The organism is Erwinia endophytica (genome assembly GCF_009295515.1).
Lineage (GTDB): Bacteria > Pseudomonadota > Gammaproteobacteria > Enterobacterales > Enterobacteriaceae > Erwinia > Erwinia endophytica.
Window position 1 is genome coordinate 57,672 of the sequence record NZ_RQVV01000037.1, and the last position, 49,350, is coordinate 107,021.

At 52.1% G+C, this 49,350-nt stretch carries 40 protein-coding genes and 4 pseudogenes (1 of these 44 cut by a window edge); 30 read left to right on the plus strand and 14 right to left on the minus strand.

Annotation, left to right across the window (positions count from 1 at the left end; all coding sequences use genetic code 11):
- The 8 genes from EH228_RS12015 to EH228_RS12050 form a co-directional block, all read left to right on the plus strand.
- Positions 1-88 carry the 3' end of a lipoprotein gene (locus EH228_RS12015; RefSeq protein ID WP_152321892.1) on the plus strand. The gene continues 491 nt to the left of window position 1, outside the view, so the window shows 88 of its 579 coding nt (coding positions 492-579); its start codon lies beyond the left edge, outside the window; it ends in the stop codon at positions 86-88.
- 51 nt (positions 89-139) lie between these two features.
- Positions 140-1,618 (plus strand): muropeptide MFS transporter AmpG, encoded by a 1,479-nt coding sequence (gene ampG, locus EH228_RS12020; RefSeq protein ID WP_152321893.1) that lies wholly within the window; start codon positions 140-142, stop codon positions 1,616-1,618.
- A gap of 523 nt (positions 1,619-2,141) precedes the next feature.
- On the plus strand, positions 2,142-3,068 hold the full coding sequence (gene cyoA / locus EH228_RS12025; protein ID WP_152321894.1) for a cytochrome o ubiquinol oxidase subunit II: 927 nt from the start codon (positions 2,142-2,144) through the stop codon (positions 3,066-3,068).
- Positions 3,069-3,072: 4 nt separating this feature from the next.
- Entirely contained in the window at positions 3,073-5,064 is a 1,992-nt protein-coding gene (cyoB, locus tag EH228_RS12030; protein ID WP_152321895.1) for a cytochrome o ubiquinol oxidase subunit I, read from the plus strand.
- Entirely contained in the window at positions 5,054-5,668 is a 615-nt protein-coding gene (locus tag EH228_RS12035) for a cytochrome o ubiquinol oxidase subunit III (RefSeq protein ID WP_152321896.1), read from the plus strand. The genes cyoB and EH228_RS12035 overlap by 11 nt, the downstream gene beginning before the upstream one ends.
- Positions 5,668-5,997, plus strand: coding sequence for a cytochrome o ubiquinol oxidase subunit IV (locus EH228_RS12040; protein ID WP_152321897.1), 330 nt, complete (start codon positions 5,668-5,670; stop codon positions 5,995-5,997). The genes EH228_RS12035 and EH228_RS12040 overlap by 1 nt, the downstream gene beginning before the upstream one ends.
- A 12-nt stretch (positions 5,998-6,009) precedes the next feature.
- A complete protein-coding gene (gene cyoE, locus EH228_RS12045) occupies positions 6,010-6,897 on the plus strand; it encodes a heme o synthase (RefSeq protein WP_152321898.1) in 888 nt (295 codons plus the stop codon).
- A gap of 252 nt (positions 6,898-7,149) precedes the next feature.
- Positions 7,150-8,517 (plus strand): MFS transporter, encoded by a 1,368-nt coding sequence (locus EH228_RS12050; RefSeq protein WP_152321899.1) that lies wholly within the window; start codon positions 7,150-7,152, stop codon positions 8,515-8,517.
- 82 nt (positions 8,518-8,599) lie between these two features.
- On the opposite strand, the gene EH228_RS12055 is transcribed toward EH228_RS12050, so the two are convergent.
- Positions 8,600-9,091: a YajQ family cyclic di-GMP-binding protein gene (locus EH228_RS12055; protein ID WP_152321900.1), complete on the minus strand. Its 492-nt coding sequence runs from the start codon at positions 9,089-9,091 to the stop codon at positions 8,600-8,602.
- A gap of 173 nt (positions 9,092-9,264) precedes the next feature.
- Between EH228_RS12055 and panE the strand changes: the two genes are divergently transcribed.
- Positions 9,265-10,182: a 2-dehydropantoate 2-reductase gene (gene panE / locus EH228_RS12060; RefSeq protein WP_152321901.1), complete on the plus strand. Its 918-nt coding sequence runs from the start codon at positions 9,265-9,267 to the stop codon at positions 10,180-10,182.
- Positions 10,139-10,744 (plus strand): protein deglycase YajL, encoded by a 606-nt coding sequence (gene yajL, locus EH228_RS12065; protein WP_152321902.1) that lies wholly within the window; start codon positions 10,139-10,141, stop codon positions 10,742-10,744. The genes panE and yajL overlap by 44 nt, the downstream gene beginning before the upstream one ends.
- Before the next feature lie 61 nt (positions 10,745-10,805).
- Here the strand turns inward: yajL and thiI are convergent, their stop codons facing one another.
- The gene (gene thiI, locus EH228_RS12070; protein ID WP_152321903.1) at positions 10,806-12,254 is read right to left on the minus strand and encodes a tRNA uracil 4-sulfurtransferase ThiI; all 1,449 of its coding nucleotides are present in this window, start codon (positions 12,252-12,254) and stop codon (positions 10,806-10,808) included.
- 347 nt (positions 12,255-12,601) lie between these two features.
- Between thiI and xseB the strand changes: the two genes are divergently transcribed.
- From xseB to EH228_RS12090, 4 genes and pseudogenes are all read left to right on the plus strand, one after another.
- On the plus strand, positions 12,602-12,844 hold the full coding sequence (gene xseB / locus EH228_RS12075; RefSeq protein WP_152321904.1) for an exodeoxyribonuclease VII small subunit: 243 nt from the start codon (positions 12,602-12,604) through the stop codon (positions 12,842-12,844).
- Positions 12,844-13,743 carry a (2E,6E)-farnesyl diphosphate synthase gene (gene ispA / locus EH228_RS12080; protein WP_152321905.1) on the plus strand — a complete coding sequence of 300 codons (900 nt, stop codon included), beginning with the start codon at positions 12,844-12,846 and terminating at the stop codon, positions 13,741-13,743. The genes xseB and ispA overlap by 1 nt, the downstream gene beginning before the upstream one ends.
- A 19-nt stretch (positions 13,744-13,762) precedes the next feature.
- Positions 13,763-15,628, plus strand: a complete 1,866-nt coding sequence (dxs, locus tag EH228_RS12085; RefSeq protein ID WP_152321906.1) for a 1-deoxy-D-xylulose-5-phosphate synthase — start codon at positions 13,763-13,765, stop codon at positions 15,626-15,628.
- A gap of 111 nt (positions 15,629-15,739) precedes the next feature.
- A pseudogene (locus tag EH228_RS12090) lies at positions 15,740-16,327 on the plus strand (aldo/keto reductase); the annotation flags it as partial.
- Positions 16,328-16,414: 87 nt separating this feature from the next.
- Here EH228_RS12090 and EH228_RS12095 read toward each other — a convergent pair.
- The 7 genes from EH228_RS12095 to nrdR all read right to left on the minus strand — a co-directional run bounded on the left by EH228_RS12095 (position 16,415) and on the right by nrdR (position 21,553).
- Complete coding sequence (locus EH228_RS12095; protein ID WP_152321907.1) at positions 16,415-17,341, minus strand: DUF7916 family protein; 927 nt, start codon at positions 17,339-17,341, stop codon at positions 16,415-16,417.
- A 101-nt stretch (positions 17,342-17,442) separates the two neighbouring features.
- Complete coding sequence (gene pgpA, locus EH228_RS12100; RefSeq protein WP_152321908.1) at positions 17,443-17,949, minus strand: phosphatidylglycerophosphatase A; 507 nt, start codon at positions 17,947-17,949, stop codon at positions 17,443-17,445.
- Positions 17,927-18,904 (minus strand): thiamine-phosphate kinase, encoded by a 978-nt coding sequence (gene thiL / locus EH228_RS12105; protein ID WP_152321909.1) that lies wholly within the window; start codon positions 18,902-18,904, stop codon positions 17,927-17,929. The genes pgpA and thiL overlap by 23 nt, the downstream gene beginning before the upstream one ends.
- A 55-nt stretch (positions 18,905-18,959) precedes the next feature.
- Complete coding sequence (gene nusB, locus EH228_RS12110; protein ID WP_152321910.1) at positions 18,960-19,379, minus strand: transcription antitermination factor NusB; 420 nt, start codon at positions 19,377-19,379, stop codon at positions 18,960-18,962.
- Between the two features lie 17 nt (positions 19,380-19,396).
- Positions 19,397-19,867: a 6,7-dimethyl-8-ribityllumazine synthase gene (gene ribH / locus EH228_RS12115; RefSeq protein WP_152321911.1), complete on the minus strand. Its 471-nt coding sequence runs from the start codon at positions 19,865-19,867 to the stop codon at positions 19,397-19,399.
- A gap of 126 nt (positions 19,868-19,993) precedes the next feature.
- A complete protein-coding gene (gene ribD / locus EH228_RS12120) occupies positions 19,994-21,100 on the minus strand; it encodes a bifunctional diaminohydroxyphosphoribosylaminopyrimidine deaminase/5-amino-6-(5-phosphoribosylamino)uracil reductase RibD (protein ID WP_152321912.1) in 1,107 nt (368 codons plus the stop codon).
- Between the two features lie 3 nt (positions 21,101-21,103).
- Positions 21,104-21,553 (minus strand): transcriptional regulator NrdR, encoded by a 450-nt coding sequence (gene nrdR / locus EH228_RS12125; RefSeq protein WP_152321913.1) that lies wholly within the window; start codon positions 21,551-21,553, stop codon positions 21,104-21,106.
- Between the two features lie 212 nt (positions 21,554-21,765).
- Between nrdR and EH228_RS12130 the strand changes: the two genes are divergently transcribed.
- On the plus strand, positions 21,766-22,389 hold the full coding sequence (locus EH228_RS12130) for a SadB/YajI family lipoprotein (protein WP_152321914.1): 624 nt from the start codon (positions 21,766-21,768) through the stop codon (positions 22,387-22,389).
- A gap of 46 nt (positions 22,390-22,435) precedes the next feature.
- On the opposite strand, the gene secF is transcribed toward EH228_RS12130, so the two are convergent.
- The 5 genes from secF to queA all read right to left on the minus strand — a co-directional run bounded on the left by secF (position 22,436) and on the right by queA (position 28,522).
- Positions 22,436-23,404 (minus strand): protein translocase subunit SecF, encoded by a 969-nt coding sequence (gene secF, locus EH228_RS12135; protein WP_152321915.1) that lies wholly within the window; start codon positions 23,402-23,404, stop codon positions 22,436-22,438.
- A gap of 10 nt (positions 23,405-23,414) precedes the next feature.
- Complete coding sequence (gene secD, locus EH228_RS12140; protein ID WP_152321916.1) at positions 23,415-25,262, minus strand: protein translocase subunit SecD; 1,848 nt, start codon at positions 25,260-25,262, stop codon at positions 23,415-23,417.
- Positions 25,263-25,288: 26 nt separating this feature from the next.
- Positions 25,289-25,621 (minus strand): preprotein translocase subunit YajC, encoded by a 333-nt coding sequence (gene yajC, locus EH228_RS12145; protein ID WP_152321917.1) that lies wholly within the window; start codon positions 25,619-25,621, stop codon positions 25,289-25,291.
- 24 nt (positions 25,622-25,645) lie between these two features.
- The gene (gene tgt / locus EH228_RS12150; protein ID WP_152321918.1) at positions 25,646-26,770 is read right to left on the minus strand and encodes a tRNA guanosine(34) transglycosylase Tgt; all 1,125 of its coding nucleotides are present in this window, start codon (positions 26,768-26,770) and stop codon (positions 25,646-25,648) included.
- A 681-nt stretch (positions 26,771-27,451) separates the two neighbouring features.
- Entirely contained in the window at positions 27,452-28,522 is a 1,071-nt protein-coding gene (gene queA / locus EH228_RS12155) for a tRNA preQ1(34) S-adenosylmethionine ribosyltransferase-isomerase QueA (protein WP_152321919.1), read from the minus strand.
- A gap of 206 nt (positions 28,523-28,728) precedes the next feature.
- Between queA and EH228_RS12160 the strand changes: the two genes are divergently transcribed.
- From EH228_RS12160 to EH228_RS12235, 15 genes and pseudogenes are all read left to right on the plus strand, one after another.
- Positions 28,729-29,310 (plus strand): ACP phosphodiesterase, encoded by a 582-nt coding sequence (locus tag EH228_RS12160; RefSeq protein ID WP_152321920.1) that lies wholly within the window; start codon positions 28,729-28,731, stop codon positions 29,308-29,310.
- 183 nt (positions 29,311-29,493) lie between these two features.
- Positions 29,494-30,096: a peroxiredoxin C gene (locus tag EH228_RS12165; RefSeq protein ID WP_152321921.1), complete on the plus strand. Its 603-nt coding sequence runs from the start codon at positions 29,494-29,496 to the stop codon at positions 30,094-30,096.
- A gap of 121 nt (positions 30,097-30,217) precedes the next feature.
- Entirely contained in the window at positions 30,218-31,489 is a 1,272-nt protein-coding gene (locus EH228_RS12170) for a histidine-type phosphatase (RefSeq protein WP_152321922.1), read from the plus strand.
- A gap of 496 nt (positions 31,490-31,985) precedes the next feature.
- Positions 31,986-33,689 carry a ShlB/FhaC/HecB family hemolysin secretion/activation protein gene (locus tag EH228_RS12175; protein WP_152321923.1) on the plus strand — a complete coding sequence of 568 codons (1,704 nt, stop codon included), beginning with the start codon at positions 31,986-31,988 and terminating at the stop codon, positions 33,687-33,689.
- A 33-nt stretch (positions 33,690-33,722) separates the two neighbouring features.
- Positions 33,723-42,527, plus strand: coding sequence for a two-partner secretion domain-containing protein (locus tag EH228_RS12180; protein WP_152321924.1), 8,805 nt, complete (start codon positions 33,723-33,725; stop codon positions 42,525-42,527).
- Positions 42,499-42,783 carry a hypothetical protein gene (locus EH228_RS12185; protein ID WP_152321925.1) on the plus strand — a complete coding sequence of 95 codons (285 nt, stop codon included), beginning with the start codon at positions 42,499-42,501 and terminating at the stop codon, positions 42,781-42,783. The genes EH228_RS12180 and EH228_RS12185 overlap by 29 nt, the downstream gene beginning before the upstream one ends.
- Before the next feature lie 186 nt (positions 42,784-42,969).
- Complete coding sequence (locus EH228_RS20535) at positions 42,970-43,116, plus strand: hypothetical protein (RefSeq protein WP_240116284.1); 147 nt, start codon at positions 42,970-42,972, stop codon at positions 43,114-43,116.
- A 268-nt stretch (positions 43,117-43,384) separates the two neighbouring features.
- Entirely contained in the window at positions 43,385-43,660 is a 276-nt protein-coding gene (locus EH228_RS12195) for a hypothetical protein (protein WP_152321926.1), read from the plus strand.
- A 69-nt stretch (positions 43,661-43,729) separates the two neighbouring features.
- The gene (locus tag EH228_RS12200) at positions 43,730-44,296 is read left to right on the plus strand and encodes a hypothetical protein (protein ID WP_152321927.1); all 567 of its coding nucleotides are present in this window, start codon (positions 43,730-43,732) and stop codon (positions 44,294-44,296) included.
- 1 nt (position 44,297) lies between these two features.
- A pseudogene (locus EH228_RS12205) lies at positions 44,298-44,990 on the plus strand (VENN motif pre-toxin domain-containing protein); the annotation flags it as partial.
- A 173-nt stretch (positions 44,991-45,163) separates the two neighbouring features.
- Complete coding sequence (locus EH228_RS12210) at positions 45,164-45,613, plus strand: hypothetical protein (RefSeq protein ID WP_152321929.1); 450 nt, start codon at positions 45,164-45,166, stop codon at positions 45,611-45,613.
- Positions 45,610-45,870 carry an immunity protein gene (locus tag EH228_RS12215; RefSeq protein ID WP_152321930.1) on the plus strand — a complete coding sequence of 87 codons (261 nt, stop codon included), beginning with the start codon at positions 45,610-45,612 and terminating at the stop codon, positions 45,868-45,870. Before EH228_RS12210 ends, EH228_RS12215 begins: the two co-directional genes overlap by 4 nt.
- 33 nt (positions 45,871-45,903) lie before the next feature.
- A pseudogene (locus EH228_RS12220) lies at positions 45,904-47,286 on the plus strand (VENN motif pre-toxin domain-containing protein); the annotation flags it as partial.
- A 334-nt stretch (positions 47,287-47,620) separates the two neighbouring features.
- Positions 47,621-48,314: pseudogene (locus tag EH228_RS12230) on the plus strand (IS1 family transposase).
- A gap of 558 nt (positions 48,315-48,872) precedes the next feature.
- A complete protein-coding gene (locus tag EH228_RS12235) occupies positions 48,873-49,298 on the plus strand; it encodes an Ail/Lom family outer membrane beta-barrel protein (protein WP_152321931.1) in 426 nt (141 codons plus the stop codon).
- Positions 49,299-49,350 lie beyond the last annotated feature (52 nt).

A 49,350-nucleotide genomic window follows, 5' to 3' on the forward strand; every position in this document is an offset into this window, starting at 1 on the left:
CGCCGTTAACTCCACGCTCAGCGACGTGATCTCCGATATGGCTCAGGACACCAGCATTCACGAGTTCATCAAGCAAAACGCCCGTTAACTTGGCTTTGCCCGCCGCCTCATCGTCGGCGGGCTGTGTTTTAAGGTTCGTATGCCCAGTCACTATCTGCAGATCTTTACCCAACGTAATGCCGCCTTACTTCTGATCCTCGGATTTGCCTCCGGGTTGCCTCTCGCGCTGACGTCCGGAACACTGCAAGCCTGGATGGCGGTGGAAAACGTTGATATCAAAACCATTGGTTTCTTCTCGTTGGTGGGACAGGCCTATGTGTTTAAATTCCTCTGGTCACCGCTGATGGATCGCTACACACCGCCGTTTTTAGGTCGCCGTCGCGGCTGGATGCTGTTAACGCAGACCCTGCTGGTCATCGGCATCGCGCTGATGGGGTTGATGGATCCTTCACGTAACCTGACACTGCTGGCGGCACTGGCTGTACTGGTCGCCTTTTGCTCCGCTTCACAGGATATTGTGTTTGATGCCTGGAAAACGGACGTTCTGCCAGCAACTGAACGCGGCAGCGGTGCGGCAATCAGCGTACTGGGATACCGCCTTGCTATGCTGGTCTCTGGTGGATTAGCGTTATGGCTGGCAGATCGTTATGTCGGCTGGCACGCTATCTGGTGGGTGATGGCCGCGATGATGATCCCGGGAATTATCGCCACACTCATGGCGAGCGAGTCGCAGGATGCCATCGTCCAGCCCAGGACCCTGGAAGAGGCTGTGATTGCTCCGTTACGTGACTTTTTTAACCGCAACAATGCCTGGTTGCTCCTTTCGCTTATCGTTCTTTATAAGCTGGGGGATGCTTTTGCACTCAGCCTGACCACCATCTTCCTGATCCGCGGCGTCGGCTTTGACGCAGGCGATGTCGGGCTGATTAATAAAACGCTTGGCCTCGCGGCGACGATTATTGGCGCTTTGTATGGTGGCATACTGATGCAACGCCTGAGCCTTTTCCGCGCGCTGATGATATTTGGTATTCTGCAGGCACTATCCAACCTGGCGTATTGGGGACTGGCGGTCACCGACAAACACCTTTACAGCATGGCCGCGGCGGTCTTTGTTGAAAACCTCTGCGGTGGCATGGGCACAGCGGCATTTGTCGCACTGCTGATGACACTGTGTAATAAATCCTTCTCGGCAACCCAGTTTGCGCTGCTGTCGGCGCTTTCCGCCGTTGGGCGGGTCTATGTCGGACCGGTAGCGGGTTGGTTTGTTGAAACCTGGGGATGGCCAACGTTCTACGCCTTTTCGGTGATAGCGGCATTACCTGGGTTAATATTACTGGCGGGATGTAAAACGACGCTGGATCGGGCACAAAACGGCGAAGATTTTACCGTACGTTGTCATTTTACCTCTGGCTACCGCTGGGCATTGAGATCACTGAAAACGGGTGCGGTATTAGTGGCGACAGGGCTAATATTGCTGGCGTTAAGGGGAACGGGTCTGCTGCTGGATACCGGGGGAATCATTAGATTTCTGATTCAAAGCGGGATGATTTTAGCCGTGATTGGCATCATCTGCGGCAGCCTGTTGGATTATCTCGCACTACGTAAAATGCCGCACTAAATCGTCAAAAAAATCTTGCCCAGTGTCTTTTGGGCCTTTTTTTTCACACAATATTTTAACAAATTAGTTCTTTTTAGTGATTAGAAAGCACGCATTCTCGCCTGAAACATTCTCCTTTTTTAACAATTCGTGCAGATTAACATTTCTCCATTCTCCATTATTTTTCACTGGACTCTATTCTTTACACTCTCTCACTAAAAAATATTAAAAACCGGTACGTTATTATTATCACATGATCCTTATTCCATAAATGATGCTGGGATGTTAAATGATTGAGTAATTAATTTACTGTTTATAGCAGTCTATTTTTTGAAATGTTTTTTTCATCGCCTTTCGTTATATTGCCGGCAAGTTATTGTCCGTATTCATATTTAGTCACCCTCCGCAACATCTCTGACAACATTTGCAAAAGGTGTCAATGGGGTGCTGACACAAGCTGTTGCTGGTTTACAGTAATGAAACGTTCCCGTAAAATGCCGCCACACTTAAACGACAATAGAGCCCTTGTCATTGAGGTCGTTAAATGAGACTCAGGAAATACAATAAAGGTATGGGGATTTTGTCATTAATTGCAGGCACGTTATTGTTAAGTGGCTGTGATAGTGCATTGTTAAATCCCAAAGGACAGATTGCACTGGAGCAACGTTCGTTGATACTGACAGCCTTCGGCTTGATGCTGATCGTCGTTATTCCGGCAGTCTTAATGGCTTTAGTGTTTGCCTGGAAATATCGGGCATCCAATACCAATGCCAAATACAGTCCAAACTGGTCACACTCTAATAAAGTGGAAGCCATAGTCTGGACTGTTCCCATCTTGATTATTCTCTTCCTTGGTATCTTGACGTGGAAATCAACCCACGCGCTGGAACCAAGCAAACCGTTAGCCTCCGATGTGAAGCCGATAGAGATTGAGGTGGTGGCACTGGACTGGAAATGGCTGTTTATCTATCCGGAACAAGGTATTGCTACCGTGAACCAGATAGCGTTCCCGGCTAACACGCCAGTCGCGTTCAAAATCACCTCAAACTCCGTTATGAACTCCTTCTTCATTCCTACCCTCGGTAGCCAGATTTACGCTATGGCGGGCATGCAAACCCAACTGCATCTGATTGCGAATGAACCTGGCACGTTTGACGGTATCTCTTCCAACTTCAGTGGTCGCGGCTTCTCCGGTATGAAGTTCAAAGCGATTGCTACTCCTGATACAGCAACATTTGATCAGTGGGTCGCAAAAGCGAAAGAATCATCCAATACGCTGATGACGATGGATGACTTCGAAAAACTGGCTGCGCCAAGCGAAAACCATCCGGTTGAGTTCTTCTCTGCAGTGAATCCTGAACTGTTCCAACAAGTTATTGGTAAGTTCAAGATGAACCACGGGAAAATGGACATGTCTGGACACGAAGGCATGAACATGAGCGAAGCCTCACACGCGGGAGCCGAGGAATAATACGATGTTGGGAAAATTAACCCTTGATGCAATTCCGTATCACGAACCGATTATCGTGATAACGGTTGCCGCCATCATTCTTGGTGGTTTGGCTGTTGTTGGAGCAATTACTTACTTCGGTAAGTGGCAATACTTGTGGTCAGAATGGCTGACATCCGTTGACCACAAAAGACTCGGTATCATGTACATTATCGTGGCTTTCGTCATGTTAGTGCGCGGCTTTGCCGATGCAATAATGATGCGTAGCCAACAGGTACTGGCTTCAGCCGGTGAGGCCGGGTATCTCCCCCCCCATCACTACGATCAGATCTTCACCGCCCACGGCGTGATAATGATCTTCTTCGTCGCCATGCCGTTTGTTATTGGTCTGATGAATATCGCCATTCCTCTGCAGATCGGCGCACGTGATGTGGCCTTCCCATTCCTCAACAACCTGAGCTTCTGGTTCACGGTAGTGGGTGTGGTGTTGGTAAACCTGTCACTGGGTGTGGGTGAATTTGCTCAGACTGGCTGGCTGGCCTATCCGCCACTCTCCGGCACGGAATACAGCCCGGGAGTCGGTGTCGACTACTGGATATGGAGTCTGCAGTTGTCAGGGATCGGGACGACATTAACCGGGATTAACTTCTTTGTTACTATCCTGAAAATGCGTGCTCCTGGCATGACCATGTTCAAAATGCCGGTTTTCACCTGGGCATCACTGTGTACTAACGTGTTGATTATCGCTTCCTTCCCGGTTCTGACCGTGACCGTCGCGTTATTGACCCTTGACCGTTATCTGGGCTTCCATTTCTTCACCAATGAAATGGGTGGCAACATGATGATGTATGTCAACCTGATCTGGATCTGGGGTCATCCGGAAGTTTATATCCTGGTTCTGCCCGTCTTCGGGGTGTTCTCCGAAGTGGTCGCCACCTTCTCGAAAAAGCGTCTGTTTGGTTACACCTCGCTGGTTTGGGCAACGGTTGTTATCACGGTTCTGTCCTTCATCGTGTGGCTGCATCACTTCTTCACCATGGGTGCCGGTGCTAACGTTAATGCCTTCTTCGGTATTATGACGATGATCATCGCCATTCCTACCGGGGTTAAAATCTTCAACTGGCTGTTCACCATGTACCAAGGCCGCATTCAGATGCACTCTGCCATGATGTGGACCGTAGGCTTCCTGGTTACCTTCTCTGTTGGGGGGATGACCGGTGTTCTGCTGGCGGTGCCTGGTGCCGACTTCGTTCTGCACAACAGTCTGTTCCTGATTGCCCACTTCCATAACGTCATTATCGGTGGTGTGGTGTTCGGTTGTTTTGCTGGTGTGACTTACTGGTTCCCGAAAGCATTCGGTTTCTGCCTGAATGAAAAATGGGGAATGCGCGCCTTCTGGTTCTGGATCATTGGTTTCTTCGTTGCCTTTATGCCGCTGTACGCACTGGGCTTCATGGGGATGACCCGTCGTCTGAGCCAGAACATTGATCCCAAGTTCCACCCACTGCTGGTCGTAGCAGCGTGTGGTGCGGCACTGATTGCCTGTGGCGTGATCTGCCAGGTCACTCAGTTCTGGGTCTCCGTACGTGACCGTGAAAAACTGCGCGATGTGACGGGCGATCCATGGGGCGGCCGTACTCTGGAGTGGTCAACCTCTTCACCCCCGCCATTCTACAACTTTGCTGAAGTCCCGGTTGTCCATGAGCGCGATGCGTTCTGGGAAATGAAAGAGAAAGGTGAAGCGTATAAACGACCTGCTCACTATGCTGAAATCCACATGCCGAAAAACAGTGGCGCTGGTGTGGTCATTGGTGCGTTCAGCCTGGTGTTTGGTTTCTCCGCTATCTGGCACATCTGGTGGCTGCTTGGTCTGTCGTTCCTCGGTATGATCTTAAGCTGGATCATCAAGAGCTTTGACGAAGACGTTGATTATTACGTTCCCGTTGCCGAGATCGAAAAAATCGAGAATCAGCACTTTGACGAAATTAGCAAAGCAGGTTTGAAAAATGTCAACTGAAACTCTGACTAAACCGCACGACGCCCATGCAGCGCATGGGCATCACGATGCAGGAGCCAATAAAGTCTTTGGCTTCTGGATCTACCTGATGAGCGACTGCATCATCTTCGCCACTCTGTTCGCAACCTTTGGGGTGATGGTCAACAACACCGCAGGTGGCCCGGCAGGTAAAGATATTTTCGAACTGCCGTATGTGCTGGTTGAAACCGCCCTGCTGCTGTTGAGCTCCATTACCTATGGTTTTGCGGTTATCAACATGAACAAAGGCAGCCAGGGGGCCGTTATCGGCTGGCTGGCGCTGACCTTCCTGTTCGGCGCGGGCTTTATCGGGATGGAAATCTATGAATTCCATCACCTGATTGGTGAAGGTTTCGGTCCGCAGCGCAGTGGCTTCCTCTCAGCATTCTTTACGCTGGTTGGAACGCACGGTCTGCACGTGACTTCAGGCCTGATTTGGATGGCGGTACTGATGTACCAGGTCGCCAAACGTGGCCTGACGGCAACTAACCGAACTCGCATCCTGTGTCTGAGCCTGTTCTGGCACTTCCTGGATGTGATATGGATTTGCGTATTCACCATTGTCTATCTGATGGGGGCCATGTAATGAGTCATTCAGTAAACGAACATGGTGCGTCACACGGTAGCGTGAAGTCTTACATGATCGGCTTTATTCTGTCGATCATTCTGACCGCGATACCTTTCTGGATGGTCATGGACGGCAGCGCTTCTAAAGCGACTATCCTGGGTGTGGTGCTGATCTGTGCGGTTGTGCAGGTGCTGGTGCATCTGGTGTACTTCCTGCATCTGAACACCTCTTCTGAAGAAAGGTGGAACCTGGTGGCAATTGTCTTTGCCGCAGTAATCATCTTGATAGTTGTTGTTGGCTCGCTATGGATCATGTGGAACCTCAACTACAACATGATGGCCAACTAAGAGCTGCCTGTGATGATTAAGCAATACCTGCAAGTAACGAAACCAGGAATTATTTTCGGAAATTTAATTTCTGTCATCGGGGGATTTCTACTGGCTTCTAAAGGCCACATTGACTATTCCCTGTTTCTCACCACCATAGTCGGTGTCTCGCTGGTGGTCGCATCCGGTTGTGTTTATAACAACTATATCGACCGTGACATCGACAAAAAAATGGAGAGGACCAGGAATCGGGTGTTGGTTAAAGGTCTCATCTCTCCGACAGCCTCTCTGGTTTATGCAACTGTTCTGGGTATTGCTGGCCTCGCGTTGCTGTATCTTGGAGCAAACCCGCTGGCCATGTGGCTGGCGGTAATGGGCTTTGTGGTTTATGTCGGCATTTACAGCCTGTACATGAAGCGCAACTCGGTTTATGGCACCCTGATTGGTAGCCTGTCCGGCGCAGCACCACCGGTCATTGGCTACTGTGCCGTAAGCAATGAGTTTGATGCTGGCGCGTTAATCCTGCTGGCGATCTTCAGCCTGTGGCAGATGCCGCATTCCTATGCGATTGCTATCTTCCGCTTCAAAGATTACCAGGCCGCGAATATCCCGGTCTTACCGGTGGTGAAAGGTATCTCGGTGGCGAAAAATCATATCACGCTGTATATCCTCGCGTTTATGATTGCCACCCTGATGCTGACGCTGGTGGGGTATGCTGGCTACAAGTATCTGGTGGTCGCAGCAGCCGTCAGCGTGTGGTGGCTGGGGATGGCGCTTTCAGGCTACAAGACGCAAAACGATCGCATCTGGGCTCGTAAGTTGTTCGTCTTTTCTATTGTTGCCATTACTGCGCTGAGCGTAATGATGTCGGTCGATTTCATGGCGCCGGCCTCAAAAGACCTGCTGACTTACGTTTGGTAAAGCAAACCCACTACAAGGGGCGTGAGGATACCTGAAATAATTGGCGCTGAATCATAGCGGCAAGTGAGTGAATCCCGATGAGCTAACTCAGGTAAGCGATTCGGGTAAGCGAATGCAGCCAATACTGAAACCGTGCCAGATATGAAAGGTATATCACGCCCTTTCTTTTTGTTACGACTACTTAATAAGAAGTGTTTTACCCCCCTCTCCCCTGCCCCTTAAAATATCTGCATCAAATAAACCGAGGTAGTAATGAACGATAACAAAATGACTCTGGTCGAACTGCGTGCGACATGGGGTTTAGGGACAGTCTTTTCCCTGCGTATGCTGGGGATGTTTATGGTCTTACCAGTCCTGACAACGTATGGCATGGCGTTACAGGGCGCAAGTGAATCATTAATAGGACTCGCCATTGGCATCTACGGTTTAACGCAGGCCGTATTCCAAATTCCCTTCGGCTTATTATCTGACCGTATCGGTCGTAAGCCATTAATCGTTGGTGGATTGCTGATTTTTGTGCTCGGCAGCGTGATTGCCGCCTGTACCACCTCAATCTGGGGGGTTATTCTCGGACGCGCCTTACAGGGCTCCGGTGCCATTGCTGCCGCAGTGATGGCGCTGTTGTCTGACCTGACCCGTGAACAGAACCGTACCAAAGCCATGGCCTTTATCGGCATCAGCTTTGGTATCACCTTTGCGATTGCCATGGTGCTTGGCCCTGTCATCACGCATGCACTGGGTCTGCATGCGCTCTTCTGGATGATTGCCGTCCTCGCCGCCAGTGGCATCCTGATAACCCTGCTGGTGGTGCCTTCTGCCTCAAACCATGTTCTTAATCGTGAATCAGGCATGGTAAAAGGCAGTATCAAACGGGTATTGGCTAACAGCCGCCTGGTGAAACTTAATTTCGGCATTATGTGTCTGCATATTCTGCTAATGTCGAGCTTTGTCGCGCTGCCCGGCGAATTTGAAAATGCCGGTTTTCCAGCGTCACAGCACTGGAAAATCTATCTGGTCACCATGTTGATTGCCTTCTGCGGCGTGATCCCGTTTATCATTTATGCCGAAGTTAAGCGCCAGATGAAACGGGTATTCGTTTGCTGTGTGGCTCTCCTCCTGATTGCTGAAATTATATTGGGAGGCGCGGGCCATCATTTCTGGACACTGGTGATTGGCGTACAGTTGTTTTTTATCGGCTTCAATCTGATGGAGGCGATCCTGCCGTCACTGGTCAGTAAAGAATCGCCGCCGGGTTACAAAGGCACGGCGATGGGACTGTATTCCACCAGCCAGTTTATGGGTGTGGCCATCGGCGGCAGTCTGGGGGGCTGGGTATTTGGTCATTTCCATGCACAAACTGTCTTCCTGGTCGGTGCGGTCATTGCCGTCGTCTGGCTGCTGGTCAGTTTCACCATGCAGGAACCGCCTTACGTCAGCAGCTTGCGTATTATGCTGCAAGATAATGATGCAGATAAAAAACGACTGGAACAGCGCCTTAAAGCCCATCCGGGCGTAGCGTCCGTCCTGATCGTACCGGAAGAAAAAAGCGTCTATGTGAAGATCGACAGCAAGGTGACCAACCGGGAAGCGCTGGAAGCACTGGTCAACACCCATGCCTGATCGTCGCCGCTGACCACAGGTCAACGTGGTCAGCGCGGGTTAAAGCCCGTAACGGCGGGCGAAAAATTTCGCCCGCCGTCCACTAGTCACGGAAGTTTTTGAACTGGAACGGTTGTTCCAAATTACCACCACGCACCAGTGCCATCGCACTTTGCAGATCATCACGAGATTTGCCGGTTACCCGTACCGCCTCCCCCTGGATCTGGGTCTGTACTTTCAGCTTGCTGTCCTTAATGAGCTTAACCAACTTTTTCGCCACATCGGTGGGAATGCCTTTTTTTAGTTTAGCATCCACCGCCCAGGTCTTACCGCTGTGTTCGATCTCTTCCGGGACATCCAGCGCTCCCCCTTCAATACCGCGTTTCAGCAGCTTCTCGCGCAGGATATCCACCAGTTGCTTAACCTGGAAATCAGACTCGCTCAGCACCTTTATGGATTCGTTTTTCTCATTCAGCTCATAGCTGGCGGTAACATTGCGAAAATCGAAACGAGTAGAGAGCTCACGATTGGCATTCTCAACGGCATTTCTTACTTCCTGCATGTCAATTTCTGAAACGATATCGAAAGATGGCATGATCTATTCTCCTGATTCTAAAGTGACAGGCATAATACCCACTTAACTGGCTTAAAAAAACCACCAGCGTGAACGCTATACTAAGAAAGTCTCCGCCGGCATGGATGCGGTTTTTTACCGGCAATGTCTGGACTGCTCGGCGGCCTTAAACAACCCGTACGCGGGGAGGATCAATGAAGATTACCGTATTGGGATGTGGTGCTTTAGGGCAGATTTGGCTGGCTGCTCTTGACGCACAGGGACATGAGGTTCAGGGCTGGTTGCGCGTACCTCAGCCGTACTGCTCAGTTAATGTGATTAGTCTGGACGGCACAGCAATCAACAAAACGTGGATTGCTAACGACCCGGCATTTTTAGCTGACAGCGATCTGCTGCTGGTGACGCTGAAAGCCTGGCAGGTTTCCGAAGCAGTGAAAAATCTGCAAATGATATTGCCTGCCGACTGCCCCATTCTTTTGCTGCATAACGGCATGGGCACGCTGGATGAACTACGCGCGATCCAGCAGCCATTATTGCGCGGTATTACCACACATGCAGCTAAACGCGATGGCACGGTTATCGTGCATGTTGCCGCCGGGATAACGCATATCGGCCCCACCTCTCAAGCTGCCGGACCGTTAAGCAACCTGGCGGAAATGTTACACCAGGCTCTGCCGGATGTGGCCTGGCACAATAATGTCGCCTCTGCTGCGTGGCAAAAACTGGCCGTTAACTGCGTGATCAATCCGCTAACCGTGCAGTATGACTGTCCTAACGGCGATCTGCTTCAGCATCAGGCAGAAGTCTCTGCTTTGTGTGACGAAGTGGCGATGGTGATGGACCGCGAAGGCCAGCATACTTCACGCGAAGCATTACTGGATTACGTGATGAATGTGATCCACGTTACGGCTGACAACACCTCTTCCATGTTGCAAGATATTCGTGCCGGAAAACACACGGAGATCGACTACATTACCGGTTATGTCATTCGTCGCGCACGGGCCCAGGGGCTGTCCACGCCGGAAAACAATCGACTTTATGAAATGATTAAGCGTAAGGAACAAGATTATGAGCGCGAACGAATCGGTACTGGTTTGCCTGGCGCCTGGTAGTGAGGAAACCGAAGCCGTTACCACTATCGACCTGCTGGTGCGCGGCGGCCTGACGGTCACCACAGCCAGCGTAACCGATGACGGCAGTACAGAAATCCGTTGCTCAAGAGGAGTCCGTCTGCTGGCCGATGTCCCACTGGTCGAGGTGGCTGATAACGATTTCGCTGCCATCGTTTTGCCTGGTGGCCTGAAAGGCGCGGAAGCTTTTCGTGATAGCCCTCTACTGATCGAAACTGTTCGCCAGTTTCATCTTGCGGGGCGGATTGTCGCCGCGATTTGTGCCGCGGCGGGGACGGTGCTGGTACCGCATGATCTGTTCCCGGTCGGCAATATGACAGGGTTTCCCGCACTGAAAGCGACCATTCCTGCTGAAAAGTGGGTAGATAAACGTGTTGTGTGGGATCCGCGAGTGAAGCTACTGACCAGCCAGGGACCAGGAACCGCTATCGACTTTGCGCTGAAACTGATAGACCTGTTGGTCGGTAAAGATAAAGCACATGAAGTGGCGTCACAACTGGTCGTGGCAGCCGGTATTTTTGATTACCGCGAGTGGGTGGAATAAGCGCAGGGGTCATCGCCATACGCTAAAAATAACTGGGGCGAATGACGTCGCCCCCCGCAGGTTATGGCCGGTAGATTTTCACATTGGTGAAACCCTGTTCGCGCAGATACAACGCCTGTAAGCGACTCATCACCCCCCGCTCGCAGTACAACAGCCAGGTTTTACTCTGATCAAGAGTAGAAAATTGCGAGCTGAGTTTATAGAACGGCAGGCCTTTAACCTCCACGCCTTCCAGCGTCAGCGGATGATCATCCTGTTCTTCTGGTGAACGAATATCCAGTACGACATCGTTGTCGCTGAAGGAAACCACGGTTTCCACTTCCACCCCTTCCTGCCGGGTGTCTTCAGCAATCTGGCGAATATCGACATTGGTCGCTTCTTCCACCACTTTGTCGAGGATGGCGAAATCAAAGTTTTGCTCTTCCGCTTCGATTTTTGCCTTCACCGCTTTCACCGTCGGGCTTTTTGAGATAACCCCACAGTATTCCGGCATGGTACGGGCAAAATCTTCGGTGCCGATATGACGCGCCATCTGCATAATGTGCTCTTTGTCATGCGAGATAAGCGGACGCAGAACCAGCGTATCAGACACATTATCAATCAACCGCAGATTGGTCAGCGTCTGACTGGAAACCTGCCCCAGCGCTTCACCCGTGACAATCGCCTGCACACCATAACGCTCAGCGATTCTCGACGCCGCACGCACCATCATGCGCTTGAGCACCACGCCCATCTGACCGTCTTCCACTTTTTCAAGGATCTCACCGACCACTGGCTCAAAGTTAATCGCCACGAAACGCACCTTGTGCGAGCGGCCAAAACGGTTCCATAGATAGTGAGCGACCTGACGCACACCAATTTCATGTGCCGCACCGCCAAGATTAAAGAAACAGTAATGCACACGGCAACCACGGCGGATCAACATATAGCTGGAGACGCCAGAATCGAAACCACCGGAAATCAACGACAGCACATCTTCCTGCGTACCGATCGGAAAACCGCCAATGCCGGCATAGCGACCGGTGACCAGCAGCAATCGATCATCTTCAACCTCCAAGTTAACCGTCACCTCCGGGTGATTCAGTTGCACCTTCGCACTGGCAACATGCTGATTCAACCCACCACCGACATAACGCTCAACGTCCTGAGAACTAAAATCATGTTTGCCGCGACGTTTCACGCGAACACAGAAGGTTTTCCCCTCAATTTTTTCGCGGTTCAGCTCCAGGGCCTGCTCAAAGATATTGTGCATGTCGGTATACGGACGATCTTCCACTGCCAGTACATGATGAATACCCGGAATACGCGACAGTTCATCGACTATCGTCTCGCGCTGACTTTCATTTTTAGAACGCACTTCAATATGATCCCAATGACGTACAACCGCCAGTGAGTCATCATACTGTTTCAGTACGTTACGAATGTTGGTCGTCAGGATTTTAATAAAACGCAGACGAACAGATTGGCTTTTGATGGTAATTTCGGGGAATAGCTTAATGATAAACTTCATGGCAGCATGGATTCATTGGGCAATTAAGTGCTGTAATATCGGCACTTAGAGGGTAAAATCATGATAATTAGTGGGTCGCATTTTCCGCATTATCACCTAAAATAACTGGAACTATAAATAAAGCGGCAACTGCATGTATCCCTGGCGCTTACTCAGGTAAGTTAACCGGGGTGAATGGCACTCAGCCACACGGCTTCAAATATGCAGGGTGCATTCAGGGGCTGGATTGTAGCACACCTGTCTGGCGACTGCTTCTTCATCTGTCACCGACATCATTATTTTGCGAATCATTTTGAGTCGGCTACCATATCTGACTTCATGGTGAAAAAACTGAGCTAATAGCCACTATGCCGAAAAAAGCCGAACAACCTGCCAGCTTTGAAACCTCTCTGGAACAGCTGGAGCAGATTGTCTCTCGCCTTGAAAGCGGGGACTTGCCACTGGAAGAAGCACTCAACGAGTTTGAACGCGGCGTTCAACTGGCCCGCGTGGGACAGCAAAAATTGCAACAAGCGGAACAACGCGTGCAGATCCTGCTCAGCGATGATAAAGATGCCGAATTGAAGCCTTTCTCGCCGGAAAACAACTGATGGATTTTAGCGCCCTCCTGACCGCGTATCACACGCGTGTTAATCAGGCATTACAACACTTTATCGCACCACTACCCTTTCAGAGTTCTCCTCTGGTCAACGCGATGGAATATGGCGCATTATTAGGTGGTAAGCGACTGCGTCCGTTCCTGGTCTATGCCACCGGAGAAATGCTGCACGCTGACAGCGCCGCACTGGATGCGCCCGCTGCAGCGGTCGAATGCATTCACGCTTATTCGCTTATCCACGATGATTTACCTGCCATGGATGACGACAGCCTGCGCCGCGGCCAGCCAACCTGCCATATTAAATTTGGTGAAGATACCGCCATTTTAGCCGGTGACGCGCTGCAAACGCTGGCTTTCACTATTTTGGCCGATACGCCGATGCCTGGCGTATCCGCTGAGGATCGTATCGCGATGATTTCTGAACTGGCCCAGGCCAGCGGTGCTGCCGGGATGTGTGGTGGCCAGGCGCTGGATCTGGCGGCAGAAGGCCAGCAAGTCAACCTGTCGATGTTGGAACAGATCCATCGTCATAAAACCGGGGCGCTCATCCGTGCCTCAGTTCGCCTGGGGGCATTGGCGGCCGCAGAACGGGGGCATGCCGCCATGCCTGCGCTGGACCGCTATGCTAACGCGATTGGTCTGGCGTTCCAGGTACAGGACGACATACTCGATGTAGTGGGTGATACCGCTGTTATCGGAAAGCGGCAGGGAGCCGATCAGGCGCTGGGAAAAAGTACCTATCCCGCCCTGTTAGGACTTGAACGTGCACGCGCTAAAGCCTGGGATCTCTATCAGGAATCGCTCAGCGCACTGGATACGCTTGCCGCGCAATCATTTAACACCACATCATTACAAGCGCTGGCAAGTTATATAATTGAACGCAATAAATAACGTCCACAATGAGTCTCTGATGAGTTTTGATACCGCAAAATATCCGACACTGGCATTGGCCGCGTCAGTACAAGAACTACGTTCACTGCCCAAAGAGAGCCTGCCAAAACTCTGTGACGAGCTGCGCCAGTATTTACTCGACAGTGTCAGCCGCTCCAGCGGCCATTTTGCCTCCGGACTGGGCGTGGTGGAACTGACCGTTGCGCTGCATTATGTTTACAACACGCCATTCGACTACCTGGTGTGGGACGTAGGCCATCAGGCCTATCCGCATAAAATCCTGACCGGCCGCCGCGATCGCATCGGCACCATCCGGCAGAAAAATGGCCTGCATCCTTTCCCCTGGCGCGATGAAAGCGAGTTCGACGTGCTCAACGTCGGGCACTCGTCCACCTCGATCAGCGCGGGTCTCGGTATGGCGGTTGCCGCCGAGAAAGAAGACAAAGGGCGCCGTATCGCCTGCGTGATTGGCGATGGTGCCATCACGGCCGGAATGGCGTTCGAAGCGATGAACCATGCCGGCGATATCAAACCGGATATGCTGGTGGTATTGAACGACAACGAAATGTCGATTTCAGAAAACGTCGGTGCGCTAAACAATCGCCTGGCGCAGATTCTTTCCGGTAAAACCTACTCGCGTTTGCGTGAAAGCGGCAAAAAAGTGCTGACCAGCCTGCCCCCGATTAAAGAACTGGTGAAGCGCACGGAAGAACACCTGAAAGGTATGGTCGTACCCGGTACACTGTTTGAAGAGTTGGGCTGGAACTATATCGGGCCTGTCGACGGCCATGATGTGCTGTCGCTGGTGCATACGCTGAAAAATATGCGTGAGCTGAAAGGCCCACAGTTTCTACATATCATGACCAAAAAGGGCAAAGGCTACGCCCCGGCAGAAAAAGACCCGATTAGCTGGCACGCAGTGCCTAAGTTCGATCCGGCCAGCGGCCTGCTGCCCAAAGCGGCCGAAGGGCTGCCGAGCTATTCCAAAATTTTTGGTCAGTGGTTGAGCGAAACCGCCGCTGATGACAACAAGCTGATGGCGGTAACACCAGCGATGCGTGAAGGTTCCGGCATGGTCAGCTTCTCTCGCGAGTATCCGGATCAGTATTTCGATGTGGCGATAGCGGAACAGCACGCGGTAACCTTTGCGGCCGGTCTGGCGATTGGCGGTTATAAGCCGGTGGTCGCCATCTACTCGACATTCCTGCAACGTGCTTACGACCAGTTAATCCATGATGTGGCAATCCAGAAGCTACCGGTGCTGTTCGCCATTGACCGCGGCGGTATCGTCGGCGCTGACGGACAAACCCACCAGGGCGCGTTTGATCTCTCCTTTCTGCGTTGCATCCCTAACATGGTTATCATGACGCCAAGCGATGAGAACGAGTGCCGCCAGATGCTGTATACCGGCTATCACTACTCACAAGGCCCAAGCGCCGTACGTTATCCCCGTGGTTCCGGCACCGGCGCGGAACTGAAACCGCTTGCCGCGCTTCCCTTGGGTAAAGGGGTGATAAAGCGACAAGGCGAAAAACTGGCGATCCTCAACTTTGGCACGTTGCTGCCGGAAGCGTTTTCGGTCGCTGAATCCCTGAATGCCACGCTGGTGGATATGCGCTTTGTCAAACCGCTGGATGAGGCGTTGATCTTTGAGCTGGCCGCCAGCCATCAAGCGTTGATCACCCTGGAAGAAGGCGCGATCAAAGGCGGTGCCGGGAGTGGCGTAATTGAACGACTCATGGCGAAGCGTCTGCTGGTACCCGTACTGAATATCGGTCTGCCGGACGAATTCATTCCACAAGGCACTCAGGAGGAAATCCGCCATGACTATCAACTGGATGCCGAAGGGATTGAGCAGCAAATAAGCCACTGGCTGGCGCAATAATTCCGCACAAAGCTCCCCATTCGGGGAGCCTCTCACCTGCTATGCTGCTTTAATCGGTTGCAATGCCGTTAACCGCTAAGCTGACCGGAGAGCACATGAAAACCATTCAGGGACTACCACACCCCCATTGAGGAAACGCTGGAAGCGCTGGATGACGTGGTAAAATCCGGTAAGGCTTCCGCTACCTTGGCGCCTCGTCAATGTACGCCTGGCAATTTGCCAGGGCACTGTACACGGCTGATCGTCATGGCTGGACGCATTTTGTCAGCATGCAGGATCAGTACAATCTGATCCTGCGCGAAGAAGAACGTGAAATGCACCCATTGTGTCAGGCGGCAAACATTGCGGCCCTGCCGTGGAGCCCGCTGGAGCGTGGTCGCCTGACCCGTCCATGGGGTGAATCGCCCCCGCTCCGCCACGGATAAATTTGGCGCCACACTGTACGACAAAACGGAGGAGGATGATCGGGTGATTGCCGAACGCCTGGCGATGATAGCCGAAAACAGAGGTGTCAGCCGCGCGCAAATCGCGTTAGCGTGGATGCTGAGGAAACCCGCCGTCACCGCGCCGATTATCGGGGCTTCCCGAGCTGAACAACTGGCGGATCTGATCAACACGGTGGATGTGGAACTGACCCAGGAAGAGATGACCGACCTGGAAAGCGCCTATCAACCCCACCCTGTGGTGGGCTTCGAATAATCCACGCAAGATAAAAAAGACGCGACTTAAACGACTGAAAAAACAGGCTTTGCAGCTGCAGATTCCGCCAAGCCTGCTAAGATGCTTTCAGCGGTTAATGGAGCGGGCCATCCGTGCATAAGTATGCCGCACGCCACGAATAGCAATACTGTAGGCCTGAATATTCTCCGGCAAGGCCATCCCGCTATAACCGGTATCACCAATATGATGCAGATCGGCACCGGCCATTTTACACATCAACGCAATTTGCCTGATCGTTGAGACATCGCATCCCTCTTGTGAGGTGCCGATTGCCGTCATCGCCATTTTCCCACCCTGATGGATACGGCTGATTAAGTGTTCCGCATACTCCTGAGTGATGCCCGGCACCGTCCCCGGCGCCGGGATCAGTACAATATCCGCGCCATGGGCGATAAAATCATCAATATCGGCAACGCTGATAATTTTCTCTCCTGCAGCAGGCAGGATCCCAGCCGCATGCATTTTCCCGGCGATAATCACCAGCCGGTTCCCCACCGCCGCGTGGATTGTTTTGATACTGCTACAGATGGCTTGATTACTGACGCCGTTTCCGGGATTACCGGTCAGCACAATAAATTTCGCCCCCATATCCGCCAGCTTCAATGCATTTTCAGCCGTCGCCAGGCGTCCCCGCTTCATGGCCCAGAATTCGCTATGTCCGGCATCAAAGGCTGGATCAACAGCTTCAAGATTGACACCGATAACCCGACCGGTTAACCGTTGCAGCTCACGCAGTGACTCCTGCGGGGGCGTTCCTTGCGGCAAGCCCGCAATCCCCGGATTCTCTGCGTCAAAGACATTGAGCAACAACAGGTCAGCGCCCTGACTGGCCGCCAACTCTGCATTGGTGATAGTAACCAATAATGGCTGTATAGCGGCAATGGTTTCACTGACCACAATTCGCCCTTCACTCTGGCGCAATGAATCCAGCAGATCCTGACGTTGAATGTCAGCCAGCTCAGATGCACAACAATCAAGATAACGCTTGAACATACCCCCTCCTTATCGGTAAAAGGAAGCAGTATAAGTCAGAAGAATCTCAACTGACAGTGGAAGCTCCAGTGTCTGCTCGTCGGGAACGCACAGCATAGCGCTTAGCGCGCCAGATACAGACCCGCGTAGTACAGCACCCCCGCCGAGAAAATCCCGGCCACGATATCGTCGACCATAATGCCCATCCCGCCATGAACATTACGATCAAACCAGCGGATCGGCCATGGTTTCCACATATCCAGAATACGGAACACCACAAAACCCGCCAACACCCATTGCCAGTTATTCACCGGGATCGCCATCAGTGTAATCCACATGCCGATAAACTCGTCCCAGACGATACTGCCATGGTCATGTACTCCCATGTCTTTTGCGGTACGATGGCAAAGATAAACACCGATACAGATACCAAACATCACCAGCAACGAATAGATATCCTTCGGTAGCCAGGTCATCAGCCACCAGAATGGAATAGAAGCAATCGACCCCATCGTGCCCGGCACATATGGACTTAAGCCGCTACCAAATCCCGTCGCCAACAGGTGCCACGGGTTGCTCATTTTCAGGCGACTTTTCGCCACATCTTTACCGCTGGCCAAAATGCTCAAACCCCTTCCAGATGGATTCCACTGGTTTGCCGTCCAGTAGCAACACCAGACCTTCGGACTGCGGGGCTATTTGCCCAATACAGGTGAACGGTACGTTGTAATGCCCCAGCGCCATATCCAGCGCGCCACGATTGATTTCTGGCACGGTAAAACACAGTTCGTAATCTTCTCCGCCGCTCAGCGCCCAACCTAAGGCCTGCTCTGGCGCAAAATGTTGCCTGAGCGCCACCGAAAGCGGTAGTGCATCCAGGTTCAGACGCGCGCCACAATCACTGGCTTGCAGAATATGGCGCAGATCAGAGATCAATCCATCAGAGAGATCGATAGCCGCACTGGCGAGAGAGCGCAGTGCCTGCCCCTGTAGAATACGTGGCACCGGACGCAGATGACGCTTGATCAGTGCCTCATGCGCCGCAGGATCGTTAACCTGCATCCGGTGCTGTAATAATGCCAGACCGGCAGCACTGTCACCCAGCGTACCGGTCACGTAAATCCAGTCTCCGGGACGTGCACCTGAACGCTTCAGCGCTTTGCCCTGCGGTACCAGACCATGAATACCCAACGTCATGCTCAGCGGCCCACGCGTGGTATCACCGCCGATCAATTGCATATTGTAGTAATCGAGCAGCTCGAACAAGCTACGGCTAAAATCTTTCAGCCAGGCTTCGTTCACCGAGGGCAACGTCAACGCCAGCGTCAACCATGCCGGATCTGCGCCCATGGCAGCCAGGTCGCTGAGATTAACGGCCAGCGCCTTGTAGCCAAGATCAGCTGGATGAATATCACGCAGGAAGTGTACGCCTTCAACCAGCGTATCAGTACTGATCGCCAGGGTTTGTTTTTCCGGCAGAGTCAGTAGTGCGCAGTCGTCACCGATGCCCTTTTCCACATCGCGACGAGAGCTTGTCACACGGTCAAAATAACGCGTGATAAGTTCGAATTCGCCACAGGCCATACATGTGTTCCGCATCTGAAAATAAAGAAGGCCGGATGATTCCGACCTGGGAGGATTACTTTTTATTGGGGCGGATATGTGGCGCGGCTTTGTCCAGTACACCGTTGACGAACTTGTGACTGTCTTCAGCACCAAACACTTTGGCCAGCTCAATCCCCTCATTGATTGCCACTTTATAGGGAACATCGGCACGCTTGCTCAGCTCATACAACGAGATGCGCAGAACCGCCTTCTCTACCTGACCCAGTTCTTCCAACTGGCGAGACAGATAAGGCTTCATCAAACCGTCGAGGTACGCGCTGTTGGTGGCAACGCCGCTCAGCAGCTCGCGGAAATAGCCGATATCAACGTCTTTAACGTCTTGCTCCGCCAGAAACTGATATTCGACATCAGCGATATCGTTATGAGATAACTGCCAGGAGTAAAGCGCCTGGACGGCACATTCACGGGCGCGGCGACGAGCAGCAGGTTTCACAAAATTCCCCTTAAAGATCAGGCTTTGATGGCTTTCAATACATTAATCATTTCAAGTGCGGTCAGGGCAGCTTCCGCGCCCTTGTTACCCGCTTTAGTCCCAGCGCGTTCAATGGCCTGCTCGATGTTTTCCGTGGTCAGGACCCCAAAAGCAACCGGGATATCACTGTTCATGGCGACACTGGCCAGACCCGAGCTGGCTTCACCCGCCACATATTCGAAGTGGGCAGTGCCACCACGAATGACGGTTCCCAACGCAACCACCGCATCATGCTTACCGGCTTTCGCCAGCGCGCGAGCGGCGATGGGCATTTCATAGGCACCCGGCACCCAAACTACGGTGATGTTTTCATCTTTCACCTGACCGATACGTTTTAATGCATCAAGGGCGCCGCTCAGCAGGCTGTCGTTGATAAAATTGTTGAAACGCGCAATAACAATCGCCACGCGCGCATCAGGGGTAGCAACAGCAGCTTCAATAACGTTCATAATTTTCCTTTCTGGGTTCCGTTGTTATGGCCCCGCAGGGGGGCGGATTCTATCACACTCTTGAAGGGGCTGCTTCCGGAGATTTACTCCATTACGGCCAGGCTACGTCATTAATGCCAAACGCAGTCAAACATCAGGGGTCAGGATAAGACGCAAATCTGGCCCAACCTGTCGAATATCGCTGAATTTCATCATCGGCGCTTCAGAAAGTTGTGCTAAACCAGGTAAATGGCACAAACCGCGCGCTGTATCGCCAAGCAGTTTGGGTGCCAGATAAATGATCAATTCATCGACTCCCCCCGCGCTCAACAGTGCGCCAGCCAGTCTGGCTCCGGCCTCAACCCATACACTGTTAATCTCGCGCTGTCCCAACAGCAACAGCAACGAGACCAAATCCACCTGCTCGTCGCGCAGAGGAACGGTAAGCTGCTCCACATTCTCCGGCCACGCCAGCGTATCGGTCTGCCCTCGCGCCAACCAGGTCTGCCCGGGCTGTGCAATCAGGCGGTGCTGCGGCGTAACGCGATGATGGCTGTCGATCACCACCCGCACCGGCTGACGTAATTCTTGTGACCCATAAAGGGTCTGAGTCTCGCGGTCCAGTTCATCCCAGCGCACCGTCAACGACGGATTATCGGCCAACACGGTGGCGCTGCTGGTCAGGATAGCCGAACTTTGCGCCCGCAGTCGCTGAACATCACGACGCGCTTCAGGCGAGGTAATCCACTGGCTTTCACCGCTGGCCAGCGCCGTGCGTCCGTCCAGCGAGGCGCCCATTTTGAGTTGTACCCACGGAAAACCGGTGCGCATACGCTTGAAGAAACCACGATTCAGCGCTTCCGCTTCCGGCATCATCACCCCATGACTGACGGCTATCCCCGCTTGCTGGAGGCGGTATAAACCCCGCCCTGCCACATGTGGATTCGGATCCTGCATTGCCACGACCACCCGGCTAACGCCCGCGGCAATTAAGGCATCACAACATGGCGGAGTCCGACCGTGATGGCTACAGGGCTCCAGCGTCACATAGACAGTGGCACCAAGGGCTTTATCACCCGCCATACGTAATGCATGGACTTCAGCATGCGGTTCACCAGCACGGAGATGATACCCTTCGCCAACCACCTTATCATCACGGACAATAACACAACCGACATTGGGGTTCGGGGTGGTAGTGAAACGCCCACGACGGGCCAGTTCAAGAGCCCGCGCCATGTAGATTTCATCTGTCATACTTCAGTCCTGTAAGCGTGCTATCTCTTCACCGAATTCACGGATATCTTCAAAACTACGGTAAACCGAAGCAAAACGGATATAAGCCACTTTATCCAGCTTTTTCAGCTCATCCATCACCAGATTGCCGATCATTTTACTGGGTACCTCACGCTCGCCAGTGGAGCGAAGCTGGCTCTTGATATGGCTGATAGCGGTCTCGACATCATCCGAATTCACCGGACGCTTCTCCAGTGCCTTCAACATGCCGCTGCACAGCTTATCTTCATTAAACGGTTCACGAATATCGTTACTTTTCACGACGCGCGGCATCACCAGCTCAGCCACTTCAAAAGTGGTGAAACGTTCATGACAAACCAGACACTGACGACGACGACGTACCGAGGTCCCTTCCCCCACCAGACGGGAATCAATCACTTTGGTATCCACAGCGGAACAGAACGGGCAATGCATGGTGCTTCCTGATAATTCTGGAGATTTAACCACAGTGTAGCGCGAAGTAGACGCTAACAAAATAACGCACGGTCCATTTCCTTCTGTTGCAGAAGGGTCCATCCACCGACACTTTCAGACAGACAACGGCAGAACCGGAGGGTCTTTCCCGCTATAATAACTCCGCTATACAGTGTAACATTTTATCTTACAAAGGATTAACCAGAGGATATATGGGACTGTTTAATATCGTCAGCGAGGCAGGTGATAAATTATGGGGTTCTGTTACTGCCTCCGCTGAGAAAAAAATCGTTTTATTGCTGGCGACACTGCTGCTGGCGGGTTGTGCAACCCCCAGGCAACAGTCTGAACTGGATAAGTTGCATAATCAGGTTGGCCAACTTAATAACGAGATGCGCCAGTTAACGCAACAGGCCTCGGCACTAACGCAACAAACGAGACTCAACCGCCATTCCACGCAAGGTGCCTGGCTGGTGCCTGCCGCCAACACCCCCGTAGAGCTGAAAAGCCAGGCCGGTGATGTTCGGCTGTCACTAAGCCAGGTACAAGCGGATGCCAACGGAACACTAGCCCTCCTGCATATCCATGCGGTTGGGGAGAACAGCCTGCCCGCCTTTACAGCCCAAATTACCTGGGGAGAAATGGCTCCTGGCACTGACCAACCGTTACAATCCGACCGCCAGCAGCAAACTATCCATGTGTCAAATGGGTTGCTGCCACGACGCGACGCGACGGTGCCGCTGCGACTGAGCAACATTATGCCGGATCAATTAGGTTACGTCCGGGTTCATGGCCTGCTACTCACCGATAATACCCAGCGTATCAACCTCCCATAAAAAAGGCCGCATTAGCGGCCTTTTCCTGTTCAGCATTCATCCGTCGTTATGGCAAAATTGAAGGCTGATCCGCCCCCTCTTTTTCCACTTTCTGCTGCAACAAATGCTCACGCTTCATCCCCAGCTTCAGCGCCAGCGCCGATGCGACATAGATGGATGAGACGGTCCCGATAGAAACGCCAATTAGCATGGTCAGTGAGAAACCCTTCAGCAATGCGCCGCCGAAAATAAACAGCATCAACACCACTACCAGAGTAGTGGCAGACGTCATAATGGTACGGCTCAGCGTTTGCGTCAGCGAAACATTGAAGATTTCGTAAGGCGTACCGCGACGGATCTTGCGGAAGTTCTCACGAATACGATCCGAGACCACAATACTGTCATTCAGCGAGTAACCAATCACTGACATCAGCGAAGCGATAATGGTCAAATCAATCTCAATATGGAACAGAGAAAGAATTCCCATGGTAATGATCACATCATGCGCCAACGCCAATACAGCGCCCAACGCCAGTCGCCATTCAAAACGGAAACCAACGTAGATCAGAATGGCGATCAACGCGACCAGCAACGCCATACCGCCAGTCTGCGCCAGATCGCTACCCACGCTCGGACCGACAAACTCGATACGCTTCACCGTGGCATTTTGCTGGCTGGCCTGGTTGATGGTAGCGACCACCTTGTTGCCCAGTTCCTGCCCCGCATTGCCCTCATGGGGAGACAAGCGCACCAGTACATCACGGCTACTGCCAAAGTTCTGTACCTGTGGATCGGTGAAACCAGAGTGCTGAAGCACACCGCGCAGTGTGTCCAAATCCGCTGGTTTCTCCAGGGTAATTTCGATAACCGTACCGCCGGTGAAATCCAGCCCCCAGTTAAATCCTTTCATGCCCATGATAACAAACGAGGCTATCAACAGCAGACCAGAAAGGGTAAAGGCCAGCTTGTCCCAGCGCATAAAGTCATACACTTTACGCCCGTAGTTTAGTTGTTCAACGCTATAGTCCTGTGCCACAACGCACTCCTCAAATAGACAGCTTGTTGACGCGTTTGCCGCCGTACAACAGGTTGACGATGGCGCGGGTACCGACAATCGCGGTAAACATAGACGTCACCACCCCAATTGCCGTGGTGATAGCAAAACCTTTGATCGAACCTGTACCCACAGCGTACAGGATAATGGCGGTAATAAGCGTGGTGACGTTGGCATCGACGATACTGGAGAATGCCCCGCTGTAACCTTCATGAATCGCCTGCTGAACAGAACGCCCGTTCTTCAACTCTTCTTTGATACGCTCATTAATCAATACATTGGCATCAACCGCCACCGCCAGCGTCAACACGATACCGGCAATACCCGGCATGGTCAGCGTCGCCCCCGGCAACAGAGACATAATCCCGACAATCAGCACCAGGTTCGCCACCAGCGCCGTTGTGGCGATCAGACCGAACTTACGGTAATAAACCACCATAAAGACGATAGAGGCGATCAAACCCCACAGACAGGCCTCCAGACCCTGAGTAATGTTCTGCTGTCCCATTGTTGGGCCGATGGTGCGTTCTTCAACAATCTGAATTGGTGCAATCAATGCGCCCGCACGCAGCAGCAGCGACAACTGACGGGCTTCGTTCGGGTTGCTGATGCCTGTAATGCGGAAGCTGTTACCCAGACGAGACTGGATATTCGCCACGTTGATCACTTCTTCCTGCTTCACCAATATCGCCCGGCCATTGGCATCTTTCTTACCACTGTCTTTGTATTCGACAAACAGGGTCGCCATTGGCTTGCCAATATTATCCTTGGTGAAGTTGGACATAATGTTACCACCCGCACTGTCCAGCGATATATTGACCTGTGCCTGGTTGTATTCATCCATGCTTGAAGTGGAATCCGTGATGTGATCACCCGTCAGGATCACACGTTTGTACAGTGTTACCGGCTGACCATCCCGAGTGTATTTCACTTCGGAATCGCCCGGTACACGGCCATTAACGGCTGCGGTCGGATCAACAGAGGTATTAACCAGACGGAATTCCAGCGTGGCTGTCGCCCCCAGAATCTCTTTCGCCCGCGCCGTATCCTGAATACCTGGCAGTTCCACCACGATACGGTCAGATCCCTGACGCTGCACCAGCGGCTCAGCCACGCCCAGTTGGTTAACACGATTACGCAGGATATTGATATTCTGCTGCACCGCGTATTCACGCGCTTCACGCAGACGATCGTCGGTCATCACTGCTCGCAGGATATTGCTGCCGCTGGCGTTAATAACCAGGTCACGATGACGCCCCGTCAGATAACTGACCGCATTGTCACGTGACTGATTGTCAGGAAAACGAATTTCCAGACCATAGTTATCCGTTTTGCGCACCGTGGTGTAAGGGATATTTTTGTCACGCAGATCGCTGCGCAGGCTATCGATATTTTGCTCCTGGAGTTTACCCAGCGCGGTATCCATATCGACTTCCATCAAAAAGTGAACACCGCCACGCAGATCAAGACCGAGCTTCATCGGTTCCGCAGCCAACAGACGCAGCCAGGTGGGAGTGGCAGGCGCAAGGTTAAGCGCAACGACATAATTATCGCCAAGCGCCTGAATAATGGCATCACGGGCGCGCAGTTGCACGTCAGCATTGGCAAAACGCGCCATAATCGCGCCATTTTCCAGGGCAATGGATTTGCTCTGGATATTGTCTTTCTTCAATACATCCTGGATTTGACCCAGCGTTTGCTCACTGGCGGCGCTTCCGCGCGCACCCGTGATCTGAACAGCCGGATCCTCACCATAAAGGTTAGGAAGTGCGTACACCAGACCGACGATCAACACGACGATCAACATGATGTACTTCCACAAAGGATAACGGTTTAACACGGCAGTTCCCTTAGGGAAAACAAAAATTACAGCGCCTTCATTGTACCTTTCGGCAGAACGGCAGCCACGAAATCACGTTTGACAACAACTTCGGTTGTATCATTCAGCGCGATTGCCACATAACCAGTTTCAGCCACTTTAGTCACCCGACCTACCAGCCCTCCCGTAGTCAGCACCTCATCCCCTTTGGAAATAGAATCCATCAGTTTTTTGTGCTCTTTGCTACGCTTTTGCTGTGGGCGCAGGATCATGAAATAGAAGATCAGACCAAAAACCACCAGCATAATGACCAGTGAATACGGACTTCCCTGAGATGGCGCCCCAGTAGCGGCCACTGCGTCAGAAATGAACAAGCTCATTAAATTTCCCTCATTGTTTAATTATCAGACGGTTAACGGCGGAACTGTCTTGCCCGTCCGGTCATAGAATTCGGTAACAAAGTGCTCTAATTTACCCTCTTCGATGGCCTGGCGTAAACCCGCCATCAAACGCTGGTAATAACGCAGGTTATGGATGGTATTCAGTCGCGCACCCAATATTTCGTTACAACGATCAAGATGATGCAAGTAGGCTCGACTATAATTGCGACAGGTGTAGCAATCACAGTCGGCATCAAGCGGGGATGTGTCATCTTTATACTTCGCGTTACGGATTTTCACCACACCATCGGTCACAAACAGGTGACCATTACGCGCATTGCGGGTCGGCATCACGCAGTCGAACATATCAATGCCGCGGCGCACACCTTCCACCAAATCTTCCGGTTTACCCACACCCATCAGGTAACGTGGTTTGTCTTCCGGGATCTGCGGACAGACATGCTCCAGAATCCGGTGCATATCTTCTTTTGGCTCGCCGACCGCCAGGCCGCCCACAGCGTAACCATCAAAGCCAATATCTACCAGCCCTTTTACTGAGACATCTCGTAAATCTTCGTAAATACCGCCCTGGATGATGCCAAACAGCGCATTTTTATTACCAAGGGAATCAAAGCGATCACGACTACGCTGTGCCCAACGCAGCGACATTTCCATGGAGCGTTTAGCGTAATCCCAGTCGGCCGGGTATGGTGTACACTCGTCGAAAATCATCACGATATCGGAACCGAGATCGTACTGGATCTCCATGGACTTTTCCGGGTCGAGGAAAATCGCATCGCCATTGATCGGGTTGCGGAAATGCACACCAGCTTCGGTTATCTTACGGATATCGCCGAGACTGAATACCTGGAAACCGCCTGAATCGGTGAGTATCGGGCCTTTCCATTGCATAAAGTCATGCAAGTCGCCATGCCGCTTCATGATTTCCTGGCCGGGACGCAACCATAAATGAAAAGTGTTGCCGAGGATTATCTGAGCGCCAGTATCCTGCACTTCTTCCGGCGTCATGCCTTTTACCGTACCGTAAGTGCCCACAGGCATAAATGCCGGGGTTTCCACCGTGCCACGTTCAAAGACCAAACGGCCACGCCGCGCGCGCCCATCCGTCGTATCTAATTCGAACTTCACGTTGCCTCCATCAGAGAAACAGTCTGATGATTAATAAAATGTGGCGCATTCTAACAACCATAAAAGCCGCTACACAAGCCAGCCAGCGAGAATAGCGTTGATCATGAATGGTCGATTTATGCTCCTCAGGGACAGCGATTCCCCTTCCGACGACGGACAATCTGTCGCGATAGCCGCTTGTCTGTTACAGAGCGCTGATTAAATCATGCTGCTTTACAACATGACACTGGAAACTAAAGAAAATTTCGATTAATAATAAGCACTTCTGCTACAAAGCCATTTCAACATCACAAATTGAGGAGACGATAGTATCGTTCTTGCATTCCTGACTATTTTTAGCATGACAAAATAAGAAAGTTCTCATAGCATAAATAGCTGTTCAACGAATAAATCAAGCCCCCTGGTGTGAGAAAAAAATGAGTGACTTTATCATGTTGTTGGCGACCCTGGCGTTGATCATTGTCGTCATATTCAGCACGGTTTATTATATAAAACAATCAAATAAATCTCGTCCGGTTACACGACGCATCAAATAGATGATCCACTATCCAGACATTAAATGAAAAATTTAGCATGTGATGGATAGATAAATTGAGAGCCGCAGTTAAAGCGGCTCTTTTTTATATTGTAAATCATTAGATTTTATGAATCAGGCACACAAATAAGACACGAAAGCAAACATCATTGACCCACCTTCTCATTTACCGCGTCAGGATTATGGGTGATAAACATCGCATCGCCATAACTGAAGAAGCGATATTGCTCCGCCACCGCCTGCTGATAAGCCCGCATGGTATTACGATAGCCGGCAAAAGCAGCAACCAGCATGATCAGCGTCGATTCCGGTAGATGGAAATTGGTCACCAACGCATCAACCACCTGATATGAGTAACCTGGGAAGATAAAAATTTTGGTGTCATCGAAGAATGGTGCAATCAGCGCTCCCTGCGCCGCTTGCGCCGCGCTTTCCAGTGAGCGAACCGACGTGGTACCCACCGCCACTACACGATTACCGCGCGCTTTACAGGCCAGAACCGCATCAACGACCTCCTGCGGCACTTCGGCATATTCAGCGTGCATGATATGGTCTTCAATGCTTGCAACCCGTACCGGTTGGAAAGTACCCGCACCAACATGCAGAGTCACAAAAGCCGTTTCAACCCCTTTATCCCGTAATGCTGCCAACATGGACTGATCAAAATGCAGCCCGGCAGTTGGCGCGGCAACGGCGCCTGGGCGTTCGCTGTAAACCGTCTGATACAATTCACGGTCCGCCTGCTCATCAGGACGATTAATATAAGGAGGCAGCGGCATATGTCCGACCGCATTAAGGATATCCAGCACCGTCCTGGGATCTTCAAAACGCAATTCAAACAACGCATCATGGCGCGCAAGCATCGTGGCCTTCACGCTTTCATCATCACCCAGCAACAGCCCGGCACCTGGCTTAGGGGCTTTAGACGAACGAACGTGCGCCAACACGCGATGGTCGTCCAACATCCGTTCCACCAGCACTTCTATTTTGCCGCCGCTGGCTTTGCGACCAAAAACACGCGCCGGAATAACGCGCGTATTGTTGAATACCAGCAGATCACCAGGATTGAGCTTATCCAGTAAATCAGTGAATACACCATGCGTCAGCTCACCGTCCGACCCATTAAGCGAAAGCAGACGACAACGGCTACGCTGCGCCTGCGGATAATGGGCAATTAAAGACTCTGGTAACGCAAAAGAAAAATCGGCAACGCGCATGACGGTTCACTGTCCGGGAAATCAGGGCGCATATTCTAGCCGAAAACCCACCATATCCAAACAACCTGATCTCTTTTACCCGGTAAAATGCCCGGCATATTCGCTTAAACTGTCAACGTCACAACGGCGAACACCCGGCAGGATGTGGCTGAGGAAAACCACTGACGCCGATGTGCAGTTAAGGGAGAAGGCGATATACTCCCTCCATGAATTTTCTTGCTCATTTACATTTGGCCTCACTGGCCAACAGTTCACTGCCTGGTAATCTGATGGCGGACTTCGTGCGCGGTAACCCGCGAGAGGTGTGGCCGGAAGATATTGCCGCGGGCATTCTGCTGCATCGCCGTATCGATGTGATGACCGATTCGTTGCCTGAAGTGCGGGCGGCGCGCGCGTTATTCCGGGCAGAAACCTATCGCGTGGCGCCCATTACACTGGACGTCGTCTGGGATCATTTTCTGTCATTAAACTGGGATAAAATTCACCCGACAAAATCGTTACCCGCGTTTCTGGCTGATTGCAGAAAGGTGATTGAGCCGACATTGCCTGTGACTCCGGCGCGTTTCCAGAATCTTAACCGTTATTTATGGCGCGAACGCTGGATGGAAAAATACGCTGAAGCAAGCTGGCTGCAGAATGTGCTGAGCGGTATGGCCAGCCGCCGTCCCCGGCTGGCTGCGCTGACCGATTCATACCAGGACTTCATCACACATTACCAACAATTTCACACGTTTTTCTGGCAGTTTTACCCGGGAATGATGGAAAAAGCGGCACTGCAGAGGCTTTAAGCGACAGAAAATGCAATCACTCTTGCCCTTTTGGCGAAAAAGTTTATTGTATGAGATTGCCTTGTGGATTATTATTTTTCAATTGGTTTAACCTATTGGATTAATCGGTAGCTTACACTAATTTACCGACTGATATCATCCATATATTTATGTCATTAATCCAACTATCTTACAGGAGTGAACATGGTCCTGGTAACTCGTCAAGCCCCTGATTTTACTGCCGCAGCTGTGCTGGGTAACGGTGAAATCGTTGAAAACTTCAACTTTAAAAAACACACAGCCGGTAAAGCCGCTGTGGTGTTCTTTTGGCCTATGGACTTCACTTTCGTCTGCCCTTCTGAACTGATCGCTTTCGACAAGCGTTACGCAGAGTTCCAGAAACGTGGTGTGGAAGTGGTTGGCGTCTCTTTTGACTCTGAGTTTGTACATAACGCATGGCGTAAAACCCCTATTGAGAAAGGCGGTATCGGTGAAGTTAAATACGCCATGGTTGCTGACGTCAAACGTGAAATCCAAAAAGCCTATGGCATCGAACATCCGGATGCAGGCGTGGCATTGCGCGGTTCTTTCCTGATCGACAAAGCCGGCGTAGTGCGTCACCAGGTGGTTAACGATCTGCCACTGGGCCGTAACATTGACGAAATGCTGCGCATGGTTGACGCGCTGCAGTTCCACGAAGAGCACGGCGAAGTCTGTCCTGCACAGTGGGAAAAAGGAAAAGAAGGTATGGGCGCGTCTCCGGATGGTGTGGCTAAATACCTGTCTGAGAACGCTTCCAAACTGTAACCCCTCTCAGTATCAAAAAAGCTCGCTTCGGCGAGCTTTTTTTTTGCGCCATCAACAGCACCAGGGCATGCTGGACATCGCCTTGAAGAAACTGACTACCTGAATTGCATGGATCAATCTGATGCCTGATTTTAGCAAAACGGCCCTGATGCTGGCCGCTGCATTGACACTTTCCAGCTTGCCTGCGCACGCCGCAGACCATTACACCCTCGAAAAAGTGGTTGAAGTCAGCCGACACGGCATTCGTCCGCCTTCTGAGGATGATCGTACAGCAATTGAAGCCGGAACTGCACGTCCCTGGGCGCGCTGGCTCACCCCGGATGGCGAGCTCACCGGCCATGGTTATACCGCAGTCTGGCTGAAAGGTCGCTATGAAAGCCAGCGCTACCGCCAACTGGGGCTGCTGCAAGACGGCTGTCCTGCCAGTGGAGAGTTCTACGTGCGCGCCAGTCCCATGCAGCGTACCAGAGCCACGGCAAAAGCGCTGACGGAAGCCGCCTTTCCCGGCTGTAGTATGACTATTCATCGTGAAGAAAAAAACGATCCACTGTTCCAGTATCTCGGCGGAAAATCGGGTAAAGATGACGCAGAGGTGAACCGGCAACAGGCGTTGAAAGCGCTGGGTGGGGATCTGGCGGCAACTCAGCAACGTCTGCAACCACAAATTGCAGCACTAAAACAAGCGGTATGTCTGGCCGGACGGCCCTGCCCGGCTTTCAGCCAGCCGTGGCAGTTGATGGTCTGGTCTAACGGTTCCATCGGCATTAAAGGACTGGATACACTGGCCACCATGGCGGAAACCATCCGCCTGGAGTGGAGCGAGAATCAACCGCTGAGTCAGGTGGCCTTTGGCCATGCCCACAATGCGAAAGAGGTTGCCAGACTGCTGCCACTCTTAAGTGCCAAATACGACTATACCAACGATTTACTGGGGCCGGCACAGCATGGTGCTTCCCTGTTGATGGATCAAATAGCCAAAGCGCTACAGCAGGGCGTCACCGGACAACAAGACGCGCCGCCTGACGTACGCTGGTTGCTGTATGTCGCACATGATATCAATATCTCCCGGTTGCGTACCCTGCTGGACTTCCATTGGCAACAGGATCTCTACCCTGCTGGCAACATTCCTCCCGGCGGGAGCCTGGTATTTGAACGCTGGCGAGATGATCACCAGCAGCGCTTTATCCGCATCTATTTTCAATCGCAAAGTCTGGATCAGCTTCAGCAACTGATGCCACTCAGCCAGCGTCATCCGCCGTTGCTCACTGAACTCCACTTCAGGGGCTGTGAACAGACTCGCGTAGGCACTCTTTGTCCCTACGACGCATCCCTGCAACGTATTGAGAAAAATATCGATCGTTCGCTGATCGTACCGATAAACTATCCACAATAATCACTTGAGTGAGCGGACAATAGCACCAGAGATGTTGCAACAAGGCTATCTTTTAAACCCGTCAAGTCGTCGATTTGTCGGGTCTTTTTTACCCACAACACGCCCCACGGATAATCACACATAAAGCGGGAAACATAAAGGACAGGCCCAGTGAGCACAATATTAACCCGCCCCCGCATCAGTAACGATTTTTGGCCAGCGATGGGCTGAAGAACAGTCATGTATTAGCACTGAACAATCCAGCAACTTTAAATACAGATTAAAACAACATTTAACCATTAACATGCGCGACCAAAAAACAATCAGAAATGATAAGAAATGGTAATAATCAATCTTGATTTTGTAAAAAATGTAACCTAACATCCCTTCACTGGCGTTAAAAAGGCTGATGATGAGTGGATTTTCTCTCTGACACCGCAATCCAGTGCAAATTTAAAACACCATAACTGGAATTAACTGATCAATTTTAAATCTATTTTCTGACAAGGGACGGTCGATGGCAGGATGTCATACTCTTTTAACACAGCGCAAAAAAGTCACCGTTTTTTTTCCCCTGTTATCCGTTCTGGGTTTATTACCAGCGGCGGATGCCGCTGAAGTGAATGAGCCGCTCATCCTGCAGCAACAGCGCCAGAAAGCGCTGGAACAGCAGGTAAATCCGTCAGCACCGGACGTGCGTCTTTCGCCGTCCTCTTCCAGTTTTGGCCGCTTAGCGTTCCCCGCTGAGAAACCGTGCTTCCCGATCTCGCAGGTCATACTGAGCGGCGACGATGCTCTGCCCCACTGGCTGCCATTACAGCGGGTCGCCAATCAGGCGGTAGGTCATTGCCTGGGAGGGAAAGGGATCAACCTGCTGATGAGCACCCTGCAGAACCGCATAATCGACAGTGGTTATATCACCACTCGCGTACTGGCGCCGCGACAGGATCTGAAAAGTGGACAATTGCAGTTGATCGTGGTGCCAGGCAAAGTGCGTAATGTCATCCTGACGCCTGATAGCGGGCATTATGTCTCACTGTACAGCGCCTTCCCGGTGCATTCCGGCAACTTGCTGGATTTACGCGATATCGAGCAGGGGCTGGAAAACCTGCAACGTTTGCCGACCGTACAAGCCAGTATGGAAATCGTACCAGGAACGCAACCGGGAGAAAGCGATGTCCTGCTACGCTGGCAGCAAAGCAGATTGTGGCGCATCGGGGCTTCACTGGATGATTCCGGCACCCGCAGCACCGGACGTTATCAGGGGGGGCTGACCTTCTCACTGGATAACCCGCTTTCACTTAGCGACCTGTTCTGGGTTTCTGCCTCCCACAGTCTGGAAAAGCATCACAACGACAAAGGCACCCATAATCTGACCGGTCATTATTCGATGCCATTTGGCTGGTGGACAGCGGGACTGACCGTGAACAGCTATGACTACCACCAGACGGTAGCCGGGCTGAATCAGGATTACCGCTACAGCGGAAAAAGTCAGAATCTGGATTTCCAGATCAGCCGACTGCTACACCGCAACAGCAGCCAGAAAACGACGCTCACTTACGACGTGTTGGCAAAAACAACCAAAAACTATCTCAACGATACGGAAGTCGGCGTCCAGCGTCGTCGCACCTCCGCCTGGCGCATCGGATTACAACATCGCCATTATATCGCGCAGTCCACGCTGGATGCGGGCATCAGCTATCAGCGCGGTACTCGCTGGTTCGGCGCCCTCCCCGCCCCGGAAGAAAGCTATGGCGACGCCACTGCGCTGTCAAAAATTGTGCAGCTCTCCGCCCAACTGGATGTCCCCTTCACGCTGAGCACGCAGAAATTTCGTTACAACGTGCAGTATCAGCGCCAGATCAGCAACACCCCGCTGACGCCGCAGGAACAGTTCAGCATCGGCAGCCGCTGGTCAGTGCGCGGCTTTGACGGCGAACGCTCACTCAATGCCGATCGGGGATGGTTTGTTCGTAACGATCTCGCCTGGGCCACACCGCTCCCGCAACAGGAACTGTACCTGGGCGTCGACTATGGCGAAGTCGGCGGCAGAGCCACAAATAATCTGACAGGCAAACGTCTGGCTGGGGGCGCCATTGGAATACGCGGACAAGCATTCAAAACAGGCTATGACCTGTTTGCCGCCGTGCCGTTCTCCAAACCCGATGGATTCAGGACTGACCCGGTTTCACTGGGCTTCACGCTTAACTGGCAGTACTGAGGTGGATGCAGGAATGATAACAAGGACGCAGCCATGAACAAAAATCTTTACCGTATCGTTTTCAATAAAGCCCGTGGCATGCTGATGGTGGTGGGCGAACTCGCCACGTCGGCACACGGTACCGCTTCCCCTTCTTCTGCGCCATGCCAGATGTTGCCATGCCGAATCTGCACACTGTCGCGCCTGCAACTGGCGTTGCTGCTTTCACTGGGCTGTATCAGCCAGGCAGCCAGCGCTGCCGTGGTCGCCGACGGACAGGCGCCGGGTAATCAACAGCCGACGATTATCAGCTCGGCAAACGGCACGCCGCAGATCAATATTCAGACCCCCAGTAGCGGCGGTGTGTCCCGCAACCTTTACAGCCAGTTTGATGTCGATAACAAAGGCGTGGTGCTGAACAACAGCCACGCCAATACCCAAACCCAGATTGCCGGCATGATTAGCGGCAACGGTAATCTGGCCAGGGGCGAAGCGAAGGTTATCCTCAATGAAGTCAATGCACGTAATGCCAGCCAGTTGAACGGTATGATCGAAGTCGCCGGGCAAAAAGCCCAGGTGGTGATTGCCAACCCGGCGGGTATTACCTGTAACGGCTGCGGCTTTATCAACGCGCACCGCGCGACCCTGACCACCGGTCAGGTACAAATGAACAATGGGCTGATAACCGGGTACGAGGTCAATAGCGGGGAAATCGTCATCCAGGGTGCAGGGATGGACAGCAGCCTCCAGGATCGCACCGATCTGATCGCCCGCGCCGTGAAAGTCAACGCCGGGATCTGGGCTAACGAGCTGAACGTCACCGCGGGTCGTAACACTGTCGATGCCGATCACCAGGGAGTCACGGCCAGATCCTCTGATGACAGTAGCGCCCCAGCTCTGGCGATTGACGTCGCGGCGCTGGGCGGCATGTATGCTAACAAAATCCGCCTGCTGGGCACCGAACATGGCGTCGGCGTGCATAATGCCGGCAATATCGGCGCTGTCGCAGGGGATGTCGTGGTCAATGCGGATGGCAGCATCAGCAACAGCGGCAGCATCAACGCCTCAAAAAACCTGCAGTTGACCACACAGCGCCAACTGGAAAACAGCGGTAAAATTTATGCCGCAGGCAATACCGATGCGACGGCTAAAGGGCGACTGAGCAACAGCGGTATTATCGCTGCCAGCAACAACACCACGCTGAATGCCGCTACGTTGACAAGCAGTTCAACTGCGGCACTGGCTGCAGGGATGAACAGCGATGGAACGCTGGGCTCTGCGGGAAATTTGACACTTAACAGCCAGGGTGAGCTGAAGGTAAACGGTCAGGCTGCTGCAACAAGCCAACTCACCGCAACCGGCACTGCCCTGGATTTCAGCGGTAGTCAAACCTTTGGCAACGACGTCACGCTGCAGGCCAGTTCCGGCAGTCTCAATACCTCAAATGCCACCGTAGCAGCCACGCATCATTTTAGCGCCTCCGCCCACACGGCAATCAACAACGACGGCGGCAAAATTTCAGCGGAGACGCTGAATCTTAAGGGCGGCTCCCTGTCCAGCCAGCAGGGACTGATACAGCAACTTGGCGCTGACAATCTGCAACTGTCTTTTACTGATGGCCTGAATATGAGTGGCGGCTCACTGCTAACCAACGGCAAACTTGATCTGGACGGCGGGCAGTTGGTGCTGGATGACGCCACCGTGCAGGCTAATCAGTTGTCGATTACCGCCGATTCGCTGTCCCACCGGCGCGGCAACACAGTGCAGACCGGCAATGGCGATCTGTCCGTGACAGTCAACGGCCTGTTGGATAATCAGCAAGGCAGGATGACGACCAACGGCAATCTCCAACTGACGGCGGCAAGCCTGAATAACCAGCAGGGATCGTTAATCACCGCGCAGAACGGCGAGCTACAAATTAAAACGCAGGAACAGCTTAATAACCAACAGGGTATGATAGCCGCCGCGCAGAATTTATCGCTGTACAGTGCTGGCCTGAATAATGCGGGCGGCCTGCTGCAGTCCAGCGCAGATATGACGCTGGCGTTAGCGGACGGCGACCTCAACAACCGTGACAGCGGCAGCAATGGCGGTATTCTCAGCCAGGGCGCCCTGACGATTGAAAGCGGCAATATTGATAACACCGCCGGCTTTATTGGCGCAGGTAGCGAAGTTTCACTGACAGGGCTGAGCTTGATCAATCAGCAAGGCACGCTGTCCAGTAATGCAGGACTGAACCTGACAACCTATACACTGAATAATCAGTCTGGCTGGGTACAGGCGGGAACCGATCTGAATCTGGACACCCGCGGCAACGCGCTAAGTAATACCAGCGGCGTAGTCAGCGCGGGTCAGTCGCTGACGTTACTGACCGGCGCACTGAATAATCAGTCCGGCCATGTACAGGCGGGAAGCAACCTGAACCTGAACACCCTCGGCAACTCGCTGGACAACACCAGCGGCGTCCTCAGCGCCAGTCAGTCGCTAACGTTACTGACTGGCGCGCTGGATAATCAGTCCGGCCATGTACAGGCAGGAAGCGACCTGAGCCTGAACACCCACGGCAATACGCTAAACAATATCAGCGGCGTAGTCAGCGCGGGGAACACGCTGACGTTACTGACCGGCGCCCTGCTCAATGCGTCAGGACAGTTAATCAGCTCTGGCAGGCTACTGCTCAACACACAGGGCCAGCTGCTGGATAACAGCAGTGGTACGATTGCCGCCTCCGGTGATACACAGTTAGATAGCGGAACGCTGTCTAACTCTGGCGGACAAATACAGATCGTCGGCAACGCGTTGATCAATGCCGCTGGTGCGAGTCTGGACAATACGTCCGGACTGATCCGTGGGGGGCAGAGCCTGTCACTGACCAGCAATCAGTTGATCAACCACGACACCCTCAGTGAGAACACCGGCATTGAGGGCCAGTCGGTTACCCTCACCAGCGCCATCATCGATAACTCAGAGGGCGCGATAAGAGCAAACGATCTGCTCGATATCACCAGTAACCACACCCTGAATAACAGTAATGGCCTGTTCTCATCCGCTTCACAGCTCAATATCAATGGCGGGAACTCGCTGGCATTCACCAACACCACAGGCACGTTAATTGGCGGTAGCGCCCTCAATCTGAGTGCATTCTCACTGAGCGGCGATGGTCGGGTACTGTCGCAGAACACCATGACGCTGGTCTTACAGCAGGCCTTTTTTAATCAGGGCCAGGTGATTGCGAATGGCGATATGAATTTCAGCACAGTCAATGAACTGGTGAATCAGTCGCTGATCCAGGCCGGTGGCGTGCTGAACCTGCAAGCTGCGGAACTGGACAATCAACAGTCGGCGGAAATCAGCGCCGAAGAGAATCATCTACTGATTTCCGGCAATGTCACTAACCGCGGTCTGCTTGATGGCGGGCTGACGCACATCTCCTCCTCGACTCTGACCAACAGCGGAACCGGTCGCCTTTATGGCGACCATATTGCACTGCAAACCGGCACACTGCATAACCTGGCAGAGAATGGCACGGCCGCAACTATCGCCGCCCGTGACCAACTGGATATCGCCGCCGGGGTGATAAACAACCATGAGCACGGGCTGATCTACAGCGCCGGAGACCTTGCCATCGGCGGCACACTGGATGGTAACTGGCGGGCCAGCGGCAAGGCATCGGTGTTCAATAACCACAGCGCCACGCTAGAGTCCGCCGGAGATATGACACTGGATATCGGCGAGATTAACAATATCAACGATCATCTGGTCACCGAAGTGGTAGTGGTTGAGCAGTCCTCCCATCACGAAGCCGTACTGAGCAGTGCAACCACCCGTTACGACTGGGACGATGTGGATACCAGCACCTCGAATAAATACGGCGTGCATGCCGCGATCATGCCGGACGGCTCCAGCGGCCGGACTTTCTATGAATATCAGTATGAGCGCACCATCACGGAAACTCAGGTGACCGAGAGCGATCCGGGGCAGATCATGGCGGGCGGCAACCTGACCATCAACAGCGACCAGGTCAATAACCACGACAGCCGCATCGTTGCCGGCGGCCTGCTCAGCGGCGTGATCGGCGAACTGAATAATATCGCCACCCTGGGCGAACGGGTGATCAGCGATATCGGCACGCAGATCCGCTGGTATGCCAAGAAAAAATCGGGTGGGGCATTTGGCGGCACGAAAACCTCGCAGGGTAAGGACTACAGCGATTACCAGCCGGACGACATTATTCAGACCATCGACCTGCAGACCCTGGCGTGGCAGGGCAATACCGCGATCAGCAGCAGCGGAACCACTATCGGCGAACGCGACGCCGCAGGTATCACGGTAAACATCATCCACGCCGGTGATATCACCGCTGACACCAGCCAGACTCCGCTGACCCCGCCACCGGGTCAACGGGTCGAGATAGTGCCGCCAGACAGTGATGACAATACTGTTATCAGGATGATCACGCCAAACACAAAGCTGCCGGATAACAGCCTGTATCAGTTACATCCTGACAGCGATGTGTCGTTCCTGATTGAGACTGATCCCCGCTTTACCAATAACAAGCAGTGGCTGGGCAGCGATTATATGCAAACTCAGCTTACTCAGGATCCGAACAATGTGCTTAAGCGTCTGGGGGATGGCTTTTACGAACAGCAGTTGATCCGTCAGCAGGTGGTCGCCCTGACCGGAAATCGTTTTCTGAGCGGCTACAACAATGATGAAGAACAGTTCAAAACGTTGATGGATAACGGGGTTACTTTCGGTAAAGCGTTCAACCTGACCATTGGCGTGGCACTGACGGCACAGCAGATGTCGCAGCTCACCAGCGACATGGTGTGGCTGGTGAAACAGACCGTCACCCTGCCGGATGGCACCACGCAGGAGGTGCTGGTACCCCAGCTTTATGCCCGCGTTAAATCCGGCGATCTTGACGGCAGCGGCGCGCTGCTGGCTGGCAATAACCTCTCGCTAAGCGTCAGCAATGATTTAACCAACAGCGGGAACATCAGCGGCCGTGAAGTGACGCAGCTGACGGCTGAGAACCTGAACAACAGCGGTTTTATCGGCGGTGACAACGTCAGTCTGCTGGCCCGAAGCGATATCAATAATACTGGCGGAATACTGCAGGGCAACAGCAGCCTGACAGCAGTAGCAGGCCGGGATATCAACAGCATCAGCACCCTGGGCGGCAGCCCCGACAACATCACCTTTGATCGCCTGGCGGGCATTTATGTGCAGAACGATAATGGCACGCTGGCCCTGCAGGCACTGAACAATATCAACCTGACCGCGACGCAAATCAGTAACAACGGTGAAGGTGGCCAGACACAGATTATTGCCGGTAACGATCTCAACCTGAACACTGTCACCACCACCCACAGTGAAAACGGCAACTGGGGGAAAGGCAATGACCGTAGCCTGACGCAGAGCACGGATATCGGCAGCCAGATAACCGGCAATGGCGATGTGGTGCTGGCGGCGAGCCACGATCTGAACGCCCGTGCGGCAACAGTCAGTGCAGAAGACAGCCTCAGTGTCATTGCGGGTAATGACCTCAACATCACCAGCGGCAGTACTTCTTATCACCTCACAGAGAACAGCCATCAAACCAGTGGCGGCCTGCTGTCCCGCAAATCGGTCACCACCCATGACGAAGTACAGAATCAGAGCGCGGTCAGCAGCAACTTTGATGGCGACAGCGTGACTCTGCAAGCCGGACATGACCTGAATATCATCGGCAGCAATGTGGCAGGCACCCATGATGTGGCGCTGGCGGCGGGTAATGACCTGACCATTACCACCGCCGAAGAGACACGCGAGGAAACGCATCTGCGCAAAGAGAAAAAATCCGGCCTTTCCGGCACCGGCGGGATCGGCGTGACCGCAGGCACAAGCCGTCTGAAAGTCACCGATGACGCCTCATCCCTCAGCAGTCTCGGCAGCACCGTGGGCAGTAGCCAGGGCAACGTCAGCCTCAGCGCCGGCAACGGCCTGACGGTTAAAGGCTCCGACCTGCTGGCCGGTAACGATTTGAGCCTGACCGGCAGGGAAGTGAATATTCTGGCGGCAGAGAACCAGAGCAGCCAGACCCATCGCGTGGAACAGAAACAGAGCGGCCTGACGCTGGCGCTCTCCGGTACCGCGGGCAGCGCCCTCAACACGGCGGTCACCAGCGCCCGGGATGCCGGCAGGGAAAACAGTGGCAGACTGGCCGCCCTGCAGGGAATGAAAGCCGCGCTGAACGGCGTCAGCGCCAGCCAGGCGGTTCGGCTTGATGAGGCCGCGGGCAACAACCCGACCAACAACAACACGGCTGGTCTGAGCCTGTCTTATGGCAGTCAGTCTTCCAAATCGCAGAGCGCGTATACGGCGAATACACAACAGGGAAGCTCGCTGACAGCCGGCAATAACCTGAGTATCACCGCCACCGGCAACGGTACCAAAGGTCAGGACGGCGATATCAACGTCCAGGGAAGCCAGCTCCAGGCCGGTAATGACCTGTTGTTGTCGGCAAACCGCGATGTTAACCTCTTCTCGGCGCAGGAGAGCGACAGCACACGCAGCACCAACAGCAGTAAAGGCGCCTCAGCCGGCGTGGGGATTGGCGTCGGTAGCGGAGGCTGGGGCGGCAGCGTGTCAGCCAGCGTGAATTCCGCCAAAGGCCACGAAAATGCCGACAGTCTCAGCCATGTGGAAACCCAGGTCAGTGCCGGTAATCAGGTGACGATAATCAGCGGACGGGACACCACTCTCACCGGCGCCCAGGTGACGGGGGACACGGTGAAAGCCAGTGTGGGACGCAACCTGACACTGACCAGTGAGCAGGACAGCGTCAGCTACGATGCGAAACAAAAGAGCGCCGGGGGCAGCATCAGTGCCACAGGCGGCAATGCTTCCGTCAACCTCAGCCAGGAAAAGATGCACAGCAACTGGCAGGCGGTACAGGAGCAGACCGGCATTTTCGCCGGAGCGGACGGCTTTGATGTCACAGTGGGTGAACATACCCAGCTCAACGGCGCGGTCATTGGCTCGACGGCGACGGCGGATAAGAATAAACTTGATACCGGTACGCTGGGCTTCAGCGATATTGAAAACAAAGCCGACTACAGCGTTGAACAGCAAAGTGCAGGTATCAGCACGGGCGGTGGCATTGCCGGTCAGTTTACCGGGAATATGGCCAACAGCCTGCTGGTCGGGACCAACGGCAGCGACAGCGCCCGTTCCACCACCCACTCCGCCGTGAGTGAAGGCACCGTCACTATCCGTGACCCGGCAAATCAGCAACAGGATGTGGCGGAACTGAGTCGCGACGTTGAAAACGCCAATCCGGGACTGGCTGAAATCTTTGATAAAGAGAAAGAGCAGAACCGGCTGAAAGAAGCACAGCTGATAGGGGAAATCGGCAGCCAGGTCAGTGATATCGCACGGACGGAAGGTGCTATCGCAGCGACAAAAGCCGCGAACAAGAAGATGAAGGATGTCACGCCGGAGCAGTTGAAAGCGGCAGAGGCAGACTGGCGTAAAGCCAATCCGGGCAAAGTGCCGACTTCTGACGATATCAGCGGCCAGGCCTGGCAAACGCTTTATAACCAGGCGTTCACGGAAAGCGGATTCGGCACCGGCGGCAAAGTACAGCAGGCTATTCAGGCGGCCACCGCTGCGGTACAGGGTCTGGCGGGTGGCGACCTGGCGAAAGCCCTGGCAGGCGGCTCTGCGCCGTATATTGCCAATATTATCGGTAACAGTGGACTGGATGATGCCAGTAAGGTACTGGCCCATGCGGCGGTCAACGCGGCACTTGCAGCAGCCCAGGGTAATAATGCGCTGGTTGGTGCGACAGGCGCAGCCACGGCTGAAATGGTCGGGATGATAGCGGTAAATGCCTACGGTAAACCGGTCAGCGAACTGTCTGAGACCGAGAAGCAGACGGTCAGTGCGCTGGCAACGCTGGCGGCAGGTCTGGCAGGCGGGTTGACTGGCAACAGTACAGCGGATGCTGTTGCGGGAGCTCAGGCAGGGCAAACCACCGTGACCAATAATCTGCTTGGTGCAACCTCCTCCGATAAGCTCGACAAAGTCGTGGAGAAAATCAAACAGGGCGACAGGTCTTTAGCCGCCGCTAATGAACTGATCCAGCTGGAAAACGCCGATAAACGCAGTGATGCGCTGGTCTCTAAATTTACCTCAGATCCTTCCCAAATGAGCAGTTCGGAACAGGCTGAACTGGCTGCTTATCTGCGGGTTTATGCTTTCGAAATGGAACAGGAATATGGCACAGCCGTGGCGCAGGAGCTGGTAAAAGGATTGTTGTCAGGCCAGGATTATATAAAACGTAATCCTGACTCAGAAGCCATGTCGCAGGCGCAGACCATTATGAATACTTGGGGTTATCACAAATCCAATGCCAGTATCGGCGACTCTGTGCTGATATTTGGTAGCAGCGTCCTTGGCACCACGATAAAAGAAGGGATGGCGCTGAATGCGGCGATTGGTGTTGGAGTTAACTCTGCCGCCCAGTTCAGCGGAAAAGATCCGTTTAGTTATGTTGATGCGATTATGGCCGGAGTGACGGCGGCAGCGACAACAGGAAAAGGTATCGGTGCATCAGCCGGAATTAATATGGGCGGCGCTGCGATTGGGAGCGGAATTAAAGGGGAAGATCCTACCAATTCGGTTATTGGAACTGGATTAGGTTCCGTGCTTGGTGGCAGTACAGGTAAGGTTATATCTGGAGCTTTAGGATCCTCTGTAAAAGAGGGAACAGCAGATATTATTAGCAATATTGGAGGATCAATTACCAGCGAGGCTGTCGGGAATACAGTAAAAGGAACGCTTGATGAAGCTGATAAATCCGTTAAAAAGTAACCATAGTGTCAATTTAAACATCCTCACCATGCTAATAATACGTTGTATTGTATGTATTTTTTTTATGGCAATGGTAGGCTGTCTTCTTGGCAGATTAATAGTGTTTTTAAAAGCCGATATTTTACTTTTTGATTGGGAAAAGGATGTTTTTTATTCTTTAAAAGTAGGTGCTTCCGCAGGTACGTTAGCTGGGATCGGCATTTGGATAAAAGCCAAGCTGCAAGAGCGAAAAGATAAAAAATCATCAGTCAAATAGATCAAAGCTCCCGGCCCAATCGAGCCGGGAGCTTTTTACCTGCCGATCACACCTTAGCCAGCCGGATGATCAACTGTCCGCGCTCCACCGGAAGAGATTAACGCAGCGCTGAGTAAGAATGCTAAAGGTGATTTACCGGAAGGCGCAAATATTACCAAAGTCATTGTTGACGGATATAAAGATGGCGTGCTGATTGCTGGAGCCGCTTATTTAGGTCCGGCAGCAAGTACTGGTAAAGTTGTGGCAGGCGGTACAATAGCGGAAATTGCTAACGGTACTTATCAGTGGTTCGATATCAACAGTGAAAAGAACCAAAGCTTGCCAGAAAATTAGCAGAAGACTTGGGATTACTGGGGAAGCGCATCGTCTGCTGTGACTGGGGCGCTTGCACCAGGACGTGACATCTGGCAAAACGTTGGCATAGCGGTAGGTGGCGCGGTGTTTACTGACGGGCCTAACATAGGAGCTGTTGGTGGCGCAGCTTTAGGGGCTTGGGCTGGAGGAAAGTTCGGGGAGTTAGCCCCCTTCCCTGGAGAAGTAAATGATCTGTTTGGTGGCATCGGGGGAGAAATAATAAGCAATAAAATTAAGGATAAAGTTAATGAAAATTAAAAATGGCCAGAAGAAAGCAACTTTTACTGTTTTTTTCTTAAGCACAATTTATTATATCTTTTGCTTTTTCGCATTTATCTTCTTGGTTAACAACGTAATTATCGAGTTAATTATCTCAGGGGAAATTGATTTTTCCAAAAGATCTTTGAGCTACCTATCCGTTGTTAGTTTAATTATTGGGATAGCAGCAGGAGCAAGAGTATGGATCTTTGCCAAAATAGACGAGCGTAAAGCCCGCAAATCTCCACCATCCGATCCGCAGTAAACCACGACCCCGGCCAATCGAGCCGGGGTACACGGAAACGATTCATTTTTATACATTGTTAATCAAGGAATGATTTATGAAGTACTGAGAAAACTATTTTTCATTATTACTCGTGATTTTTTATCTGGCTGTCAACTTGATGTGAGACGTTCACTGGAAGATTATAATGGAGTTGATGCAGCTAAAATAAGAGTTCTGGACAAAGGAGTTCTCAGTGTGGTCTCTTATGAACAGGAGGGTGATTGTTATAAAGAAACTGAGACCCGAAAACTCACCTCAGCCTTTCACCTGTCAGTGCTAAGTTCTGCTGATTATAGTACTGAATTTACAAAAAAAATCAATATGCAATCCCCAAACAGCTTTGGTAATAAAAAAGTAAAAGAATACGCAATAAGACCAGATGAACACCTTATTATTATTAACCGAACAACCGATAGTGATCGTTATGGTAACAATATAAATTATGAAAAAAGCACTCGCTTTATACCTGAAAAAAATCACGAGTATGAGATTTATACTGAAAAACCAGAGATTATAAAAAGTGCCGGGAATATCATAGTCAATGATGTAACCACACATGAAAGTATAAAAGTATGGAATGATAAAATCTGTCAGAAAAAAGGCTTTTTTTCTTGAAATCTTTGATAAAGAGAAAGAGCAGAACCGGCTGAAAGAAGCACAGCTGATAGGGGAAATCGGGGTTCAGGTTGGGGATATTGCACGGACGGAAGGTGCTATCCGCGCGACAAACGCCGGCAAGGCGGAGCTTGAGAAGAAAGGTATCAGCGAGCCGGGAGCGGGTGCCACGGAGGAAGACCGGGCGAACTACAACGCTCAACTGACGGCAACGGACAGCTACAAAGCGGCCCAGCAACAATGGGGAACCGGCAGCGCCATCCAGCAGGCCATCCAGGCCGCCACCGCGGCGGTACAGGGTCTGGCGGGTGGCGACCTGGCGAAGGCCATAGCGGGCGGTTCCGCGCCGTATCTGGCGGAAGTTATCCATAATATGACCACCGATCCGGCAACGGGCAAGGTCAACGCCGAAGCCAACCTGATGGCCCATGCCGTTCTGGGCGCGGTGGTGGCGCAAATCAACGGCAACAGCACGCTGGCCGGAGCCGCAGGGGCAACCACTGGTGAGCTTATCGCCCAGCAGCTCTACCCGGGGGTTAAACGGGAAAACCTGAGCGAGGACCAGAGGCAGACCATCAGCGCACTGGCCACCCTGGCGGCGGGTCTGGCAGGCGGCGCTGTGGGCGACAGCACTGCTGATGTGGTCGCTGGTGCGCAGGCCGGGAAGAACTCTTCCAATAACAACAACCTCTCACTGCCCAGTGGTCTGGCGGATTATGGCCAGGCCGCCTCAACACTGGGAACGTCAATGACTGATGCCAGAGCAACACCGGAAGAGATTAACGCAGCGCTGAGTAAGAATGCTAAAGGTGATTTACCAGCGAACCAGAATCCGGCCTCGGGACTTTTAACAGCATGGGGGGGGGAATGTCCACTGTAGCTGCGCCCGTACTTTTGCCCTCCGGTGCAACGGCAGGAAGTATCCTGGCAGGCGGAGCTATCAGTGGTGCGGCCAATGTCAGTAATCAGATTGCGGGCGGTGGCCCGGTAAGCATAACCGATGCACTGATAGCGGCGGGTTCAGGGGCCGTTACGCAGGGTAAAGGGTTCTGGTTCACTGAAGCAGCAAGTATTACGGGTGCGTATGCGGGAGCCAAGTTACAGGGGAAAGATGCACTTCCGGTTGTAGCAGGGGCCGCTATTGGTACTGCAATTGGTGCAGGCGGAGGCAAGGTTGTAGGAATTGGGAATAAATATTTCCCTATCGTCTCAGATAAAACAGCGGATATCGCTGGAGCTATTGGCGGTTCTGTAATTAGCGAAGCTACAGGAAGTAAAGTTGAAGATAAGTTAAAGGATAATGGGGATAACAAATGACACCTAATACTTATGGTTTAAAATCTCTTTTTATTTTGCTGGCAACTTTTATCGTTACTATGACTCTTGCTTTTTTGTCGGGTTGCTTATGTGCTGCAATTTTGGTTTATTTTAAAAATGGCTCTTTCATTTTTGGCTGGCATGAGGATGTACTTTTTTCAATTAAAAGAGGTATCGTGGTGGGAATCCCTACAGCAGTAGGTATCTGGCTTTTATCCAAGATGAAAGACAAGGGACTTCCCCGTAATTCTCAGTAGATATGAATCCCGGCCACCGAGCCGGGATCCACGCCGGAGCAGTTGAAAGCGGCAGAGGCAGACTGGCGTAAAACCAATCCGGGCAAAGTGCCGACTTCTGACGATATCAGCGGCCAGGCCTGGCAAACGCTTTATAACCAGGCGTTCACGGAAAGCGGATTCGGCACCGGCGGCAAAGTACAGCAGGCTATTCAGGCGGCCACCGCTGCGGTACAGGGTCTGGCGGGTGGCGACCTGGCGAAAGCCCTGGCAGGCGGCTCTGCGCCGTATATTGCCAATATTATCGGTAGCAGCGGACTGGATGATGCCAGTAAGGTACTGGCCCATGCGGCGGTCAACGCGGCACTTGCAGCAGCCCAGGGTAATAATGCGCTGGTTGGTGCGACAGGCGCAGCCACGGCTGAAATGGTCGGGATGATCGCCCTGAACGCCTACGGGAAACCGGTCAGTGAGCTGTCTGAGAGCGAGAAGCAGACGGTGAGTGCGCTGGCGACGCTGGCGGCGGGTCTGGCCGGTGGGTTAGCCGGGAACGGCACGGCAAATGTTGTTGCCGCAGCCCAGGCAGGGCAAACCACCGTGACCAATAATCTGCTTGGTGCAACCTCCTCCGATAAGCTCGACAAAGTCGTGGAGAAAATCAAACAGGGCGACAGGTCTTTAGCCGCCGCTAATGAACTGATCCAGCTGGAAAACGCCGATAAACGCAGTGATGCACTGGTCTCGAAATTTACCTCCAATCCTTCACAGATGAACAGCTCAGAACAGGCTGAACTGGCCGCTTATCTCCGCGTTTATGCTTCTGAAATGGAACGGACATATGGCACAGCCGTGGCACAGGAACTGGTAAAAGGCCTGCTGTCGGGCCAGGATTATATAAAACGGAATCCTGACTCGGAAGCCATGTCGCAGGCACAAACTATTATGAATACTTGGGGTTATCATAAATCCAATGCCAGTATCGGCGACTCCGCGCTGATATTTGGCAGCAGCGTACTTGGCACCACAATAAAAGAAGGGATGGCGCTGAACGCGGCGATTGGCGTGGGCGTAAATACCGGAGTGCAGCTTAGCGGAAATGATCCGTTCAGCTATGTTGATGCAATTATGGCTGGCGTGACGTCTGCTGCTACTACCGGGAAAGGTCTTATCCCATCAGCCGGGATCAATATGGGCGGAGCAGCGATAGGCAGTGGGATAAAAGGAGAAGATCCGACGAATTCGGTGGCAGGTGCTGGCGCGGGTACTGTAGCTGGAGGTATTGGTGGCACCATAATAAAAGGCGTAACGTCGAAAGTTGCAGAAGAGGCTGTTTCTGATTTAACAGGCGCTATTGGTGGTAACTATATCAGTGAGGAAACAGGAAATTTTGTAAAAGGTCACTTAGATGAAAAGGGAAAAAATGAAAATGAAAAGTAATTTTTTCCTACTACTCAAACTGATGCTTATGTGCCTGATATTATTTTTATTTTTTAATTTTATATCAGTACTTCTTGCGTCAGTGATTATTTATTTAAAAAAAGGTTTTTCCCATTCAGTTTGGAAAGTGTTTTTGCATCTTTCTTTAAGTCCGGTTATGTTGGCGGCCTTATTCTGGGCTTTGGAATCTGGATAAAAATTTGGTTAAAGGAAAGAAAGAACCAGAAAGTTCCACCTGAATAACTCACCAATCCCAGCCCTATCGGCTGGGATTTTAGGTAATGCCTCCAATCGATAGAAATTTCTGATAATATATTGGTATTTGAGGTTTCCTTTGGCTTCCGTTACTGTTCATTGTCCTCGCTGTCATTCAGATGAAGTTTATCGCCATGGTCGTAGTTCTTCCCATCACGAGCGCTTTCGTTGCCGGTCATGTAAACGCGTTTTCCAACTGACCTATACCTACGAAGCCCGAAAACCCGGCGTCAAAGAACAGATCGTTGATATGGCCTTCAACGGAGCAGGTGTCCGGGATACCGCAAGAACGCTGAAGATTGGCATCAACACAGTTATACGAACGTTAAAAAGCTCTCGCCCCGCCGGATAACAACTTCTCGGTCGCTCACGCCGATGTGGCCCTCATCTGTGCACTCGATGAACAGTGGGCTTTTGTTGGCAGTAAAGCCCGGTAACACTGGCTCTGGTACGCTTATAACACAAAAACCGGAGGCGTACTGGCTTACACTTTTGGTCCACGTACCGATGAAACCTGTCGTGAATTACTGGCCCTGCTCACCTCCTTTAACATCGGTATGATAACCAGCGATGACTGGGGAAGTTATGCCAGAGAGGTGCCAAAGGATAAGCATCTGACCGGCAAGATTTTTACTCAGCGTATTGAGCGTAACAACCTGACACTGAGAACCCGAATCAAACGGCTGGCCCACAGAACCCTCTGCTTCTCACGCTCTGTTGAAATTCATGAAAAGGTCATAGGAGCCTTCATCGAAAAACACATGTTCTACTAATTGGAGTCATCCCCCCCTGCATGGCACCGCGGACAGAATAAAATATTATGGATTGTCTCTTTACCCACCTGATTATTATTTTAATCATTTAACCACAAATGTTAACACATATACTTAGCCTAATAAAAAATCGCTGAAATGGTGATAATCAACAGCGAGAAAGAAGCAAAAAATAGGTTTTATTGTCATAATAAAAAAAACAGATCCATGATAAATATCATTAATACCATTAGCAACCTTACTAATATTGAAAAATGGTCACGAACATAATATTATTTATGTGATCCTCTCTGCATTATTCCCTGTCAATTCACTTGGTAATCATTCATTAAACCATTACACTCCCCTGTGCACGTCTTAAATATGCCTTACATAATAATGCCACACTTATCAAAGATGGGAGCCCGCTGACACAGGCCTTACATGATGAAATGTGAAGCATCAATGTACGATATTATTCAATCAACAGATAAAAATACGGCTTTCATATAGCCCTTTTTTATTCATAAATTGACTTTCTTTATTGACGGGTAAACCTTTCCCATTAAGGATGATGCAATGAATCAACTAACATGCAGCGCCATTTTACTGGTCTCTGTTGCCTTTTCCCCTCTGGCTTCCGCTAATAATCAGACCGTGACGCTGGGTTTCGCCCAAAGTAAACTTCAGAACGTTGGAAATATCGAAGGTGTTAACTTAAAATACCGCTACGAATGGGATTCTCCATTCAGCATTATCAGCTCATTTACCTATATGAGCGACACTTTCAACTACACTTATTTTGATTATGATAACGACAAGATGGACCACCATGCCAAACTGACTTATTACTCTCTGGCTGTCGGTCCCGCGTACCGCTTTAATGACTACATCAGTCTCTATGGGCTGGTTGGCCTGAACTACAACAAAGGCAAGGCCAGAACCCGCTGGAACAAGTATGAAACTGGGGGAAGCTATAGCGATATGGGGAATCTCTATTACTGATCTTGACCCACCATCTCCAGACCGCTTTTGTATCTTAAGTTAACGATGCCCG

Bases quoted from the DNA above. Each gene is read 5' to 3' on its own strand.
- ampG (WP_152321893.1), top strand. From the start codon at position 140: ATGCCCAGTCACTATCTGCAGATCTTTACCCAACGTAATGCCGCCTTA.
- cyoA (WP_152321894.1), top strand. From the start codon at position 2,142: ATGAGACTCAGGAAATACAATAAAGGTATGGGGATTTTGTCATTAATT.
- cyoB (WP_152321895.1), top strand. From the start codon at position 3,073: ATGTTGGGAAAATTAACCCTTGATGCAATTCCGTATCACGAACCGATT.
- EH228_RS12035 (WP_152321896.1), top strand. From the start codon at position 5,054: ATGTCAACTGAAACTCTGACTAAACCGCACGACGCCCATGCAGCGCAT.
- EH228_RS12040 (WP_152321897.1), top strand. From the start codon at position 5,668: ATGAGTCATTCAGTAAACGAACATGGTGCGTCACACGGTAGCGTGAAG.
- cyoE (WP_152321898.1), top strand. From the start codon at position 6,010: ATGATTAAGCAATACCTGCAAGTAACGAAACCAGGAATTATTTTCGGA.
- EH228_RS12050 (WP_152321899.1), top strand. From the start codon at position 7,150: ATGAACGATAACAAAATGACTCTGGTCGAACTGCGTGCGACATGGGGT.
- EH228_RS12055 (WP_152321900.1), bottom strand. From the start codon at position 9,091: ATGCCATCTTTCGATATCGTTTCAGAAATTGACATGCAGGAAGTAAGA.
- panE (WP_152321901.1), top strand. From the start codon at position 9,265: ATGAAGATTACCGTATTGGGATGTGGTGCTTTAGGGCAGATTTGGCTG.
- yajL (WP_152321902.1), top strand. From the start codon at position 10,139: ATGAGCGCGAACGAATCGGTACTGGTTTGCCTGGCGCCTGGTAGTGAG.
- thiI (WP_152321903.1), bottom strand. From the start codon at position 12,254: ATGAAGTTTATCATTAAGCTATTCCCCGAAATTACCATCAAAAGCCAA.
- xseB (WP_152321904.1), top strand. From the start codon at position 12,602: ATGCCGAAAAAAGCCGAACAACCTGCCAGCTTTGAAACCTCTCTGGAA.
- ispA (WP_152321905.1), top strand. From the start codon at position 12,844: ATGGATTTTAGCGCCCTCCTGACCGCGTATCACACGCGTGTTAATCAG.
- dxs (WP_152321906.1), top strand. From the start codon at position 13,763: ATGAGTTTTGATACCGCAAAATATCCGACACTGGCATTGGCCGCGTCA.
- EH228_RS12095 (WP_152321907.1), bottom strand. From the start codon at position 17,341: ATGTTCAAGCGTTATCTTGATTGTTGTGCATCTGAGCTGGCTGACATT.
- thiL (WP_152321909.1), bottom strand. From the start codon at position 18,904: ATGGCCTGTGGCGAATTCGAACTTATCACGCGTTATTTTGACCGTGTG.
- ribH (WP_152321911.1), bottom strand. From the start codon at position 19,867: ATGAACGTTATTGAAGCTGCTGTTGCTACCCCTGATGCGCGCGTGGCG.
- ribD (WP_152321912.1), bottom strand. From the start codon at position 21,100: ATGACAGATGAAATCTACATGGCGCGGGCTCTTGAACTGGCCCGTCGT.
- nrdR (WP_152321913.1), bottom strand. From the start codon at position 21,553: ATGCATTGCCCGTTCTGTTCCGCTGTGGATACCAAAGTGATTGATTCC.
- EH228_RS12130 (WP_152321914.1), top strand. From the start codon at position 21,766: ATGGGACTGTTTAATATCGTCAGCGAGGCAGGTGATAAATTATGGGGT.
- yajC (WP_152321917.1), bottom strand. From the start codon at position 25,621: ATGAGCTTGTTCATTTCTGACGCAGTGGCCGCTACTGGGGCGCCATCT.
- queA (WP_152321919.1), bottom strand. From the start codon at position 28,522: ATGCGCGTTGCCGATTTTTCTTTTGCGTTACCAGAGTCTTTAATTGCC.
- EH228_RS12160 (WP_152321920.1), top strand. From the start codon at position 28,729: ATGAATTTTCTTGCTCATTTACATTTGGCCTCACTGGCCAACAGTTCA.
- EH228_RS12165 (WP_152321921.1), top strand. From the start codon at position 29,494: ATGGTCCTGGTAACTCGTCAAGCCCCTGATTTTACTGCCGCAGCTGTG.
- EH228_RS12170 (WP_152321922.1), top strand. From the start codon at position 30,218: ATGCCTGATTTTAGCAAAACGGCCCTGATGCTGGCCGCTGCATTGACA.
- EH228_RS12175 (WP_152321923.1), top strand. From the start codon at position 31,986: ATGGCAGGATGTCATACTCTTTTAACACAGCGCAAAAAAGTCACCGTT.
- EH228_RS12180 (WP_152321924.1), top strand. From the start codon at position 33,723: ATGAACAAAAATCTTTACCGTATCGTTTTCAATAAAGCCCGTGGCATG.
- EH228_RS12185 (WP_152321925.1), top strand. From the start codon at position 42,499: ATGAAGCTGATAAATCCGTTAAAAAGTAACCATAGTGTCAATTTAAAC.
- EH228_RS12195 (WP_152321926.1), top strand. From the start codon at position 43,385: ATGAAAATTAAAAATGGCCAGAAGAAAGCAACTTTTACTGTTTTTTTC.
- EH228_RS12200 (WP_152321927.1), top strand. From the start codon at position 43,730: ATGATTTATGAAGTACTGAGAAAACTATTTTTCATTATTACTCGTGAT.
- EH228_RS12210 (WP_152321929.1), top strand. From the start codon at position 45,164: ATGTCCACTGTAGCTGCGCCCGTACTTTTGCCCTCCGGTGCAACGGCA.
- EH228_RS12215 (WP_152321930.1), top strand. From the start codon at position 45,610: ATGACACCTAATACTTATGGTTTAAAATCTCTTTTTATTTTGCTGGCA.
- EH228_RS12235 (WP_152321931.1), top strand. From the start codon at position 48,873: ATGAATCAACTAACATGCAGCGCCATTTTACTGGTCTCTGTTGCCTTT.